Origin of the sequence: Mesorhizobium sp. L48C026A00 (assembly GCF_000502375.1) — a bacterium.
GTDB lineage: Bacteria > Pseudomonadota > Alphaproteobacteria > Rhizobiales > Rhizobiaceae > Mesorhizobium > Mesorhizobium muleiense.
In genome coordinates, this window is sequence record NZ_AYWU01000026.1 from 57,672 (window position 1) to 98,995 (window position 41,324).

General features: G+C 60.6%; 42 protein-coding genes, 6 pseudogenes and 2 riboswitches. Of the genes and pseudogenes, 34 read left to right on the top strand and 14 right to left on the bottom strand.

Going from position 1 to position 41,324, the window contains the following annotated elements; all coding sequences use genetic code 11:
* Positions 1-611: 611 nt before the first annotated feature.
* From X738_RS72855 to X738_RS72865, 3 genes are all read right to left on the bottom strand, one after another.
* Complete coding sequence (locus X738_RS72855) at positions 612-878, bottom strand: hypothetical protein (RefSeq protein ID WP_031256332.1); 267 nt, start codon at positions 876-878, stop codon at positions 612-614.
* Between the two features lie 81 nt (positions 879-959).
* Positions 960-1,205 carry a hypothetical protein gene (locus X738_RS72860; protein ID WP_031256333.1) on the bottom strand — a complete coding sequence of 82 codons (246 nt, stop codon included), beginning with the start codon at positions 1,203-1,205 and terminating at the stop codon, positions 960-962.
* A gap of 22 nt (positions 1,206-1,227) precedes the next feature.
* Positions 1,228-1,410 (bottom strand): hypothetical protein, encoded by a 183-nt coding sequence (locus X738_RS72865; RefSeq protein ID WP_023802480.1) that lies wholly within the window; start codon positions 1,408-1,410, stop codon positions 1,228-1,230.
* Between the two features lie 531 nt (positions 1,411-1,941).
* Between X738_RS72865 and X738_RS83440 the strand changes: the two genes are divergently transcribed.
* Both X738_RS83440 and X738_RS88505 read left to right on the top strand, forming a co-directional pair.
* A complete protein-coding gene (locus X738_RS83440) occupies positions 1,942-2,280 on the top strand; it encodes a thermonuclease family protein (protein ID WP_198032895.1) in 339 nt (112 codons plus the stop codon).
* Between the two features lie 321 nt (positions 2,281-2,601).
* Positions 2,602-2,724 carry a hypothetical protein gene (locus tag X738_RS88505; RefSeq protein ID WP_280811257.1) on the top strand — a complete coding sequence of 41 codons (123 nt, stop codon included), beginning with the start codon at positions 2,602-2,604 and terminating at the stop codon, positions 2,722-2,724.
* Between the two features lie 51 nt (positions 2,725-2,775).
* Here X738_RS88505 and X738_RS72875 read toward each other — a convergent pair whose 3' ends face one another.
* On the bottom strand, positions 2,776-3,174 hold the full coding sequence (locus X738_RS72875) for a hypothetical protein (protein ID WP_023802482.1): 399 nt from the start codon (positions 3,172-3,174) through the stop codon (positions 2,776-2,778).
* Positions 3,175-3,302: 128 nt separating this feature from the next.
* On the opposite strand from X738_RS72875, the gene X738_RS72880 reads away from it, so the two are divergent.
* The 6 genes from X738_RS72880 to X738_RS72905 all read left to right on the top strand — a co-directional run bounded on the left by X738_RS72880 (position 3,303) and on the right by X738_RS72905 (position 6,619).
* On the top strand, positions 3,303-3,983 hold the full coding sequence (locus X738_RS72880) for a thermonuclease family protein (RefSeq protein WP_031256334.1): 681 nt from the start codon (positions 3,303-3,305) through the stop codon (positions 3,981-3,983).
* Positions 3,984-4,000: 17 nt separating this feature from the next.
* Positions 4,001-4,642: a thermonuclease family protein gene (locus X738_RS72885; protein ID WP_036270238.1), complete on the top strand. Its 642-nt coding sequence runs from the start codon at positions 4,001-4,003 to the stop codon at positions 4,640-4,642.
* Positions 4,639-5,262, top strand: coding sequence for a thermonuclease family protein (locus X738_RS72890; protein ID WP_023802485.1), 624 nt, complete (start codon positions 4,639-4,641; stop codon positions 5,260-5,262). The genes X738_RS72885 and X738_RS72890 overlap by 4 nt, the downstream gene beginning before the upstream one ends.
* Positions 5,263-5,525: 263 nt before the next feature.
* Complete coding sequence (locus tag X738_RS85305) at positions 5,526-5,669, top strand: hypothetical protein (RefSeq protein WP_245277800.1); 144 nt, start codon at positions 5,526-5,528, stop codon at positions 5,667-5,669.
* 8 nt (positions 5,670-5,677) lie between these two features.
* Positions 5,678-6,046, top strand: coding sequence for a hypothetical protein (locus tag X738_RS72900; RefSeq protein WP_023802487.1), 369 nt, complete (start codon positions 5,678-5,680; stop codon positions 6,044-6,046).
* Between the two features lie 27 nt (positions 6,047-6,073).
* On the top strand, positions 6,074-6,619 hold the full coding sequence (locus X738_RS72905) for a hypothetical protein (RefSeq protein ID WP_023802488.1): 546 nt from the start codon (positions 6,074-6,076) through the stop codon (positions 6,617-6,619).
* Positions 6,620-6,665: 46 nt separating this feature from the next.
* On the opposite strand, the gene X738_RS72910 is transcribed toward X738_RS72905, so the two are convergent.
* Complete coding sequence (locus X738_RS72910; RefSeq protein WP_023802489.1) at positions 6,666-7,022, bottom strand: helix-turn-helix domain-containing protein; 357 nt, start codon at positions 7,020-7,022, stop codon at positions 6,666-6,668.
* Between the two features lie 359 nt (positions 7,023-7,381).
* Here X738_RS72910 and X738_RS72915 point away from each other — a divergent pair.
* From X738_RS72915 to X738_RS72925, 4 genes and pseudogenes are all read left to right on the top strand, one after another.
* Positions 7,382-8,125: pseudogene (locus X738_RS72915) on the top strand (adenosine kinase); the annotation flags it as partial.
* 153 nt (positions 8,126-8,278) lie between these two features.
* A complete protein-coding gene (locus tag X738_RS83445) occupies positions 8,279-8,956 on the top strand; it encodes a hypothetical protein (RefSeq protein ID WP_023802492.1) in 678 nt (225 codons plus the stop codon).
* 994 nt (positions 8,957-9,950) lie between these two features.
* Positions 9,951-10,301, top strand: coding sequence for a hypothetical protein (locus X738_RS72920; RefSeq protein WP_023802493.1), 351 nt, complete (start codon positions 9,951-9,953; stop codon positions 10,299-10,301).
* A gap of 477 nt (positions 10,302-10,778) precedes the next feature.
* Complete coding sequence (locus X738_RS72925) at positions 10,779-11,243, top strand: MucR family transcriptional regulator (RefSeq protein WP_023802494.1); 465 nt, start codon at positions 10,779-10,781, stop codon at positions 11,241-11,243.
* A gap of 230 nt (positions 11,244-11,473) precedes the next feature.
* Here the strand turns inward: X738_RS72925 and X738_RS72930 are convergent, their stop codons facing one another.
* From X738_RS72930 to X738_RS72965, 9 genes and pseudogenes are all read right to left on the bottom strand, one after another.
* Complete coding sequence (locus tag X738_RS72930; RefSeq protein ID WP_023802495.1) at positions 11,474-11,686, bottom strand: cold-shock protein; 213 nt, start codon at positions 11,684-11,686, stop codon at positions 11,474-11,476.
* 303 nt (positions 11,687-11,989) lie between these two features.
* Complete coding sequence (locus X738_RS86685) at positions 11,990-12,163, bottom strand: hypothetical protein (protein WP_023802496.1); 174 nt, start codon at positions 12,161-12,163, stop codon at positions 11,990-11,992.
* A gap of 79 nt (positions 12,164-12,242) precedes the next feature.
* Positions 12,243-13,472, bottom strand: a complete 1,230-nt coding sequence (locus tag X738_RS72935) for an acyl-CoA dehydrogenase family protein (protein ID WP_023802497.1) — start codon at positions 13,470-13,472, stop codon at positions 12,243-12,245.
* A gap of 48 nt (positions 13,473-13,520) precedes the next feature.
* Positions 13,521-14,291: an ABC transporter ATP-binding protein gene (locus tag X738_RS72940; RefSeq protein ID WP_023802498.1), complete on the bottom strand. Its 771-nt coding sequence runs from the start codon at positions 14,289-14,291 to the stop codon at positions 13,521-13,523.
* 28 nt (positions 14,292-14,319) lie between these two features.
* Positions 14,320-15,660 carry an ABC transporter substrate-binding protein gene (locus tag X738_RS72945; RefSeq protein ID WP_023802499.1) on the bottom strand — a complete coding sequence of 447 codons (1,341 nt, stop codon included), beginning with the start codon at positions 15,658-15,660 and terminating at the stop codon, positions 14,320-14,322.
* A gap of 95 nt (positions 15,661-15,755) precedes the next feature.
* Positions 15,756-16,816 (bottom strand): annotated as a pseudogene (locus X738_RS88515) (branched-chain amino acid ABC transporter permease).
* Positions 16,817-16,818: 2 nt separating this feature from the next.
* Positions 16,819-17,700: a branched-chain amino acid ABC transporter permease gene (locus X738_RS72955; protein ID WP_023802502.1), complete on the bottom strand. Its 882-nt coding sequence runs from the start codon at positions 17,698-17,700 to the stop codon at positions 16,819-16,821.
* Positions 17,701-17,707: 7 nt separating this feature from the next.
* A complete protein-coding gene (locus tag X738_RS72960) occupies positions 17,708-18,475 on the bottom strand; it encodes an ABC transporter ATP-binding protein (RefSeq protein WP_023802503.1) in 768 nt (255 codons plus the stop codon).
* Positions 18,475-19,896 carry an LLM class flavin-dependent oxidoreductase gene (locus X738_RS72965; RefSeq protein ID WP_023802504.1) on the bottom strand — a complete coding sequence of 474 codons (1,422 nt, stop codon included), beginning with the start codon at positions 19,894-19,896 and terminating at the stop codon, positions 18,475-18,477. The genes X738_RS72960 and X738_RS72965 overlap by 1 nt, the downstream gene beginning before the upstream one ends.
* A gap of 861 nt (positions 19,897-20,757) precedes the next feature.
* On the opposite strand from X738_RS72965, the pseudogene istA reads away from it, so the two are divergent.
* The 22 genes and pseudogenes from istA to X738_RS0143515 form a co-directional block, all read left to right on the top strand.
* Positions 20,758-22,092 (top strand): annotated as a pseudogene (istA, locus tag X738_RS72970) (IS21 family transposase).
* A gap of 154 nt (positions 22,093-22,246) precedes the next feature.
* Positions 22,247-22,791 (top strand): annotated as a pseudogene (locus tag X738_RS83450) (MFS transporter); the annotation flags it as partial.
* Positions 22,787-22,955 (top strand): annotated as a pseudogene (locus tag X738_RS87585) (IS6 family transposase); the annotation flags it as partial. The pseudogenes X738_RS83450 and X738_RS87585, both read left to right, overlap by 5 nt.
* Positions 22,956-23,724: 769 nt before the next feature.
* Positions 23,725-24,423 carry a 7-cyano-7-deazaguanine synthase QueC gene (gene queC / locus X738_RS72980; protein ID WP_023802510.1) on the top strand — a complete coding sequence of 233 codons (699 nt, stop codon included), beginning with the start codon at positions 23,725-23,727 and terminating at the stop codon, positions 24,421-24,423.
* Positions 24,423-24,779 carry a 6-carboxytetrahydropterin synthase QueD gene (gene queD, locus X738_RS72985; protein ID WP_023802511.1) on the top strand — a complete coding sequence of 119 codons (357 nt, stop codon included), beginning with the start codon at positions 24,423-24,425 and terminating at the stop codon, positions 24,777-24,779. Before queC ends, queD begins: the two co-directional genes overlap by 1 nt.
* The gene (gene queE, locus X738_RS72990) at positions 24,776-25,501 is read left to right on the top strand and encodes a 7-carboxy-7-deazaguanine synthase QueE (protein WP_023802512.1); all 726 of its coding nucleotides are present in this window, start codon (positions 24,776-24,778) and stop codon (positions 25,499-25,501) included. The genes queD and queE overlap by 4 nt, the downstream gene beginning before the upstream one ends.
* Positions 25,502-25,522: 21 nt before the next feature.
* Positions 25,523-25,638, top strand: a riboswitch (TPP riboswitch).
* Between the two features lie 2 nt (positions 25,639-25,640).
* Positions 25,641-25,755, top strand: a riboswitch (TPP riboswitch).
* Positions 25,756-25,858: 103 nt separating this feature from the next.
* The gene (locus tag X738_RS83460) at positions 25,859-26,068 is read left to right on the top strand and encodes a hypothetical protein (protein ID WP_373420477.1); all 210 of its coding nucleotides are present in this window, start codon (positions 25,859-25,861) and stop codon (positions 26,066-26,068) included.
* A 156-nt stretch (positions 26,069-26,224) separates the two neighbouring features.
* Positions 26,225-28,060 (top strand): phosphomethylpyrimidine synthase ThiC, encoded by a 1,836-nt coding sequence (gene thiC / locus X738_RS72995; protein ID WP_023802514.1) that lies wholly within the window; start codon positions 26,225-26,227, stop codon positions 28,058-28,060.
* Positions 28,057-29,058, top strand: a complete 1,002-nt coding sequence (gene thiO / locus X738_RS73000; protein ID WP_023802515.1) for a glycine oxidase ThiO — start codon at positions 28,057-28,059, stop codon at positions 29,056-29,058. Before thiC ends, thiO begins: the two co-directional genes overlap by 4 nt.
* Positions 29,027-29,224: a sulfur carrier protein ThiS gene (gene thiS, locus X738_RS73005; protein WP_023802516.1), complete on the top strand. Its 198-nt coding sequence runs from the start codon at positions 29,027-29,029 to the stop codon at positions 29,222-29,224. The genes thiO and thiS overlap by 32 nt, the downstream gene beginning before the upstream one ends.
* Position 29,225: 1 nt before the next feature.
* Positions 29,226-29,999 carry a thiazole synthase gene (locus X738_RS73010; RefSeq protein WP_023802517.1) on the top strand — a complete coding sequence of 258 codons (774 nt, stop codon included), beginning with the start codon at positions 29,226-29,228 and terminating at the stop codon, positions 29,997-29,999.
* Positions 29,996-30,601 (top strand): thiamine phosphate synthase, encoded by a 606-nt coding sequence (locus X738_RS73015; protein ID WP_023802518.1) that lies wholly within the window; start codon positions 29,996-29,998, stop codon positions 30,599-30,601. Before X738_RS73010 ends, X738_RS73015 begins: the two co-directional genes overlap by 4 nt.
* On the top strand, positions 30,592-31,359 hold the full coding sequence (locus tag X738_RS73020) for a hydroxymethylpyrimidine/phosphomethylpyrimidine kinase (RefSeq protein WP_023802519.1): 768 nt from the start codon (positions 30,592-30,594) through the stop codon (positions 31,357-31,359). The genes X738_RS73015 and X738_RS73020 overlap by 10 nt, the downstream gene beginning before the upstream one ends.
* A gap of 283 nt (positions 31,360-31,642) precedes the next feature.
* Complete coding sequence (ald, locus tag X738_RS73025) at positions 31,643-32,758, top strand: alanine dehydrogenase (RefSeq protein ID WP_023802521.1); 1,116 nt, start codon at positions 31,643-31,645, stop codon at positions 32,756-32,758.
* A 755-nt stretch (positions 32,759-33,513) separates the two neighbouring features.
* Entirely contained in the window at positions 33,514-34,566 is a 1,053-nt protein-coding gene (locus X738_RS73030; RefSeq protein WP_031256353.1) for an ABC transporter substrate-binding protein, read from the top strand.
* Between the two features lie 32 nt (positions 34,567-34,598).
* On the top strand, positions 34,599-35,480 hold the full coding sequence (locus X738_RS73035) for an ABC transporter permease (RefSeq protein WP_031256355.1): 882 nt from the start codon (positions 34,599-34,601) through the stop codon (positions 35,478-35,480).
* Positions 35,456-36,202, top strand: a complete 747-nt coding sequence (locus tag X738_RS73040; protein WP_023802525.1) for an ABC transporter ATP-binding protein — start codon at positions 35,456-35,458, stop codon at positions 36,200-36,202. Before X738_RS73035 ends, X738_RS73040 begins: the two co-directional genes overlap by 25 nt.
* 48 nt (positions 36,203-36,250) lie before the next feature.
* On the top strand, positions 36,251-37,597 hold the full coding sequence (locus tag X738_RS73045; protein ID WP_023802526.1) for an LLM class flavin-dependent oxidoreductase: 1,347 nt from the start codon (positions 36,251-36,253) through the stop codon (positions 37,595-37,597).
* A gap of 416 nt (positions 37,598-38,013) precedes the next feature.
* Positions 38,014-38,964: a sulfonate ABC transporter substrate-binding protein gene (locus X738_RS73050; protein ID WP_023802528.1), complete on the top strand. Its 951-nt coding sequence runs from the start codon at positions 38,014-38,016 to the stop codon at positions 38,962-38,964.
* Positions 38,961-40,215 (top strand): annotated as a pseudogene (locus X738_RS73055) (FMNH2-dependent alkanesulfonate monooxygenase). The gene X738_RS73050 and the pseudogene X738_RS73055 overlap by 4 nt, the downstream one beginning before the upstream one ends.
* Positions 40,216-40,217: 2 nt before the next feature.
* A complete protein-coding gene (gene ssuC / locus X738_RS73060) occupies positions 40,218-41,033 on the top strand; it encodes an aliphatic sulfonate ABC transporter permease SsuC (RefSeq protein ID WP_023802531.1) in 816 nt (271 codons plus the stop codon).
* Positions 41,030-41,324 (top strand): ATP-binding cassette domain-containing protein (locus tag X738_RS0143515; protein ID WP_031256358.1); only part of this gene is annotated, 295 nt, incomplete at its 3' end. The genes ssuC and X738_RS0143515, both read left to right, overlap by 4 nt.

Sequence of the window (41,324 nt, forward strand, 5' to 3'; positions counted from 1 at the left end):
CAGCGTCACATAGAAGTAAGAGCGAATAGCCACCGCCCTCGATCCCGCTCTCCTGGATCCACGTGCCGCCATGAAACTGCGTCAGAACAACGTTGGACGAGAAGAACATCAGCCGCTCGTTTTTGAGGAGCCTCCGCTGTCCGAGGCGAACAAAGCTGTCCATCGCAGCGACCCGGATCAGCGCCCCCGGCAGACTGTCGCTGCAATGCTCGCACACAGCCTGNACAAAGCTGTCCATCGCAGCGACCCGGATCAGCGCCCCCGGCAGACTGTCGCTGCAATGCTCGCACACAGCCTGCAGCCCGCCCTCCTGCATTGCGAACGCACTGTGATAGCGCTTCACAACAAAGCGTTCGACATTCTCCGTTCGCCCTCCAAGTTTCTCCACCAGACCGAACGCCTCCAATGGCTCCCATGGTTTCTCGAAGACATCATTTTCAAGGTCGAAATCGGCGGCATTGGTGAAACTGGACGGCCCGACGATAATCCCGGCCGAACGCGTCTGTGCACCACATCCGGCGCAATCGACCCAAATCGGAACCACGTACCATTCACTGGTCAGCAACGACCGATCATGCTGCGTCACAGAGTTGTCCCCGCCTGGCCGTGTATCACTCGCCTTCGTCCTCGGCCCCCGCTGGCTCCGGAAACACGCTCAGCGCACCTCTCGTTATTCCCACCGACGAGAAAGTCCGCCACGTCAACAGGCGTTCGCTCATGAGAAGCAAGCCCACGACCGGATCGCCTCCGCCGGCATTCAACCAAGCGCTGGCTAAATCAAGAATCTCTGGCGCAACGCCGTCGGCGCTGATTTGCCAGGTTTTCTCCGCACCATCCTCGGCTTCTCCCCCCGATGACTGCCTGTTGTCCTGCTCCATCAAACCGCTTCGGCTCAAAAACATATCACTGCAGTGTAATTTTCTACCGGCGAATAATTGAAAACTCAAGCTTCAAACGGATCAGAACCAACGATTGAAGATCATCTGACAGATAAGTGCCCCTACAAGTAGCGCGGCGACTGCAAGCGCCCACGCCATTCCGCGGCGGTGCGCCTCGAGCCATTGCCAGATTTTGCCCTGTCTCGTGTTTTCGTCGGTTCCAAGATGATCCTCCTGCATCCACAGGGGACTTTCACACCTGGGCCACCACTGTTCGGCAGCCTTCGCCTCCGCCATCCATTCACTGACGCGGAACGTTTCTTCCACACGGCGCAAAACTTCCTATCGCTCAATTCGATCGCACCGTAGTCACCATCTCCTCATAGATCGCGTTGACCAATTGCCCTTCGCGAAAAGATGTCAGTTCGACCCTGCACTCACCGATTGCTGTCCGCGTCACATGAACCACGCGCTCGATGAGCACCAGATTCACTTTCAGCAGCAAGGTGTTTCGCGCATTTCCTCCGGACATAGTGCTTCCGTCCTATAGCTTCTTCCCGTTAGCGACTTTATGCGTCTCCGCACGAAGAGAACGCGCCCCAAGGGGGCCTTCCCCCCTTGCCGTCGCAAAGCGCCTGCCTGGCGGCCCCGGATGCAGCAAGTCGGTCGCACCCTGAGGGGTGCAACCGCGTTGCGCACCCCGTCCGGCAACCGGGCGCTTTTTGCCATCCCCCGCGTCCCTTCGACAGGCGGGAGCAGGCCCAAGAGCCTGCCCCCTTCCTATTCTGGAGCGCAAAATGAAACCTGTCCGCTACACTGGATTCCTCATAGACCCCCTCAATGCGACCATCGGCCCGGTGTAATCGTCGACCCTGTCGATGAGCATCGGCATCAGCCGAAAACGCAATTGCGCCAGCTTCTTGGCGCACGGGCGCTGCACACCCTTGAAATCGAAATCGGAGGCCGTCGTGGCTAGCGAGGAACTGCGACTGTTTGATCTGAAACATAGCCGTCCAATATGGCTCCGTGTCCTGGGCGTCGTGCCAGACCAGATGGCGCCGTCGTGTTCGCTGACGACAACAAAGATGAGAAAGATGAGTTTGACTCTGATGCCCCTCCTTTTGGCATCGAGCCGACAATCTCCATGGCCGAACTTGCACAGTTGACGACTTGCATCAACGACCATCGTCCCCCCTATGCTCGAGGATCAGATGACCGGTCTGGATCTCGCTATCGTCCGCAAGAAACCAACTGTCATTTCCTAGAGCACGGGGAGGACCGTTATGGACGCACGTTGGTGAGCGTCCAGACCGGAAAGGGCGATGCAAGTGAGGAATTGCTGAAAGCCGGTTTGGCCGAGCGGTTCGGCCGCAAGTACGCTGCAGGCTGGTGCTCGAACTGATTAGCAAGGCAGTGCTCGCTCTGGCAACGGCGTGGATCTTCTTTCTAAGGCTGGCATTGTTGCTATGATCGCCGGAACAATCAGGCTGGGCGCGGTGGCTCTTCACTTGGCCGGACATCGACCTCTGGTCGTATGCGGTGTCGGGATCCTGTTTGCCGTGAGCCCGCTCCTGGTGACCGTTCTCGCCTATGACGCGATCACCACTTTCCTCCCCCGCCCTGGGCCTCGATATGGCAGTGGGATCAGCAGCAGCGTCAGAACTGGACCGGAAGCGCAACCGCGGTCTGCCTATCTGCACTGCCCCTCACGACACTCCTGTTCGTGATTGATCATCTTGCACAAAAAGAAGGCGCCCGCGATTACGTGGGCGGCTTTGATCGATCGGATATTTGGTTTGTTCTTCTGAGCCTCGCCATGGCTGCCCTTGCAGGATTGATCGGCTGACCCTCGCCCTCTATCTGAATCGGTTGCCCAAAAATGGCTCTACCTGAACGGCTATCGTGGCAGACCAAGCCCTTCCCGAAACCGCTGTGCCGCCAAGTCATCATTGAGTTGACGATGCCGCTCTTCTTCTTCTCTCCGCCGTCCTTCCGGTGTCCGGCCATCCTTCAAAAAGGCGAAGGGTAATCCTACGAGAAAGGCAAAAGGCGCGACCGTCGCGACGCGGAACCATAGATGTCTATCATAAAGACCTGACGCCCACGCCCACATAGCCTCCGTCCATGCATCCGGCAGGAAGATGTACGAAAACGTCAGCGCAACCCAATAAGCGACGAAGGTGCCGAGCCACAAGCAGAGCACACTGCTGATCAGGAACCCTACGACCTTCACGCTCATCCAGGCAATCCGGAATGGCAGAATCAGAAGTCTGATCGCCTTCTTTAAGGCGGACATTTCGCTGTTCTCCTTCGCTTTTTTCCAGCGCTCGATCCAGGAATATCACAATAGTAGAATTTCCGATACTTGCACTGCAGTATCATTTCGTGCAGGTTTCGCCCTGTCAACAGGTGACGATGGCAATCATGGGCTACATTGTCTGGCGGCCTCACCGCCTCTCCTCTCTGGCGCTTGCGAGCAGCCTATTCGTCCCGCCAGCCATGGCGCAGGACGATGCCGTCTCGAAATTCGTCTCCTATTACCAGAACGCCTATGCGCAAGGCCGGGATTTGGTCCCTGGGCCACAGGCAGCGCTTGACACGTCTTCGATCGCAACCCAGCTCACGTTGAAGACAGTCAAACCCGTGAGCGCTCTCACAGGCAATGCGTTTCTCGATTCCAACAGCGCGGTTATCAAACTCGCCGGTGTCCAGGGCTGCCTTTCAACTGAAATGGTCCAGTTCATGGGCAATCAGGTATCATGTGTCACTGTCTCGTTAGCGGGGCTCGCCTCCAGTCTCGACCTGGCGAAAGCCGACGCCGGCGACGCCTTCCCCTGCCACTTCGTCGGACAAAACCCTGGAAGCCCGACCGTCCGCTTTGCTGAGTGTTTTTTCACCCAGGACGACATGGTGCAATCTCTATCTGAAACCATGATCCGGAAAGGGTTTGCCTTTGCCGCCCGTGATCGCGCTGGCAAGCCGATCTTTCCGGAGTATGAGAAAGCGGAGGAGGACGCGCGGCGGTCAAAGGCTGGCATTTGGGGGAATTCCTATTTCACGCACCCTTACGGTGAACGTTATCGAACCAATCCTTCAACGAATTGATGCGGATCCGACTGTTCATGTTGATTTCCACGATTGCAGCTTCCGGCCTTTATGCAGGCATGTACGTCATGCCAGAGCTTCTTGCCGAAAAATCCTTGAGAGGGACGCCCTCCCCTCCAGTGGTTCAAGTGCAGACGTCGCCAAATCAGACACCGCCGGCTCAGACGCAAGACGGGGGCGCTCAGCAATCAAACTTTACTCCGTTTCCAGCTACAGCCCAGTTCGAGACCGGTGACACGTGGATCTCCGACGGACGTCGTTATCGCTTATATGGACTGCAAACCTGCCTCCGCGGAAGCAACGTCACCGTTTCCCCTGGTGTCGTCCGGGATTGCGGGGAGCTTAATCTGATCATGGCTCAGGCCCTAATCCGCGATACCAAACCAGTCTGCACCACCGTCAAGGATCTCGACCAGAACAATGCCGTCATCGTCTGCCAGACCACGACTGGCGAGCGGGGTTACGACTTAGCCACCTATATGATTGCCCAAGGATGGGGCTTTGCCGCCGCCGACGGCGCTGGCCAGCTGATCGTTCCCGGCTACAGGGTCGCAGAAGAAAGCGCACGCTCGGCGCGCGTCGGTTTATGGGCCTATTCAGATATGCCGCACCCGGTCTCCGTTCTGATGCAGCAACAGAAAGCGCAACACGGACAATGATGCGAACAGCTGCCATCACCTTCGCCCTTCTTGCCGGGCTCCCGACGCATTCACTGGCGCAGAGCCGGCCGGCCGACGTACCGCGACAAATCTACGGTAAAGTGCAGGTGATCGACGGCACGACGCTCGACTTCAAGGATCGCGGACAGATTGTCCGCCTTGCCGGATATGAGGCTCCTCACCTGGAGCAGACTGCCGTCAGCGACGGGATTGAATGGCCAGTAGGTCAAGTTGCCAAGGCATGGATGATCCTCCGGACCCTCAAAAGGGACGTCAACTGCGCTCCGGTCGGTCGGGACTCCAACAAGAATCTCATCGCTCACTGCTTCGTCGGCGAAACCAATCTGGCTGCCACCGCAATCGCGGAAGGCATTGGCTATGCGTTCAACTACCAGAACGAACCGCAAGTCCCGGCCTATTTCGACATAGAGAGGAAAGCCCGCGGTCTTGGTTACGGGGTCTGGTCTTCCAAGGATCTCCTTCCGCCATGGCTCTATGTTTCGGCGCGGGATAAAAAGACACCCGAGCAGGCTCCGGACACGTTCGATCCCGGTCTCCCCTTGCCCCCTCCGGTCACTCCCGACATTCCAGCATCCTCTACAGAATCCCAAGGAGGCTAACATGAACAGTTTGCTCACATACGCGCTTGGTACGGGAGCGCTGCTCCTCGCAGCGGCCCCGATCGCAGCAATGGCGCAGTCCGCCACACAAGATGGCGCCACGCAAAAGCAGGTGGAAGAGCGCGATCCCAACTATTGCGGTGCCGGCGGCGCCGGTTGCGACCCGCAGGACGTTCAGCAATGGAAAATGATCGGCAACAAGCTTGNACTATTGCGGTGCCGGCGGCGCCGGTTGCGACCCGCAGGACGTTCAGCAATGGAAAATGATCGGCAACAAGCTTGCTGATCTCTCGTCAGCCGATCTCAGCCAATACGCCTATGCCTGCGTCAAACATCCCGATTGGAAGAAGGATTGTGAGAAGGATCCCGCTATCATTCTCAAGCGGCTTGGCATTGAAGGATACTGAGAAGCATCATGCCCAATCCTTACGTTTCCGCAGGTATCGCCGCCGCAGTTGCAGCTCTCGTCGGCTTCGGCGCCGGCTACGAGGTCAACAGCATGACCACGAGCACGAAAATCACGGAGCTCGAGACGAAGGTCACTGAACTTGAGGCAAAAGCGGCCGAAGCGGCGAAACTGGAAGTTCCTACCGACAAGGAGGCCACGACGGCACTTCAAAAAACGACCTTCAAAGGGAGCTCAATGCGCATAACCGAATGTCAGAAGCACCCTATGATTCCTGGCGTGATTTGCAACGGCACAGTCTCGGATTCGTCCGGCTGGTCTATGCCTAAGTCGCTTCCATTCGCAAAAATCGATGGCACTTGGGTCTATGCAAACTGATCGTTTTAATTTCACAGGAGAGGGGAAATGAAATCTCATGGCTTGTTTTCCGCTGCATTGATCGCCACAGGCACACTATCGGCGGCAGCGCCCGCCCAGGCGCATGACGCGTCGTGGGGCTGCCAGGTTCTTCTGTGCGCAGCATCACAAAACCCATCCTGGCACGGCGTTTCCTACTGCGTTCCGCCGATGACGAAACTGATCGCGGCCATGGCGGAACCCGGCTTCAGCTGGCCAATTTGCGAGGAAGCCAAGGCCGGCAAGCCCGGGCGGGAAAATTACGAGCAATGCCCTGAAGGCACAAAGGTCGGGTACAGCGAGCACGGCCGCGACGGCAATCGCCGTGAGCCCGATCGCTGCCTAAAGACGGTCAACGTGTGCAGAGACCGTCTCAGCAATTGGCGCACAGGTAACAATCGTGATTACGGCACAGTTGGCGGCGGCCGCGACGGCGATAGCTGTATCCAAGAAATTTCATCACTGCGCCCCCGCCGCGCCGACCCGTGGTATTTCGACATCCCAAACGAGCAGGGGAAGAAGCAACGCTTCTGGTTCAATCTCAATTACTGGTGAAGTCGATCTAGAGGCTTGCCCGGGATAAAACCCGGGCAACGCTCGCTCATGCGCACTCCGCATAATGACGCTCAGTCGTCTTTTTTTTTGACTTTCGCCTCTTTTCCTCCTGCCCTGGCGGCTGGAGGTCCTCCTCGCTGACCTCGAATAGATCGCAGATCGAGACCTGGAGTTCACGGGTCATTTTATCGAGCATCGTCAGTTTGACGTCCCGCATTCCGCGGCCGACCTGCGACATATATCCTTCAGTCACATCAAGCTTCGCGGCGAGATCCTTGTTCTTCCAACCCCGCTGCGCCTTGATCCGTTCTAGGCCAAACACGAGTCGCTCCTGAAACGTCAATTCCTTCAAATCCTTGATGGTCGTCTCTTCGCCTTTGTTTTCGCCCTGGAACCGAGGCATGAGCGTATTTTCACCTTCTTAGCCCGAGAATGATTGGCGTGTGTTCTTGATTCGCCGCCGCTAACTTTGACTCCAATGATTCGAGAATTAAGAGTCCTCGTTCATGGCACGCCCCTCCGCCCGATGCACGGTATAGCTGATTGAAGTGGTTCAGCTTTTTCCGAATCCCTTACGCTAAGGCGGCTAACCACTTTGTGCAGTTACCTTATTTTAGGTAACCCGAATGCACAAGAATCTTTTACCATTTTGACATGGAACGTGCGGCTACTTGCGCTTGCCCGAACATTCCGCGGCTCGACGGGAGCCTGAATGTCATAGCCGAGCAGCGCGTACCAAAGACGCTGCGGTAAGGGCACAGTATGCGACGGACGTCGTTGGATCCCGTGTGCGTCGCCGTGTCCGCCATTGTCGACGTCATCGCCCAATGCGACGAAGCCTTTCTCAAAACCAACGGCATCAGCAAGGGTGCGATGAACCTCATCGACACAAGGCGCGCCGAGCTGCTCTACAGCCGCATGGGCCCGGCGATCGAGGCCTCGGGCGGCAGCGCCGGCAACTTGGCGGCCGCGCCGCCTTCTTCGGCAAGCTTTCGAACGATGCGCTCGGCGAAATCTGCGCGCATGACATCCACGCACAGGGCGTCGCCTTCGACACCAGGCCGCTCAAGGGCCAGCCGCCGACGGCGCGCTCGATGATCTTCGTCACTCCCGACGGCGAACGCTTGATGAACACCTATCTCGGCGCCTGCGTCGAGCTCAGGCCGGAGGATGTCGAGGCCGACAAGCGCCAAGGTCACCTCTTTCGGGGGCTATCTGTGGGACCCGCCGCGCGCTAAGGAAGCGATCCGTCAGACGGCCAAGCTGGCACATGCCGCGGGCCGCGAAGTCTCGATGACGCTGTCGGATTCGTTCTGCGTCGACCGCTACCGCGACGAGTTCCTCGAGCTGATGCGCTCGGGCACCGTCGATATCGTCTTCGCCAACAGCCACGAGATCAAATCGCTCTACCAGACCTCTTCCTTCGAAGACGCGCTGGCGCGGATTCGCAAGGACTGCAAGATCGCCGCCGTGACCGCTCGGAAAGCCAAGCAAGTGCCTTTTCGTCCGCTGCACGGACCGGGTGGTTGCTTTTCACAAAGCTAAGGCAGGCTCGAAAACTTACGGCCTGAACCCAAACGTGAGTCTGGTGGGTCTTCCAAGCGCCGATTTGGCCGGTTAGGGTTTGCAGGGGCGCGAACAACCGGATGAACAAACGGGATGCTGCTGGAAAAACTGCAGGCCTGTTGGGGGTTTACCCCGACCGTCGATAGGAACGTCGCCTTGGTCGAAGGGTTTCTGAAGGGCAAGCGCTTCGCCGACCTGGCGCAGGAACATGGCTTGTCGACAACGAGAGTGCGCCAAATCATCGAGAGGGCCGATCGGCTCGTGGGCGGCGGCATCCTGACCAAGGCTCAACCGTCCAAGGCCGCGCCTCGATCCGATTTCATGGTCGACTATTCGTATGTGTGGAACCTGGCCGAGATGCACCGGCTCGGCAGCGTCACGCCGCATCATTTCTTTAAGGAGCTGGAATGCGCGGGATCCCTGGAGCGGCTGGTTGACAAGATGAAGCGGTTGCCGAGGCGCGCACGAACAACCCGTGAGCTGGCGCGCCTCGTGTGGCAAAAGGAGAGGGGCGAGAGCCCATGGCCTGCAATGAAGCGATCAAGCATTGCGATCGTGGAACCAAGCTGCCCAGTCGACCATCGGGACCGCGGCCTTCAATGCCAGCTCGCCTTGGAACCGGCCTTCCAGGAATTGGCGGATCGCGCAGCGGGATCCAGCTGGACCGACGACGAGATAGCCTACGCGCTCCTCGAGCTCGCCGACGCGCGCCTCAAGAGCAACTCTGCCAATTGCGCGACTGAGAGGGCGATTGACCGCGCGACGAGATGAGCAGCATCTCCCGCAAAAGCAGGCCGTTGCGTTCCCAGCAGGTGGCACGTGATGATTTCGAGGATCGGCGCGAACGACAACGCCAAGGTATCGAGTAAGGCGAACGGCAGGTATGTCGGCCGACAGGCGGCATTGCCGATGCAAAGCACGTCATAATCCGGCATCAATGTCTCCACGATGAACCCGCCGGCTTTCTGCCACGCCGGCCGGGCGCGGGTCTAGCGCTTCGTTGCGATCTCGCTCACGAAGATGCGTCCATGGCAGTTCTTTCGTTTCGGAATTTTGCTAATGGATAAGTGCGAGGAGGCAGGTCGATGGAAAGTTTCAAAGTCGAAGAGATGGACGGCACAAAGATCGTCCGTAGCGTGTCAGTCGAGGCACAAAGCCATGTTCACGCAGTGGTGAAAGCGATACCGCGACCGCTCAAGCCTGGTCGCGTACCCGGTAGGCCGTGGATACGCGTTACCGACGCCAATCGTATATCCAGAGAGTTTTCTAGCGGAGACTAAACCGACTCGTGTCGCTCCCTCGCTCACGAACTTCTTGATATTGCTGCTATTGTGCTGTGGAATTCTTACGCTTGGAGGAATGCGAGGTTACGACTTGTTCGAAGATGGGAAATCTGGCCGAAACAGAGATCAGGTGTGTATGTTCTGGATCGTCATAACCGTTTTCGCGATAGGATTCGCCACTTGGTGGACAGTGTAGTATGTTTAGAAATTGCATTAGTCATTCACTTTTCTCGAACGAGATGCTTTCTCTTGTGGAACCTTTCAGGGTCTGCCAGAAAACGCTCGATTCCAGACTCTGAGAACTGTTTGGAAACTTTTGTGCCAGCCAATGCGACCTCCGAATCGGCCATCCTGCATCTGTGGATCGCAGTAAAGAGACGCGCCTGCGCAAGGCAGAGGGCAGGAGATAAATAGCAGCGCCAAGTAGATGCATTCCTGCTAATGCAATTGCCCTCGGTCTGACGACCGCTGCTGCGGCGCCTTTGTTCACCCTTGCGGCATCCGCAACAACCAAGACATACGGCCCGAAAGAGGGCAAGGAGATTGCGCCCGGTGTCAGGGTGGTTGAGGTCGGCACCGGCAATGCCGACATTCCCGCCTACAAGAGTATCGCCATTGTCGACGTGGTGTTTCAGCCCGGCGCACACGCGCCTCAGACCGTAATGGACAACGACATGGTCTGCACGATTACTTCCGGCGCATTCACGATCAAGAAGGCGGACAAGGAATTCAAGCTCAAGGTGGGTGACATGTATACCTGTTCCAAGGGCGCAAGACCGACGAGGCGACGAATACAAGCAAGGAGGTCGGCGTGCATCGCATCGCCGTCCTGATACCTGCCTAGCAGATGGGATTCGGCCGGACGATTGAGGCCGGCCGAGGCGTTGCTAATCCACGCGCCAGATACCGCACGGGTGCAGAATAGCTACAGCAAGGCCAAGGACGGGCGACGAATGACAAGCCGGTGACGACCTACATCGCGTCTGCAGGCGCGAAGAAGCAGTTTTCGTGTTCCTCGGTCGGGTGCAGGCACGTTGCACGAGCGCCAGTCGTGACGGAGCATGAAGGGTACAACTCGTCGGAACAGCAATAAGACGGATGCCGCGGACGTGGCGCGACACTGAGCCATTTACCAATGAGAAGCGGTTCTCTCTGAGGAGCGGATCTACCCCGAAGATCAATACGCGCGCGCGCTGGGCGCGTCGCTCAATTGGCAAAATACTCCTGGCGGGGCTTTATTGCTTTTAGGGATAACCGCCACTATGAAACGATATTTCGCCGACTGTGTTTCAAGCCACCCGGAGAGATTCATGATAGAAGAAGCCGACAACAACATTGACGCCATCATCGAGCTCACCGCCGATGTCGTCTCAGCCTATGTCTCCAACAATCCGGTCCCGGTGGGTGATCTCCCTGCCCTGATCGGCCAGGTGCACGCTGCACTGAAAGGCACTGCCGGCAGTGTTTCCGCAGAAAAGCCGGAGGCTCTCAAGCCTGCTGCACCGATCAAGAAGTCGGTGACGCCGGACTACATCGTCTGCCTTGAGGATGGGAAGAAATTCAAGTCGCTAAAGCGCCATCTGTCGACCCACTATGGCCTGACGCCCGACGAATACCGTGCCAAATGGGGTCTGCCGGCGGATTATCCGATGGTCGCGCCGAATTACGCCGCGGCGCGCTCGGCATTGGCCAAGACGATGGGGCTCGGCCGCAAACCGAAAGAGCCCGAAAAGCCGGCGCCGGCAAAGCAGACCCGCAAGAAGGCCGCAGCCTGACTTTATCTCTCGAGGTCTGTTCTGGCGTGCAGCCATCGGCTTAACCTGCGCGGAAGATGAAAAGGCGGGGCCCAACCCCGCTTCCATCGCGCACAGTCTGGTGGGGTGTCATATTGGCTCTCCGGAGGCTTGCAGCAATCTGCGGCCCCGGGTTGAGTATCTTCCCGCACGCTCTCATCGAGCCGCCGACATTCCGAGACTTGCCCGTCTCGGCCATTGCCGCGGCGAAATCAACCGGCCTTGCTGAGATTGCCCGCGGAGGACTTGCCGGTGCGGCGGTCCTGTTCGATCTCATAATTGATCTTCTGGCCGTCAGCGAGGGTCGAGAGGCCGGCGCGTTCGACAGCGGAAATGTGGACGAAAACATCCTGACCGCCATTGTCGGGCTGGATAAATCCAAATCCCTTGCTGCTGTTGAACCACTTCACGGTTCCGGTCGCCATATATTCGTATTCCTCCGTAGCAATTGTAACCTGGGCAGGCCGTCAGACCGTTCCGGTTCATAGTAGAGGTGGGAGTTAAAAGCACCAAAGGCGAAATTGCAAGGCTCGGTTCGATCCCGCTGCTTCCTGAGCGGCGCAAACGTCGTGGGCGAAATTGCATCCGCCTCTGCGCCCGCCACCTTGCTCATATTCCGCGAGCCTTTGTGTTCCGTGTGGTCGCATTGACTCGAATATGCGAAGGTCAAAAGCAATTTGGTAGTATAGACAGTTGAGTTGGGCCAAGAGTAAGTGCCGGCCCTGACGTCAAAACCGCGCACCCGTTTTGCCGATCATGTGAAGCGCCTCCGTGTCCCGTGTTGACGAGATCATTGAACAGCGTTTTTCTGAATTGTCATCGTAAAGGCCATCCGCGAGAGCTGCAGTGCAGGACAGCGTTTCCTGGCGATAGACAACCAGCGGCAGCAGCGCGACGATCATAATGGGGAGTGAACGAGCCCACAACAACGATTCTTAATCGACACGGTCGCGTGATCCGTACCGAATGACCGCGGGTGGCTTACAACGGGCTGCGCCCGATCCGCCATTGATATGGTGGTGGCGTGCCATTGACTGCGTAGTCGCCGACGATGCGATCCTTATAGATGCGTGGGTTGTGTGAAGACAGGGTACGAGCATTGCGCCAATGACGATCGAGGCCAATCGGTTTCCTGGTTGAGGACGCACCCAGCGCATCGAAGATGATCGTCGACGCTTCAAGAACCAGATTCGTAACGACCGTCACCGCTTGCGACGTCTCGAGTTCGGCGATGGCGTTGGCCTTTTCCTCGGCATCGGCATCGTCGGCAAAGTGTGCCTGATAAGCGCGTTCGATGGCTTGCGCGACCTGCAGAACGATGGCGCCAGCTGCATAGGCGTTGCTGCGAATGCGGCCGACGACCTGAAGCACCTGCGGATCCTGGCTCGAGCGCGAACCGGCGGCATTGGAGTATGAGCGCTTGCGCGCGGCAACGGCGGCAGCGGTCTCGTTGGCCATCGCCCGACCGATACCGGCGAGAGTAGCAAGATGCACCAGTTGGTAGAAGGCAGCGCCATAGCGGAACTTGTCATCGTCGACGACGACATCGTCCGGGTCGACTGTGGCGTCGGTAAAGATCGTGGTGCCGCTGGCCGTGAGCGTTTGGCCAAAACCGTCCCAGTCGTCGATGACATCGACGCCCGGATCGTCGCGACGCACTTGCAAGACGATGCCTTCCCCATCGAGCCCCGTCGCACCGACATCGATCCAGTCGGCAAACAGCGAGCCGGTGGTGTAGTATTTGGTGCCGTTGAGTACCAGCTTGTCGCCCTTGTTCGAGATGCGGGTCGAGAAGACGTCCTGTTTGGCATCGCCGATCTCGGTCCAGGCATTACCGGCGATCTCACCGCGGGCTATCCGCTCTGCCCAGCGCTTGCGGCTCTCGCCGGCCGTCTTGTTGACAACATCCTCGACAAAGCCAAAATGACCGCGCAGCGCCTGCGTGATATTGGAATCGGCCGCCGAGAGCTCGATCAGGATGTTGGCGAGTTCGGGCAGCGTCGCGCCAAGACCACCTTCGGCTTCGGGTATGCGCAGCGCGCCCAGGCCCGCCTGCTTCAACGTCGCAATCTCGGCTGCCGGCAGTTCGCGGCCAAGCTCCCGCTCGACCGCGCCGGCAGCGATCTGCGCAAATATCGGCCGGAACCGTTCGGCCAGTGTCTCATAGCGAGCGCTGGGGCCTGCACCCCAGGCCGTATCGATCTGTGTCATTTTGCATTGTCCTGAAATTAACCCTCCCGCCCAGCGCGGGCGAGGCGGTCAGTGTGGTTTGGCAACATTGGCACCGCCCAGGTAAAAGTCCTGGACATCCTCACGGGCTCGCAATTCCTCTGCCGTTCCCGACAGAACGACGCGACCGTTTTCGAGGATGTAGCCGAAGTCGGCATAGCGAAGTGCGAGATTGGCGTTCTGCTCGGCAAGCAGGAAGCTGACGCCCTGCTCACTGTTCAGAATGCGGATGATCTCGAAGATTTCCTGCACGATGATCGGCGCGAGACCCATTGACGGCTCGTCCAGCAGCACAAGGCTCGGCCTGGTCATCAGCGCGCGGCCGATTGCCAACATCTGCTGTTCGCCCCCGGAGGTCAGGCCGGCCTTGACCTTGCGCTTTTCCTTGAGGCGCGGAAACCATGTGTAGATCCGTTCGACGTCGCGCTGCAGATCTGCCCTGCTCGGCTTGCGAACGAAACCACCGGAGAGGATATTTTCTTCGACCGTCAATTGCGCAAAGCAATGGCGGCCCTCCAACACCTGCACGACACCTTTGGCGACGAGCCGAGACGCCGATAGGCCGCTGACAGGCTGGCCCTGCCAGAGGATGCTGCCGCGGCTGACCTTGCCGCGCTCTGGTCCAAGCAGATTGGAAACCGCCTTCAGAGTCGTTGTCTTGCCCGCGCCATTGGCACCGAGCAGGGCAACGATCTTGCCCTGCTCGACCTTGAGCGACACGTCGCGCACAGCAAGGATCGCTTGACCATAGAGCGCTTCCATATTCTGGATCTCGAGGAAGCCTTTTCCTGCAATGGTCATGGGTCGATCCTGTCAGTGCGGTTTGGTGTCAGTTCGTTACAACGCGGGGCTCGATGCCCTTTTCCTTGGCGTAGGCGGCTGCCTTTGCCTTGATGACGTCGGCAAACAGCGAGGCGTCGGCCTTTATCCAGTCGGTCCGGGTGTCCCAGGACTGACCGTTCCACTGAATGATCTTGGCGGCGATGGTTTCGCCCTTGTGGTTGTCTATGGAGGTCTTCAGCGGGCTGATGAGGCCTTCCGCGCCAAGCTCGGCGATCCGCTTCTGATCGATGTCGAGGTGTTCGAGCGCCCACTGGCCTTCGGCGGCGGTCAATGGCCTGTTGCCGAACTTCTTATGCCCGGTGCGCAGCGCCTCGACGAAGGTGATGGCTTCGATCACGCCGTAATTGTAGTAAACCGTGCCGAACTTCGAATTGTCCTTCAGATCGGACTTGCCCTTGTCGAGGATATTTTCCTTGAGCGTCTTCAAGATGCCGTAGTTGGTGCCCGGCGGGAAGACGGAGACGGCGAGATAGCCCTTGGCGGCAGCGCCCGCCGGGCGGGCGTCGTCTTCCGAACCGCTCCAGATATCGCCGATGATCCGATCGGCGGGGAAGCCGACGCGAGCCGCTGTCTTGATCGCCACCGGCGTCATGACGCCCCAGCCGCGCAGAAAGACCCAGTCGGCGCTTGCACGACGAATTTGCTGCCACTGTGTCTGCTGCTGTTCGCCGGGATGCGGGACGGGGATCTGGATATCCTCGAATCCATATTTCTTGGCCAGGATGCCGAGCGGCTCGATCGTGTCGCGGCCATAGCCGCTATCGTGATAGAGCGTGGCGATCTTCAGCCCCTTGAGCTTGTCATGGCCGCCGGCCTGCTGGGCGATGTAATCGACGATGATCTGGGCTTCGCTCCAGTAGTCGAACACCAGCGGATACTGGTAGGGAAAGACGCGACCGTCGGTGGCGATGTTCTGGCCACCGCCAGGGCTGACGATCGGGATCTTGTCGATGCGAGCCTTGTCGGTGAGGGCCACGTCGAGGCCGCTCGAATGCGGATAGATTGCCGCCGTCAGGGCGCCGTTATAACCGTTCTTGTAGCGTTCGTAGCATTCGATGCCGCGCTCGATCGTGTAGGCCGTCTCGCATTCCTGGACCAGGATCTTGACGCCATCGACGCCGCCCTCGACCTCGTTGATGTAGCGGAGATAGTCGATGTTGCCGGCGCCGAAGGGAATGAACGATGGAGCATAGGGCCCGGTGCGGTAGGTAAACAGCGGATAGAGCTGTTGGCCAGTGCCATCTTCGGCGGAGGACGCGCTGCTCATAAGCGTGACAGCCATCGCGGCAGCGGCCGCCAGCGACATGGTCTTGGTTAACAATGACATTGTGCAACCCTTGTTTGAGTGGTTTTGAGAAAGTGACGACTGATGCTTGGGAGGAGGCGAAAGACCCGGCGTCGAGGTGTTTCGTCTGTCTGAGTTCAGTTGGGTGATCGTGCTCGCGAGCGAAGGGCTTCCACGCCGCGCCTTCTGAGACCGGACAATCCATCCGGTTCCTTGATCAGCAGCACGATGATGATCGTGCCGAAGATGATGTGCTGCAGGTTTGCCAGCGCGCCCTGATCGCCGAGAAATGACAAGTCGATGATCAGCGACAGCGGGTCGAGCAGGATTGGCGTCAGCACGATGAAGGCGGCACCGAGAAAATTGCCGAAGATGGTCGCCACGCCGCCGATGATAACGATGAACAGGATCTGGAACGATTTATCGAGATTGAACGCATGTGCATCCGAGGTGCCGAGATATCCGAAGGCCCAGAGCGCGCCGGCGATACCCAGGAAAAACGAGCTTATGCCGAAGGACAGCAGCTTGCGGCGCGCAACGCGGATGCCGATGACCGAGGCGGCGACATCCATGTCGCGGATCGCCATCCATTCGCGGCCGACGCGGCTTTTGAGACGATGGCGAAGGCCAGCGCGATGAGCAGCGCCGTGGTTGCCATCACCAGATAGTAGCGGCCGGTGGCCGACTGGAGGTCATAGTCGAGGATCTGCAGTCGAGGCGCCGAGATGGTCAGCGACTGGCTGTCATTCGAGAACCAGCTGAAATTGGTGAACAGCCATTCGAAGAAGAACTGCGCGCCGAGGGTCGAGGCGCCGAGATAGAAGCCCTTGATGCGGAGCGACGGCAGCCCGAAGATGACGCCGGCAATCGCCGCGATCAGGCCGGCAATGATCAGAACCGCCGGCAGCGGCAAGAATGGCGCGCGCAGCAGCAGATTGTAGGTCGAGAAGGCGCCTATCGACATGAAGGCAGCCGAACCAATCGAGACCAGCCCGGTGTAGCCCATCAGCAGATTCAGGCCGATGCCGGCAAGTCCCATGATCACCATCGGGATGATGATCGAGCTCAGCCAGTAGTCGTCGGCAATGGCCGGCACCGCGAAGGCGGCGATCAGGCCAGCGACGACGGCGAGGGTGCCAACCCCAAATGCAGGCTGGCGCAGCGACTTGGACGGACCGGATTCCTGCAGCGTGGTCATGATCACACCCTTTCGATCTCGCGGTCGCCGAACAGGCCGGCCGGACGCACCAGGAGGAAGCCGACAGCGAGGATGTAGGCAAACCAGGTGGAAACGCTGCCATTGACCAGCGGCCCGACGTAGATGTCGGCCAACGCCTCGGTCGCGCCGACAAGCAGGCCGCCGGCAATGGCGCCCGGGATGGAGGAGAAGCCGCCGATGATCAGTACCGGCAGCGCCTTGAGCGTCACCAGCGACAACGAATATTGCACGCCCTGGCGCGATCCCCAGACAAGACCGGCAACCAGCGCCACGATGCCGGCGACGCTCCAGACGATGCGCCAGATGACAGGCAGGCGGATGCCGATTGACTGCGCCGCAAGCGTGTCGGAAGCCACCGCCCGAAGCGAGATGCCCATGCGCGTCTTGTTGAAAGCGATGGCCAGCGTGGCGACCAGTGTTAGCGCAATCAACGAGGCAATGATGTCGAACTGGCTGACGTAGATGCCGCCGACCTGTACGGCGACATCGGGGATGTCGAGATCGAGCATGTGAACATCCATGCCCATCAGCAGTTGGGCAAGGCCCTCGATGACATAGCTCAATCCCAGAGTGGCCATGAACAGGGTCAATGGGTCGCGGTTTCGCAAGGGCCGCAGCACCAGCCACTCGATCAGCATCGCCATCACCACCATGACAAGCGCTGTGACGATGAAGGCCAGGACGAATGGCATGCCTTTCTCGGTCAGGGTGACGAACGTCAGGGCCGAAAACAGCAGCATCGCGCCTTGCGCGAAATTGAAGACTCCGGATGCCTTGTAGATGAGCACGAAGCCGATCGCGACGAGTGAGTACATCACTCCGGCAAACAGGCCGCTGACCAATGTTTCAAAGAAATAGGACATGAGTTCCTCAGTGAACCGTGCCGAGATAGGCGGCTATCACGTCGGGATTCTTGCGTACCTCGTCGGGAGCCCCGTCCGCGAGCTTGCGGCCGTAGTCGAGAACCACCACGTGGCTGGCGAGGTTGAGCACAATGCCGACATCGTGCTCGATCAGCACCACAGTCGAGCCGAAGACGCGATTGACCTCGCGTATGACGCGGCTCATCTCCTCCTTCTCTTCCTGATTCATGCCGGCCATCGGTTCGTCGAGCAGCAGCAGCTTGGGGCCGGAGACCAATGCTCGTGCAAGATCAACGCGTTTCTGCAGCCCGTAAGGAAGTGTCGAAACTATCTTGTCCGCGTGGCGGTTGAGCCCAAGGAAAGACATTGTGCGCTCAGCGTGGACATGGAAGCCGCTGCGCTCGGCGCCGTCCCTGCCCAGCCGGAAGATGTTTTCGAAAAAGCTCGCGGTGCCATGACGAGAAAGACCGGCCAGCACGTTTTCGCGCACCGACAAGCGGCGAAACAACGCATTGTGCTGGAAGGTCCGGCCGATGCCGAGGTGGGCTGCCTTCTGAGGATGAATCGCCTCGAAGCGCAACCCGTCGAAGACAACGTCGCCGGCGTCGGCGCGATAGACGCCGTTGATGACATTGAGAAGCGAGCTTTTGCCGGCGCCATTCGGGCCGATCAAGGCACAGATTTCACCCTTGGCGACGCTGAAACTCAGCGCATTCAGGGCTCGCACACCCTTGAAGGACAGCGACACGTCGTGGAGTTCCAGCAGACTGGTCATCACGCGTTCACGGATTTCAGACGGGACGCCGAGGCACGTTCGGCTTCGCGACGCTTGACGGCCTCGATATCACGGTACCCGTCAGCAGGATGCGTCCTGGGAAGATAGGGTCCGTCGCCGAACAGCTTTTCGCGCAACGTGCCGGGCTTGTAGGCGGTGGGATAGACGCCGCGCTTCTGCAATTCCGGCACCAGCAGGTCGACGGCGGCCTCGAAGCTTTCGGGCGTCACCGCATAAGCAAGGTTGAAGCCGTCTACATCAGTTTCATCGACCCATTCCTGCAGGATATCGGCGATGGTGCTGGGCGAGCCGACGAAGACAGGCCCAATACCGCCGATGCCGCCCCACTTCGCCAGTTCCTCGACGGTCCAGGCCTTGTCCTTGCCGGCGAAGTGCTCGACCATCGAAACGATGGCGTTGGTCTCGACCTTCTTGAGCGCGTCGGTCGGCGCGTACTGGCCGAAGTCGATGCCGCTCCAGCCAGACATGAACACCAGTGAGCCGTCATAGGACGCATAGCTCTGATACTCCTCGAAGCGCTTCTGGGCCTTTTCATCCGTTTCATCGATGATCAGCGTGGTGAGATTGTAGATCAGGACATTCTTCGGATTGCGGCCGGCGGCGGCGGCCTTTTGGCGGATTTCGGAAACATAGGCTTCGAGCAGCGATTTGGTCGGCGCACCGACGAAAACGCACTCGGCGTGCGCGGCAGCGAATGCCTTGCCAGGACCCGAGGCGCCCGCCTGATAGAGAACCGGGGTGCGCTGTGGCGACGGCTCTGACAGATGGTAGCCGGGCACCTCGAAGAATTTGCCCTTGTGGCCAATCTCGTGGACCTTGCTGGGATCGGTGAAGATGCCGCGAACCGTATCGCGCTGCACCGCGTCCTCCTCCCAACTGCCTTCGAACAGCTTGTAAAGTACCTCGACATATTCGGCGGCAACCTCATATCGGTTGTCATGGCTTTTCAAACCGGCCTGGCCAACGTTCTTGGCGCCACTTTCGAGATATGAGGTAACGATGTTCCAGCCGACGCGACCCTTGGTGTGGTGGTCGGCAGTCGAAAGGCGGCGGGCGAATGTGTAAGGGTGCTCGAACGAGGTCGAAGCAGTAATGCCGATGCCGAGATGTTCGGTGGCAAGCGCGATCGGCGCGGCCAACTGTAGGGGATCATTGACTGGGATCTGCGCCGCCTGCTCGATCGCGTGGTAATTCGAGCCCTTGTAAACGTCGTAGTAGCCGATGACGTCTGCGATGAATATGCCGTCGAAAATACCGCGTTCCAGAGTTCGAGCCAAATCCTGCCAGTAGTCCAGATCCTTGTATTTCCACGACTGATCGCGTGGATGCTTCCAGAGACCGGGGGATTGATGGCCAACACAATTCATGTCGAAAGCGTTGAAGCGAATATGACGACCCATCCGTCACTCCTTTGATAGCCCTGCCGGGCGACTGCGGAGGACACTACCGACAAGGCGAGCGCCGACTAAGATAGAATATATTCTCTATAGATTTTATAGAGAATTATTATTCTGTCTTTGGATTGGATCGTGGTATCGATAAGCGCGGTCTCGAAGAGGCGGTATCGCGAACATATCCACGTCGGCTGACGCTTTGCGTCCAGAATATGACGTTTTCCGCAGACACGGCCAGGATTCGCATTCAAAGCGAATGAGCATGGAGCGTTCGGTCTGGTGGAGAAGCTTGGAGGGCGAACGGAGAATTGTCGAGCGCTTTGTTGTGAAGCGCTATCACAGTGCGTTCACAATGCAGGAGGACTGGCTGAAGGCTGTGTGCGAGCATTGCAGCGACAGTCTGCCGGGGGCGCTGATCCGGGTCGCTGCGATGGACAGCTTTGTTCGCCTCGGTNTGCGAGCATTGCAGCGACAGTCTGCCGGGGGCGCTGATCCGGGTCGCTGCGATGGACAGCTTTGTTCGCCTCGGTGCAGCGGTCGCGCTCGCAGCGATGTCGCAGTCCGCCACACAAGATGGCGTCACGCAAAAGCAGGTGGAAGAACGCGATCCCCACTATTGCGGTGCCGGCGGCGCCGGTTGCGACCCGCAGGACGTTCAGCAATGGAAAATGATCGGCAACAAGCTTNGGCGCCACGCAAAAGCAGGTGGAAGAGCGCGATCCCCACTATTGCGGTGCCGGCGGCGCCGGTTGCGACCCGCAGGACGTTCAGCAATGGAAAATGATCGGCAACAAGCTTGCCGATCTCTCGTCAGCCGATCTCAGCCAATACGCCTATGCCTGCGTCAAACATCCCGATCGGCAGGGCCTGTCGCTGTCGGCGATCGCCAGGAGAGCGGCATCGACCGCAAGACGGTGCGCAAATACATTGAGCGCGGGCTCGAGGCCCGGCTTACGGGCCGCGCAAGCCGCGTCAGACGGTGATCGATCCCTTCACGGCCTATCTTTGCGAACGCGTCACGCGATCCCGGACCCACCGGCAGCCGGCTTTTCCGGGAACTGAAGGACCTCGGCTATGGCGGCGGCTACACGGCCGTCACCGACTTCCTGCGCGACGTCCGTCCTGCCGCGGCGGAGCGTGGATACGAGGTTCGCTTCGAGACCCCGCCCGGCGAGCAGGCGCAGGTCGACTTCGCCCAGTTCAATGTCGTCTTTACCGATGAGCCGACCACGCCGAGAATCNGTTACCGACTTCCTGCGCGACGTCCGTCCTGCCGCGGCGGAGCGCGGATACGAGGTTCGCTTCGAGACCCCGCCCGGCGAGCAGGCGCAGGTCGACTTCGCCCAGTTCAATGTCGTCTTTACCGATGAGCCGACCACGCCGAGAATCGTCTGGCTATTCTCCATGGTGCTTGGCTTCAGTCGCCTTATCTGGGCACGCTTCGTCGTCCACCAGGATCTGCCGACTGTCTTGCGCTGCCATGCTGGGGCTTTTCGAGGCGCTGGGCGGCGCTCCTCGCGAAGTGCTTTACGACCGTATGAAGACGGCTGTGATCGGCGAAGGCGATACCGGCGGCATCGTCTACAACCGTGCCCTCGTCGATCTTGCCCGCCACTATGGTTGCCATCCCAAGGCCTGCCGGCCTTACCGCGCCACGACCGTTCCGCTACATTCGCGAGGACTTCTTCCTGGCCCGGTCCTTTCGCAATCTCGAAGATCTGAACGCGCAGATGCGTCACTGGCTGGACACGGTCGCAAACCCGAGAGTTCACGCCACCACAAGGCGTGTCGTCAACGAAGCTTTCGCCGGGGAGCGGGCAGCGCTGCGGCCGCTGCCGTTGGCTCCGTTCCGATCGGTCCTGAAGCTCGAGCGACGCATCAGCCGGGAGGGCATGGTCAGCGTGGGCGGCAATTTCTACAGCGTGCCCGACGCCACCAGGCGCCGTGTCGTCGAGGTACACACTCTGGCCGAAGAGGTACGCATCTTCGAGGACCGCGCTGATTGCCACCCATCCCATTCTCGAAAGCCGGCATCAGCGTCATGTCGAGCCCGGTCATCGCAACATCCACGTCCACAAGCGCCGACAAAGACTGAGGAACGACGAGGTCATTCTTCATGGCTCGGGCGACAGGGTCACTCAGCGCCCGTTGGCCTTCTACGATGCCGTCGCCCAGGTGATGGCGAAGGAGCAGCGTCCATGACGAACGCGCTCGATACCACGCCATCCACGATCCACCGAATCCGGCACGACCTCGTCGGCCTGAAGATGCCGCGTCTCCCTCCGCGACAGCCTGAGCGGCGAGACTGGGGAATTTACTTCGGCACTTTTGGGGAAAATTCGAGCGGCATTGACAGGTGGCGGCAATTGCGCTCGCCTTGGGCGGCGCGGGTTGGGTCACCGCCTGGTCCGGGTTGGCGTAAGCGTGCAGCTGGCGAGCCCGCGCTGGGTCGTGGGGCGTACCATTTCTATCTATTATGCCTTGATCGATGGCGGCATCGCGCTCGGCAGCTGGGTGTGAGGCACGGTGGCCGAAAACCATTCGCTGACCTGGGCGCTGGAGGGCTCCGCTGGGCCCTGTTGCTCGTCGCCGCAGCGGGCGTTCTGTTTCCTCTTCGCGAGCGCCGCGAGTCCGAGCCCGATCCTTTGGAGGAATTCGACGCCCCGGCAGTCGCTCTCAATTTGAAGCCGAGAAGCGGCCCGATCGTGGTCAAGGTCGAATATCTGATAGCCGAGAGAAATGTCGAGGCCTTCCTCGACCTCATGCGGCAGCGGCGTCATGTACACAGCCGCGTCGGTGCTCGGAACTGGACGCTCCAGCGCAACGCTTCAGAAGCCTATGCAATGGACAGAAACGTTCCGCACGCCGACCTGGACGGACTACCTTCGGTTATCCGATCGAAATCGTGACCCGTGCTGTCTGGCTCTACTTCCGCTTCAATCTGAGCCTGCGCGATGTCGAGGAAATGCTGCGATCGCCGGATCGTCGTTTCCTACGAGACCATCCGCCGATGGTGCCGAAAGCCTGGCCCTGATTATGCGCGCCGCATACGCCGCACGGCGCCGACGAAAGACGGTGTCGGCACCTCGCCGACGGTCGAGGAAGCGTGGGATCCGGAGGCATCGCACGCATCGCCTGCAGTCAGACGGACCGGTAGAAGGAAGCGGCGGCAGGAACATGTGCCTTGCGACGAGGGGACGATGGAAGTGGCGCCTACCATGGGGTGCTGCGCCAAAGCCGGCGTGGGCGGTAGGGCCGACCGCGTCAGGATTGAAAGCTGCCCTTTGTCGAGCCGTCACATGACGGGCTAGTCATGGAGGATTCCGGCCGAACAACATTGTAGTTCGGATCGCACCCATACCGACAGACCTCCACGCCGAGTTATTCCGCCACAAATCCCAAAGTGACCTCCGGAATAAACTCTACGCGTCGGATCAAGGCGGCCGGGACAGCGAAGTGCGCAGAACTGAAAGCAGGCCCAGTCGGGTGTCATCGAGGTGACCGTCAGCGCCTGCAAGCGGGCCTTGGAACCAGCGCCGATGGCTACCCGACCCGGGCGTTTCTTTCGCCTCTCATCGCAGCTTCAAGGTCCGCGCCCAGAGGGCGCCGCGCTATCAACGGTTGACGGCGACACAGTCAATACCAGCTGCTTCTGCTTGTTGGCCACCCAAATCGCGCACAAGTTGCGCAGCATTCCCTTTTGGGCGCCACGGGCGGCAGAATCGTTGCGTTAAATCGCACCTTACGCATTCACAAAACCGCCCCCTTGGAGTACTGGGAGCGCAGAGAAATCTCCGGTCGCAGCCTTACCCGGTCAAAACAAGGACTCAAACCATGAATGCCCTCGTCATCTGCTCCGGCGGATTGGATTCTGTTTCGCTCGCTCACAAGGTGGCAACCGAGCAGAAACTCATTGGCCTGCTTTCGTTCGATTACGGCCAGAGGCACAAAAAGGAACTCGGCTTTGCCTCTATCTGCGCCAAACGGCTGGGTGTTCCGCACCAGATCGTCGATATCCGCGATGTCGGCCGCAACCTGAGCGGCTCGGCGCTGACTGATGCTGTGGACGTGCCCGACGGGCACTATGCCGAAGACTCCATGAGGATCACGGTGGTGCCGAACAGAAATGCCATCATGCTGGCTATCGCCTTCGGGGTTGCCGCCGCGCAGAAGGCCGATGCGGTGGCCACTGCCGTCCACGGCGGAGATCATTTCATCTATCCCGATTGCCGGCCCGCTTTTATCGACGCGTTTCAGACGATGCAGAACCATGCGCTCGCAGGCTACGCCGATATCCGCCTTTACGCTCCCTATGTGAATATGTCGAAGGCCGACATCGTCAGCGAGGGGGCAAAGTACGGTACGCCGTTCGAGGCGACGTGGTCCTGCTACAAGGGCGGTGAACGTCACTGCGGTCGCTGCGGCACATGCGTCGAACGGCGCGAAGCATTCGATTTGGCCGGCATTGCCGACCCGACAGACTATGAGGATGCGGACTTCTGGCTCCACGCTATCCAGATAAGGAGCGCGTGATGTTCCGCATCACCAAAGAGTTCCACTTCTCGGCCTCGCATCAGCTTACCTCTTTGCCCCTCGACCATCAGTGTGCGCGTCTGCACGGGCATAACTATATCGTCGTGGTGGAGCTTTCAGGTGGCAAACTGGACGAACATGGCTTTGTGCGCGACTATCATGACCTCGGCGCACTCAAGCATTACATCGACAAGACGCTCGACCATCGTCATCTGAACGACGTGCTGGGACATGATCATGTCACGGCGGAATGTCTCGCCAAACATTTGTACGAGTGGTGCAAGAGACTGCTACCGGAAACCTCCGCTGTGCGGGTGAGCGAGACACCGAAAACCTGGGCGGAATACCGGCCATGACCTGCACGTTGGATCCCGGAATCCGCGTGAGCGAGATCTTCGGGCCGACCATCCAGGGCGAAGGCATGCTTGTCGGCTTGCCGACGGTGTTCGTTCGAACGGGCGGATGCGATTATCGCTGTTCCTGGTGCGACAGCCTGCATGCCGTGGACAATCGCTTCCGCCATGAATGGAAGACCATGTCCACAGACGAGATCTGGCAAGAGGTCAATGCGCTTTCGGGTGGCCGACCAATAATGGTGTCGCTATCAGGCGGCAATCCGGCCATCCAGCCGCTCGGCGCGCTGATCGAACACGGACATCGTAACGGCTACCGCTTCGCATTGGAAACCCAAGGTTCCGTGGCCAGGGACTGGTTTGCCGAGCTTGATGTCCTGATTCTAAGCCCAAAGCCGCCATCGAGCGAAATGACGACCGATTGGGCTGCGTTCGAGGCGTGCGTCGAGGCGGCGAGGGATAAGCCGCAAATCGTGCTCAAGCTCGTCGTGTTCGACGAAAGAGACTACGCCTATGCCAAGGATGCCGCCGCGCGTTATCCGCAACTGCCTGTGTATCTGCAGCCCGGCAATCACACACCGCCGCGCCCTTATGACGAAGAAGCGCTCATTGACATGGACGGCATAATGAAACGCATGGAATGGCTGGTGGAAACGGTGACCCGTGACAGATGGTTTGATTGGCCGCCGATCACCGCCGCGGGCCGAATGCGCTTGACAAGATAGTCGCCAGCCCATTCAATTCGACGCATTCACCAGGGGAGTCCCGGCAAGGGGCTGAGATACTGCTGGCTTAGCGGCGCAGTGACCCGTTGAACCTGATCCAGTTCATACTGGCGTAGGGACGGTGCAAGCGCTTTGCGGGAGTTTACGCCCGANGTCCCGGCAAGGGGCTGAGATACTGCTGGCTTACGCGGCGCAGTGACCCGTTGAACCTGATCCAGTTCATACTGGCGTAGGGACGGTGCAAGCGCTTTGCGGGAGTTTACGCCCGAGGTCCTGTTTCGGCAGGTCGACCAGAGCGACTTTTCATCCTTCCGGCACAGAACTGGGTCTCCAATGCATGAGCAAAGGAGCCTCAAAATGGATGCCATTTCCCCCGCCGTGTCGACGGGACCGCTGCCCGCCTCAAGGAAAATCCACAGACCCGGCATGATTCACCCGCAGATCAGGGTGCCGATGCGGGAAATCGCCGTCCATCCGACGGCGGGCGAACCGCCTGTCACCGTTTACGATCCGTCCGGCCCCTATACGGACCCGACTGTCGAAACCAGCATCGNCGCGGCGCAGTGACCCGTTGAACCTGATCCAGTTCATACTGGCGTAGGGACGGTGCAAGCGCTTTGCGGGAGTCCATGCCCGAAAACCTGTAAGCAGGCAGGCAGAAGCGTCTTTTCATCCTTCCGGCACAGAACTGGGTCTCCAATGCATGAGCAAAGGAGCCTCAAAATGAATGCCATTTCCCCCGCCGTGTCGACGGGACCGCTGCCCGCCTCAAGCAAAATCCACAAACCCGGCCTGATTCACCCGCAGATCAGGGTGCCGATGCGGGAAATCGCCGTCCATCCGACGGCAGGCGAACCGCCTGTCACCGTTTACGATCCGTCCGGCCCCTATACGGACCCGACTGTCGAAACCAGCATCGAAAAGGGCCTCGCCAGGCTTCGCCATGAATGGGTGACGGCGCGCGGCGATGTCGAGGCCTATGACGGCCGTCATGTCCGGCCGGAAGACAACGGATTCGCGGTGGGCGAGCGCCTGACACCGGAATTTCCCATTCGCAACCGGCCGCTAAAGGCAAAAACGGGCAAAGCGGTGACGCAGCTTGCCTATGCGCGCGCCGGGATCATCACCCCCGAAATGGAGTTCGTCGCCATCCGCGAAAACCTCGGCCGCGAGATCCTGCGCGGCAAGCTCGAGCGCGACGGCGAAGCCTTCGGCGCGGCGATCCCCGACTTCGTCACGCCGGAATTCGTCCGCGACGAGGTGGCTCGTGGACGGGCGATCATTCCCGCCAACATCAATCATCCAGAGAGCGAGCCGATGATCATCGGCCGCAATTTCCTGGTCAAGATCAACGCCAACATCGGTAACTCGGCCGTCACCTCCTCGATGGCCGAGGAAGTCGAAAAGATGGTCTGGGCGATCCGCTGGGGCGCCGATACGGTGATGGACCTCTCGACCGGCCGCAACATCCACAATATCCGCGACTGGATCGTGCGCAATTCACCGGTGCCGATCGGTACGGTGCCGCTTTACCAGGCGCTCGAAAAGGTCGGCGGCATCGCCGAGGATCTGACCTGGGAGGTGTACCGCGACACACTGATCGAACAGGCCGAACAGGGCGTCGACTATTTTACCATCCACGCCGGCGTGCGGCTGCACTACATCCCGCTGACTGTCGACCGGGTCACGGGCATCGTCTCACGCGGTGGCTCGATCATGGCCAAATGGTGCCTGCACCATCACCGGGAAAGCTTCCTCTACGAGCATTTCGCGGAGATCTGCGACATCTGCCGCGCCTATGATGTGTCCTTCTCGCTCGGCGACGGCCTTCGTCCCGGCTCGATCGCCGATGCCAACGACGCGGCGCAATTCGCCGAGCTGGAAACGCTCGGCGAGCTGACGCAGATCGCCTGGGCGAAGGATTGCCAGGTGATGATCGAGGGGCCCGGCCACGTGCCAATGCACAAGATCAAGGAGAACATGGACAAGCAGCTCGCCGTCTGCGGCGAGGCGCCCTTCTATACGCTTGGACCGCTGACGACCGACATCGCGCCGGGTTACGACCATATCACCTCAGGCATTGGTGCTGCCATGATCGGCTGGTTCGGCACCGCCATGCTCTGCTACGTCACGCCAAAGGAGCATCTCGGCCTTCCCGATCGCAACGATGTCAAGATTGGCGTGATCACGTACAAGATCGCCGCGCATGCTGCCGACCTGGCGAAGGGTCATCCGGCGGCGAAGTTCAGGGATGACGCCCTTTCCCGCGCGCGCTTCGAGTTTCGCTGGGAGGACCAGTTCAACCTGTCGCTCGATCCCGAAACGGCGCGGTCCTTCCACGACCAGACCTTGCCCAAGGAGGCACACAAGGTGGCACATTTCTGCTCGATGTGCGGGCCGAAATTCTGCTCGATGCGCATCTCCCACGACATTCGCGCCGAAGCGCAGAAGGAGGGCATGGCTGCGATGGCGGCGAAATACCGCGAGGGTGGCGATCTCTACATGCCTGCTGACGAGACCGGAGCACCGTTCTTGCCACAGGCGCCGGAACCATCATGAAGGTTCTGGTCAAAGGGGCCGGCGTCGCCGGCCTCACCGCTGCCTTCGAACTCGCCACCCGCGGCGCGACGGTCACAGTCGCCGAGATCCGGTATGGCCTCGGTGGCAACGCGTCGTGGTTTGCCGGCGGCATGCTGGCGCCATGGTGCGAGCGTGAAAGTGCCGAGCAGCTAGTGCTGGATCTCGGACGCGACGCCGCCGACTGGTGGGACGCGGCAACTCCAGGCCAGGTGACGCGGGCCGGAACACTGGTCGTGGCCGCGCCGCGCGACGCGGGCGAGCTTGACCGGTTCGCCAGTCGCACCTCGGGCCACCGGCATGTCGATGAAGATCAAATCGCGTTGCTGGAGCCCGACCTCGCCGGTCGCTTCCGGCGCGGATTGCTCTTCCCCGGTGAGGCCCATCTCGACCCGCGCCAGGCGATGGCGGCACTTCATGAAAAGCTCGCAGCCATGGGTGTCGAGTTCCACTTCGACGTCGACGCCCGGCATGGTTCCGGTTTCGATCGTCAGATCGACTGCACGGGAATGGCAGCAGCCGATGACAGGCTGCGCGGCGTTCGCGGCGAAATGCTGATCCTGCGCACCGCTGATATCTCGCTGTCGCGACCGGTCAGGCTACTGCATCCGCGCTTTCCACTCTATGCAGTGCCGCGCACCGACCACAGTTTCATGATCGGCGCGACGATGATTGAGAGCCAGTCCGCCGGACCAGTCACGGCGCGTTCCATGATGGAGCTGCTGGGTGCCGCCTATGCCCTCCATCCGGCCTTTGGCGAGGCCGAGATCGTTGAAACCGGTGTCGGCGTCCGTCCAGCCTTCCCCGACAACCTGCCGCGCGTCGAGGCACGTGGAACTACCGTCGCGATCAATGGACTCTATCGCCATGGTTTTCTTCTGGCGCCCGCCATGGCGCGCCCGGCAGCCGAAATTCTCTTCAGTCACGACAAATCAATGGAGCTTGCCAATGAAACTGATCGTCAACGGCGAAGTGCTTGAGATTGACGCCTCAACGCTGGCGGCGCTGCTTGCCGCGCTTGATTATGAAGGCGATTGGCTGGCGACCGCCGTCAACAGCGACCTCGTGCACAAGGCCAGCCGGTCGGAGTTCCAGTTGAACGACGGCGACCGGATCGAGATCCTCTCGCCCATGCAGGGAGGCTAGCATGTTCGAACTTCTCGGGACGACGCTCCCGTCTCGCCTGCTTCTGGGCACGGCTCAATATCCCTCGCCCGCGATCCTTGCCGATGCGGTCGAGGCGTCGGGCGCGTCGATGGTGACGGTCTCCTTGCGGCGTGAGATGGCGGGCGGCAGGAGCGGCGGAAAATTCTGGACGTTGATCCGCTCGCTCGGCACGAGAGTCCTGCCCAACACGGCCGGATGCCACTCCGTCAAGGAAGCGGTCACCACCGCGAACATGGCGCGCGAAGTGTTCGGCACGAGCTGGATCAAGCTCGAAGTGATCGGCAACCAGGATACGCTGCAACCGGACGTGTTCGGCCTTGTCGAGGCCGCGCGCATCCTGTGCGAAGACGGCTTTGCAGTATTTCCCTACACCACCGATGACCTTGTCGTCGCCGAGCGGCTGCTGGATGCGGGCTGCAAGGTCTTGATGCCGTGGTGCGCGCCGATCGGTTCCGCGCTCGGGCCGGTCAACATCCCGGCGCTGCGCTCGATGCGTCGACATTTGCCTGGCGTCCCGCTGATTGTGGATGCCGGGCTCGGACGACCGTCGCACGCGGCGACCGTCATGGAACTCGGTTTTGACGCTGTGCTCCTGAATACGGCGGTCGCCAAGGCGGCCGACCCCATCGGCATGGCGCGTGCGTTCGGCAAGGCGGTCGAAGCCGGTCGCGAAGCTTTTGCTTCGGGAATGCTCGAACCGCGCGATGTCGCGGCGCCGTCGACGCCGACATTCGGCAAGGCGGTTTTCTCATGAAGCTCGATCCCTTCTACCTGATCGTCGACAGCGCTGACTGGGTCGAGCGGCTGGTGCCGCTAGGGGTCAAGCTGGTACAGTTGCGCATCAAGGATCAGGACGAGGCCACGCTGCGGACGGAAATCCGCCGCGCGAACCACGTCTGCGCTGTCCATGGTTGCCAACTGATCGTCAACGACTATTGGCGGCTCGCCATCGTGGAAGGCTGCGACTTCGTCCATCTTGGCCAGGAGGATTTGGCTGAAGCCGACTTGCTGGCGATTAAGTACGCCGGATTGAAGCTCGGACTTTCGACCCATGATCACGCCGAACTGGAAACAGCTCTCGCGGCCGAGCCGGACTATGTGGCGCTGGGGCCCATCTACCCGACCATCCTGAAGCAGATGAAATGGGCGCCGCAAGGGGTCGAACGGATCGGCGAGTGGAAGCGCCGGGTCGCACCCATTCCATTGGTCGCCATTGGCGGCCTCAACCCCGACCGGCTCGACGGTGTTTTCGCGGCTGGTGCGGACACCGCGGCGGTGGTCACCGACATCACGTTGAATGCCGATCCCGAAGCGCGCACGCGAGAATGGATCGAAAAGACAAAGCCATGGCGCTGAGGCGAGACCCTTATGTGCTCGTCGTCGGCGGATCAGACTCCAGCGGTGGGGCTGGAATTGCACGCGACATCGAGACGATCTCTTCCATTGGCGTGCGCACCTGCCTGGCTGTCACCGCGTTAACGGTGCAGACGCACGACGCCGTCATGGAAATCCATCCTTCGCAGCCCGATCTTATGGCCGATCAGATGCGCGCCGCGCTGCAGGCCAACGAGGTGACGGCCATCAAGATCGGCATGCTTGCAACGGCCGAGATCGTCGTAGCCGTCGCGGCTGTGCTACGCGAAAATCCACAGGTGCCGGCAGTACTCGACCCGGTGCTGGCCTCGACCTCAGGCCGGGCGCTGCTGGACGCAAGGGCCATTGCCGCCATGAAACGCGACCTGATGCCCCTTTGCCGCCTCGTCACACCCAATCTCATCGAGCTGGCGCTTCTTGTTGGCTTAGAGCCAGCGGTGGATGGAGACGGCGCAGTGTGGCAAGGCCAGGAATTGCTGGTGGCCGGGATGCAGGCCCTGCTGATCAAGGGCGGCCACGCGACGGGACCCCGATCGACCGATATTCTGTTGCGCTTGGATCAAGGACCAATCCGCTTTGACATGCCGCGCCTTGCCGTATCGATGCGCGGGACGGGCTGCATGCTGGCTAGCGCGATTGCAGCGCATCTGGCAAAGGCGAGATCACTTGAAGACGGCGTGCGCGAAGGCAAGCTGTTTGTCTTCAGGAGGCTGCGAAAGAATGCAGTCGGACGAAATTGACTTTGCCTCGGTCAATCTAATCGCGGCCCCCCAATCACGATATCCACGCCATGTCCGCGCATCGCAAGATGTCCGCCATCCTATGCAAAGCCTCGAGAATGGCGATATCGATCCTGTCCAGCGGCATTTTTCGTGACTCGTGCGAAAATCCTTTGGTTTCGCGCAACGATTATCGAAACACGCGATCCGGCGCAAGCGCATTCGCAAACACCTGCGCAGCGATTCGTGGTTCACTCCACCAATACAGGGAAACGAGCCCCAAGGGCCGGATCAGGAGAAGAATATGCGCGTCGGCTGCCCCAAGGAAATCAAGAACCATGAATACCGCGTCGGTCTGACGCCGGGCTCGGTCCGCGAATATGTCGCCCATGGCCACGAGGTGCTGGTCGAAACCGGCGCCGGTGCCGGCATCGGCGCCGACGACAACGCCTACCGCGCCGCCGGCGCCACCATCGCCAAGACGGCCGCCGATGTGTTCGCCAAGTCGGACATGATCGTCAAGGTCAAGGAGCCGCAGCCCAATGAATGGGCGCAGCTGCGCGAAGGTCAGATCCTCTACACCTATCTCCATTTGGCTCCGGATCCGGAGCAGACCAAGGGCTTGCTTGCTTCCGGCGTCACCGCGATTGCCTATGAAACCGTGACCGACGACCGTGGCGGCCTGCCGCTCTTGGCGCCGATGTCGGAAGTTGCCGGCCGCCTGTCGATCCAGGCCGGCGCAACGGCGCTGCAGAAGGCCAATGGCGGCCGCGGCGTGCTGCTCGGCGGCGTGCCCGGCGTGCTGCCCGGCAAGGTCACGGTGCTCGGCGGCGGCGTCGTCGGCCTGCACGGGGCCCGCATGGCGGTCGGCCTCGGCGCCGACGTCACCATCATCGACCGCTCGATCCCTCGCCTGCGCCAGCTCGACGATATTTTCGGCGGCCGCGTTCACACCCGCTACTCGACTGTCGAGGCGCTGGAAGAGGAATGTTTTTCGGCTGACATCGTCGTCGGTGCCGTGCTGATCCCGGGTGCCGCCGCGCCGAAACTCGTTACGCGCGAAATGCTGTCGGGCATGAAGAAAGGCGCCGTGCTGGTCGACGTCGCCATCGACCAGGGCGGCTGCTTCGAGACCTCGCACGCCACAACTCATGCCGAGCCGACCTATGAGGTCGACGGCGTCATCCACTATTGCGTCGCCAACATGCCAGGCGCGGTGCCGGTGACTTCGGCTCATGCGCTCAACAATGCGACGCTGCACTATGGCTTGCAGCTCGCCGACAAGGGCCTCAAGGCGCTGGTCGACGACCACCATCTGCGCAACGGGCTGAACGTCCACAAGGGCAAGATCACCAATCGCGCAGTGGCCGAAGCACTCGGTTACGAACTGGTCGAGCCGAGGGCCGTTCTCGCCGCCTGATTCCAGTTACAACCGTTTCCTCCCGTCTCGCCCGCCGGTTCGTTCCGGCGGGCTTTTTTTGCCGACGATTGGCCAGAGGCGTGCTCCCCTTTCCGTCAATGTCCGCGGTGAAGCTCGTCGGCGCGACACCCTAGTCGACGATGAAGCTGAACGCGTCCGAAACTAGATATCGCCTGCCGAAATCCCCAGTCCCTTCCCCGTGAGCATCAGCTTTGGCGTCTCTGGGTGGTCGGTGCAATCGTTTCCGGTCTCCAGATCGTTACTGACGAAAAGGAGAACCTGCCCCCACCGGCGAGTCCGATTTCTGCTGCTTACATGGCCAGCTCTGCTCGTAAGGGCGCCATGCTTTGATGTCGACAGCCCACATAAACACAGATGAGCTGTCGCTGTGACACCAGCATGCGCGGTGCCTTTGCCGCCAATGCTTTCACGGCGGTCAAGATCCGCATGCTCGGGTCGGCGGGAGCGACCGTAGCGGTCGGCTCTGCCCTGTCGAACAGCCCCCAGGCATCGGCAGTGCTCGACCCGGTCCAGGCATCAATCTTGGGATGAGCGTTGCTGAGGGACGATACCATCGATGCCCTGCGTCGCAGTCGGCAACATTTGAACGACGCGTGCCCCAAATGAGCATTGGAGGCGAACAGCGTTTCTCTCGGGTGGCAAAGAACAGCATCCGATACTTTATCGTCTATATAATTGATAGACATACTGAACAGCGAAAGTAGGGCCATTTCCAAAATTGGAGCAAGACGATGATGTTAGCTGTGAAGAGATTTTCGAGAAGGCGGTTTGGTGTATTGGCGACCGCTTTGGCGGTAACCCTGATCGCTTCTTCCTCCCCTTTCAGTGCCGAGGCGGGCAGTCCGGACGCGGGTAAACTGCCGACCAGGATCCCGGAGGGCACCGTGCTTCGTATCGGCGATCCCGAGACGCAAAGAGCCCTGGAACTCTCGGGCCTGATCGATCAACTACCCTTCAACGTCGAATGGGCCAACATCAGCGGCGGCCCACAGACAATCGAAGCCTTTCGCGCCAATGCATTGGACGTCGGATCCGTTGCCGACATTCCGCCCATCCACGCGACCTGGACGGGGCTCAAGGTCAAGATCATTGCTGCGAAGTTCCGCAAGGATCCGGTTGAGCACCCGATTTATCAACTCGGCATTGCGCCGGGCGTCGAGGTCAAGACGCTCGCGGATTTGCGCGGCAAACGGATCGCCTTCAGCCCCGGACAGGCGCAAGGCGCGCTGGTGCTGAGGGTCCTGCAGGCCGCCGGCCTGAACAAGGAGGATGTAAATCTCATTGAACTGCCCAGCAAAGGCGATGCCTATCCGGTGGCACTTGCCAGCAAGCAAGTCGATGTCGCACCGATCTGGGGCGTCCTCGTCAAGCATTATCTGCGACAGTATGGTGCCGACGGCGCGACAATCATCCCACACGGCTTGCGCGACGATCCAGCCCATCTCTATGCCCCACAGGCCGTGCTTGACGACCCGGCCAAAGCTGCCGCTCTCGGCGAATATGTGCGCTACTGGGCACTTGCGGCCCGATGGGTGGAGGAGCATCCCAAAGAGTGGATCGAAGGCTACTACGTCGCCACCCAGGGCCTCAACAGCGAAGATGGCCAGTATCTCGTCGAGGCCGACGGACGGTTCGACATTCCGTCCGACTGGAACGATGTGATCGCGCGCCAGCAAGCGACGATCGACCTCCTGGCCAAGGAACTGAACAAGCCCCCCATCAAGGCAGAGGATCTTTTCGACAGGCGCTTCGAGAGGATTGCCACAAATGCGCTGAACGCGTCCTGACGACCTGCTTCCCAGCACTGGAGACGATGCAGATGAACGCAATCTCACATACCGCCGCAGTTGCACTCCCCATTCCCTACGCATCGGATGAAAGGGGGTTGATTGCGCCCGCTGTACAGGCCCGCAAGACCGCTCCTAGGCGTCGCCTCGCACTTGGGCGGCCGATCCCGTTTGGCGCGCTGATCGGTCCCGCACTTCTTCTCGTGATCTGGTCCATCGGCAGCATCGCCGGCCTGATCGATCCAAGAACGCTGCCGGCGCCCTGGTCGGTTGTCGGCACTGCCATCGATCTCATCGCCGCAGGGAAGCTTCAGGATCATTTGATGACGTCTGCCTGGCGGGCAGCACAGGGTCTGGTGTTTGGTATCCTGATCGGGACCGTGCTTGCTCTCATTTCAGGTTTGTCCCGGCTTGGCGAGGCAATCATTGACGGCCCCGTTCAGATCAAGCGGGCGATACCGACGCTCGCTCTGATCCCGCTGCTGATGCTCTGGTTCGGCATTGGCGAGGGCATGAAGGTGACGGCCATCGCGCTGGCCGTCCTGATCCCGATCTATATCCAGACCCACAGCAGCTTGCGCAGCATAGACAGCCGTTATGTCGAACTGGCCCAGACCTTGCGAATGGGCTACGGCGAATTCATCCGCCAGGTCATCCTGCCGGGCGCGCTTCCGGGCTTCTTCCTCGGCCTGCGTTTCGCGGTGACCTACGCCTGGCTGTCTCTGGTGGTGGTCGAACAGGTCAATGCCACGAGCGGCATTGGGTACATGGTCGACCTCGCACGCAATTACGGCCAGACCGACATCATCATCGTCGGCCTCGTCGTCTACGCGTTGCTTGGTCTCATGTCCGATGGCATTGTCCGCTTCTTCCAGGAAAGGTCCTTGTCATGGCGTCGCACCCTGGCGGATTGAGCGGCGCGCCCGCGGTGCGGGTCAAGGGCCTTGTGAGGCGTTTCGGGCCGCGAACCATCCTCGACGGCCTCAGTCTCGACATCGAGAAGGGGGAGTTCGTCGCCCTTCTCGGCCGTAGCGGGTCGGGCAAGAGTACATTGTTGCGCGCGCTCGCCGATCTCGACGACAAAGTCTCCGGATCCGGCCGACTCGATACGCCGGATAAGAAATCGGTAGTGTTCCAGGATGCCCGATTGTTGCCCTGGAAACGAGTGCTGGAGAATGTGGTTCTCGGTCTCGGCCTGCCGGACGCCGCCGAACGCGGACGGGTAGCTCTCGAAGAGGTTGGCCTGAGCGGCCGCGAGACCGCATGGCCGGTCGAACTCTCTGGTGGCGAGCAGCAGCGGGTGGCGTTGGCGCGCTCGCTTGTTCGTGATCCTGAACTGCTGCTGGCGGACGAGCCGTTCGGCGCACTCGACGCGCTGACCCGCCTGCGCATGCACGATCTGCTGCGCCAGCTCTGCACCCGTCACCAGCCGGCCGTCCTGCTGGTCACCCATGATGTCGACGAAGCTGTGACGCTGGCGGACCGGGTTTTGGTGCTCCACAATGGTGCAATCATCGCCGACATCGCGATCAGTATCCCCAGGCCACGCGATCATGGCGATCGCCGATTCGGCGAGATTCGCTCCGAACTTCTGCGTCATCTCGGCGTCGAGACAAAGCCTCTGCTGCCCGTCTGAGCGGCCGAAGACGTGCGGCTCCGTGTCACTACCCAGGAGGACCAACAGATGCCCGCCAAATCACGACAGTTGAACCTCAACCTTTTCATCTATCCTGGCGGCCATCATGAAGCCGGCTGGCGCTACAAGGATTCCGCACCTGAGAGAGTGTTGGACATCGCCTATTATCAGGAACTGGCGAAAAAGGCCGAGGCGAGCAAGTTCGACGCGCTGTTCTTTGCCGATGGCCCCGCACTTGCCGATAACATCCGCTACGCAAGCCGCTTCAGGCTAGAGCCGCTGACATGGATTTCGGCGCTCGCCGCTGTGACGGAACGCATCGGCTTCATCGCTACCGCCTCGACCACCTACAACGAACCCTACAACCTGGCCCGGCTGTTTGCTTCTGTCGATCATTTGAGTGGCGGGCGCGCCGGCTGGAACATCGTCACCACGGGCGATGCGTCCGCAGCGTTGAATTTCGGCTTTGATCGACATCCGACCCACGCCGACCGTTACGAGCGCGCAAGCGAATTCGTTGATGTGGTGACGAAGCTCTGGGACAGCTGGGAGGACGACGCGCTCGTCGCGGACCGGGAATCCGGAATTTTTGCCGACACCGACAAGATCCACCCAATCAACCACATCGGCAAATACCATCGGGTGAAGGGGCCGCTGACGCTGCCGCGCTCGCCGCAGGGGCGGCCGGTCTATGTCCAGGCGGGTTCGTCTGAAGACGGACGGTCATTCGCAAGCCGCTATGCCGAGGCGATATTCACAGCACATCAGACACTCGGCAACGCGCAGGAATTTTATGCTGACATCAAAGCGCGCGTGAAGTCGGTTGGCCGCAACCCTGACCACGTCAAGGTGTTGCCTGGTATCAGTCCCTTCATCGGTTCAACCGAGGCTGAAGCCCGCGCACTGCATGACGAGTTCAACGAGCTGACGCAGCCGGAATATTCGCTCGATCAGCTACGGCGCATCGTAGACGCCGACCTTTCCAGCTACGATCTGGACGGGCCATTTCCGCGCGAGCTCATCAGTGGCGAGGGCGAGCGCGGTGCGAGCAGCCGCTTCCACGTCGTACTCGACATCATCGAGCGCGAGAATCCGACCATCCGCCAGTTGCTCCACCGTCTCGCCGGCGCGCGCGGGCATTGGGTCCAGGCCGGGACGCCCGAACAGATCGCCGACAAGATCCAGGAATGGTTCGACAACGGTGCCGCAGATGGCTTCAATGTCATGCCGCCCTATCTTCAGGGCGGGTTCGACGTATTCGCCGACGAGGTGGTGCCGATCTTGCGCAAGCGCGGACTTTTCCGGCACGACTATGACGGGGTAACGCTGAGGGACCATTTCGGTCTGCCCCGCCCTGACAATACGTTCAGCCAGCCGCAAAAGGCGACCGCCTGAGCTACCTTCGCATCGAGCGTTCGACCTTGAAGCGATTCGATAACATCCTGCAGTCGATGTTGTTGGAACGAAATTCGAAACGGCAAGGTACGGTCGACAGTCCGGCCGAGACCGACGCCGGGCTTGTCTTCATCGGCGAATTCGCACCCGCGGACATCGCGCCTTGTCACGCAGCGCGGTCGGTATAGGCTCGTTGGCGCACTGCTCCGCAGTTCTTTTCATCCAAGCAAAAACACTATCAACAAAGTCTATCAAATTAGTAGAATATTCTTTGAGAACCCTCAGCCGGCCCGGTACGCTCATTGAGACTGGGCAATCCCCGACTGCGCTTCAGAATTCGCGGGTGCAGTGTGAGGCATGTTTCGTGCCCGCCGATTCAAAGTCCAGAGCGACCATGGGAAGAGGAGTCCGATTTGATGAATGCCTTCATACGATATGTTGCCAAGCTCGCACTCGCCGTCAGCATTGCGCTGGGCGCCGCCACGGCAACCCATGCGGAAGACAAGATCGTCCGTATCGGGTTTCAGAAGTACGGCACACTCATTCTGCTGAAGACGAAGGGGTTGCTCGAGCAAAAACTGAAGCCGCAGGGCTACACGGTCGAGTGGACCGAGTTCCCGGCGGGGCCGCAACTCCTGGAGGCGCTCAATATCGGCTCCATCGACTTCGGCACGACCGGCGAGGCGCCGCCGATCTTCGCGCAGGCTGCTGGCGCTCCCCTCGTCTATGTCGGCTACGAGCCGCCGGCGCCGGAAGCCGAAGCGATTCTGGTCCCGAAGGACAGCCCGCTCAAGACCGTCGCGGACTTGAAGGGCAAGAAGGTGGCGCTGAACAAGGGTTCGAACGTCCATTATCTGCTCGTCAAGGCGCTGGAGAAAGCCGGGCTCGCCTATACTGACGTGGAAGTCTCGTTCCTGCCGCCGGCTGACGCACGCGCCGCATTCGAGAAGCAGGCTGTCGATGCCTGGGTGATCTGGGAGCCATTTCTCGCGGCCGCGGAAGCAGCTACCGGTGCCCGCCAGTTGGCAAACGGCAGCGGCGTGGTGGACAACCACGAATTCTATCTCGCCTCGCGCGACTTCGTCGACACCCAGCCCGAAGTGGTCGACACCGTCGTGGCATCCCTCGGTGAGATCGACACCTGGATCAACGCCAACCGCGACGATGTGGCCGAACAGTTTTCGCCGGCGCTCGGCATTCCCGCGGACGTTCTCGCAGTCGCCGTCCAGCGGCGTTCCTACGGCGTGAAGCCGATCACACCGGAGGTGGTGGCCGCGCAGCAGAAGATCGCCGACGTGTTCCATGAACTCGGCCTTATCCCGACCGCAATCCGGATCGCCGATGCAGTGAAAAAGCCGCAGTCGTGACCGTCGCTGCTGAGCTTTCTCCCGACCGCGTAAGCGTGCTGTGGTTCCTGCCGACTCACGGAGACGGCAGGTACCTCGGCACTGCCGTCGGCGGCCGCGCTACCGACCTGCCGTATCTGCGCCAGATCGCCCAGGCTGCCGACCAGCTCGGCTACTACGGCGTGCTGTTGCCCACGGGAAAGAGCTGCGAGGATTCCTGGATCGTCGCCTCGGCGATGCTGACGTCCACTGAGCGGCTGAAGTTCCTGGTTGCCGTGCGGCCCGGGTTGCAGCCGCCGGCGGTGGCGGCGCGCATGACCGCGACACTCGACCGGCTGTCGAACGGCCGCCTGCTCATCAATGTGGTGACCGGCGGTGATCCGATCGAGAACAAGGGCGACGGCATTTTCGCGAGCCATGCAGACCGCTACGAGATCACCCGCGAGTTTCTCCATGCCTACAAGGCGCTGCTTGCCGGCGAGACGGTCAACACTTCGGGCAAGCACATCCGCCTGGAAGGCGGGCAGCTGCTGTTTCCACCTGTCCAGGCGCCGCATCCGCCGCTTTACTTCGGCGGGTCCTCTGAAGAAGGGATCGGGGTCGCCGCCGAGACAGTCGACAAATATCTGACCTGGGGCGAGCCGCCAACGCTCGTTGAGGAGAAGATCGCGAGGGTCAAGGAGGCAACGCGGAAGCACGGCCGCAAGCTNGGGCGAGCCGCCAACGCTCGTTGAGGAGAAGATCGCGAGGGTCAAGGAGGCAACGCGGAAGCACGGCCGCAAGCTCAGCTTCGGCATCCGGCTCCATGTCATCGTCCGCGAGACGTCCGAAGAAGCCTGGGTGGCTGCCGACCGCCTCATAGCGCATCTCGACGACGAAACGATCGCCAAGGCGCAGTCGGTGTTCGCGCGCATGGTCTCTGTCGGGCAGAGCCGGATGAGCGCCCTGCATGGCGGCCGCCGCGATAAGCTGTTGGTCAGCCCGAACCTGTGGGCAGGCGTCGGTCTGGTCCGCGGCGGCGCCGGGACCGCGCTGGTCGGCTCGCCCGAGGAGGTCGCGGCCCGGATGGAAGAGTATCGGGCGATCGGCATCGATACCTTCATCCTCTCCGGCTATCCGCATCTCGAGGAGGCCTACCGCTTCGCCGAACTCGTTTTTCCCCTGCTTCCGCTCGCCCACGCGCCGGAGAAGGCGAACCTTTCCGTCAACACGGGCCCGTTCGGCGAGACCATCGCCAGCGAGATCCGGCCGGCGGCGCCTTGGGTATCTTGAAGATGGCGCAGCCGTCGCAGCTTCAAAACGCAGGCACAGCGGCACTCAAGCTCCTGGCGTCGTGGGCGTTGCCGATCGGCATTGTGGTCGTATGGGAAATTGCTTCGCGCAGCGGAATAATGTCGACCCGCCTGCTGCCAGCTCCGAGCGCGGTGGCCGCCGCTTTTTGGGAAAGCCTGCGCAATGGGACGCTTCTCACCCATGCCGCCATCTCGACGGAACGGGCGCTGAAGGGGCTTGCTATCGGCGGCAGTATCGGCTTCGTCCTCGGCGTACTGGCCGGAATTTCGCGGCCGGCCGAGACCGTGTTCGACTCGTCGATGCAGATGCTGCGCAACGTGCCGCACCTGGCCATGATTCCCCTCGTCATCCTCTGGTTCGGGATCGGTGAGGAGGCGAAGATCTTTCTGGTGGCGGTCGGAACCGCCTTTCCGATCTACCTGAATACGTTTCATGGCATCCGCACCGTCGACGTCAGGCTGATCGAGATGGCGCGCGTCTACGGGCTCGGCCCGCTCGCGCTGTTCTGGCGGGTGATCCTGCCGGGTGCACTGCCGTCGATCCTTGTCGGCCTGCGCTTCTCGCTCGGCATCATGTGGCTGACGCTGATCGTCGCCGAGACGATCTCGGCCTCCTCGGGCATCGGCTACATGACAATGAATGCGCGGGAATTCCTGCAGACCGACATCGTTGTCCTCGGCATCATCGTCTACGCGCTGCTCGGCAAGCTCGCCGACGCGATCACCCGGCTGATCGAGGCGCGCGCTCTCGCCTGGCATCCGGCGTACCAACCCGCCGCCACCAGGGCAGCACCATGAGAGAAGTTGCAACCGCGCTCCGGCTGCGCGAAGGCGCAGTATTCCAGGAAACCGATACAGCTCCAGACGGAGCAAACACGCTCCGCGAGGCTGTGCGACGGAAGCATGAAGAGCGCCTGGCGAATGGACAGGCTGTGTTGCTTGACGGCTTGTCCAAGTCGTTTGGCGACAGGCGGGTGCTGTCCGAGTTCGGTCTGAGTATTCCGGCGGGGCAACTGCTGGCGATTGTCGGTCGCTCCGGCTGCGGCAAGTCCACGCTCCTTCGCCTGATCGCCGGCCTCGACCGCCCGA

Bases quoted from the DNA above. Each gene is read 5' to 3' on its own strand.
- X738_RS72890 (WP_023802485.1), top strand. From the start codon at position 4,639: ATGATGCGAACAGCTGCCATCACCTTCGCCCTTCTTGCCGGGCTCCCG.
- X738_RS72855 (WP_031256332.1), bottom strand. From the start codon at position 878: ATGGAGCAGGACAACAGGCAGTCATCGGGGGGAGAAGCCGAGGATGGT.
- X738_RS72925 (WP_023802494.1), top strand. From the start codon at position 10,779: ATGATAGAAGAAGCCGACAACAACATTGACGCCATCATCGAGCTCACC.
- thiO (WP_023802515.1), top strand. From the start codon at position 28,057: ATGAAGGTTCTGGTCAAAGGGGCCGGCGTCGCCGGCCTCACCGCTGCC.
- queE (WP_023802512.1), top strand. From the start codon at position 24,776: ATGACCTGCACGTTGGATCCCGGAATCCGCGTGAGCGAGATCTTCGGG.
- X738_RS72875 (WP_023802482.1), bottom strand. From the start codon at position 3,174: ATGTCCGCCTTAAAGAAGGCGATCAGACTTCTGATTCTGCCATTCCGG.
- ssuC (WP_023802531.1), top strand. From the start codon at position 40,218: ATGGCGCAGCCGTCGCAGCTTCAAAACGCAGGCACAGCGGCACTCAAG.
- X738_RS73030 (WP_031256353.1), top strand. From the start codon at position 33,514: ATGTTAGCTGTGAAGAGATTTTCGAGAAGGCGGTTTGGTGTATTGGCG.
- queC (WP_023802510.1), top strand. From the start codon at position 23,725: ATGAATGCCCTCGTCATCTGCTCCGGCGGATTGGATTCTGTTTCGCTC.
- X738_RS83445 (WP_023802492.1), top strand. From the start codon at position 8,279: ATGCTGCTGGAAAAACTGCAGGCCTGTTGGGGGTTTACCCCGACCGTC.
- X738_RS72900 (WP_023802487.1), top strand. From the start codon at position 5,678: ATGCCCAATCCTTACGTTTCCGCAGGTATCGCCGCCGCAGTTGCAGCT.
- X738_RS85305 (WP_245277800.1), top strand. From the start codon at position 5,526: ATGATCGGCAACAAGCTTGCTGATCTCTCGTCAGCCGATCTCAGCCAA.
- X738_RS72880 (WP_031256334.1), top strand. From the start codon at position 3,303: ATGGGCTACATTGTCTGGCGGCCTCACCGCCTCTCCTCTCTGGCGCTT.
- X738_RS72885 (WP_036270238.1), top strand. From the start codon at position 4,001: ATGTTGATTTCCACGATTGCAGCTTCCGGCCTTTATGCAGGCATGTAC.
- X738_RS86685 (WP_023802496.1), bottom strand. From the start codon at position 12,163: ATGATCGTCGCGCTGCTGCCGCTGGTTGTCTATCGCCAGGAAACGCTG.
- ald (WP_023802521.1), top strand. From the start codon at position 31,643: ATGCGCGTCGGCTGCCCCAAGGAAATCAAGAACCATGAATACCGCGTC.
- X738_RS72865 (WP_023802480.1), bottom strand. From the start codon at position 1,410: ATGTCCGGAGGAAATGCGCGAAACACCTTGCTGCTGAAAGTGAATCTG.
- thiS (WP_023802516.1), top strand. From the start codon at position 29,027: ATGAAACTGATCGTCAACGGCGAAGTGCTTGAGATTGACGCCTCAACG.
- X738_RS73010 (WP_023802517.1), top strand. From the start codon at position 29,226: ATGTTCGAACTTCTCGGGACGACGCTCCCGTCTCGCCTGCTTCTGGGC.
- X738_RS72955 (WP_023802502.1), bottom strand. From the start codon at position 17,700: ATGTCCTATTTCTTTGAAACATTGGTCAGCGGCCTGTTTGCCGGAGTG.
- queD (WP_023802511.1), top strand. From the start codon at position 24,423: ATGTTCCGCATCACCAAAGAGTTCCACTTCTCGGCCTCGCATCAGCTT.
- X738_RS72910 (WP_023802489.1), bottom strand. From the start codon at position 7,022: ATGCCTCGGTTCCAGGGCGAAAACAAAGGCGAAGAGACGACCATCAAG.
- X738_RS73035 (WP_031256355.1), top strand. From the start codon at position 34,599: ATGAACGCAATCTCACATACCGCCGCAGTTGCACTCCCCATTCCCTAC.
- X738_RS72935 (WP_023802497.1), bottom strand. From the start codon at position 13,472: ATGACACAGATCGATACGGCCTGGGGTGCAGGCCCCAGCGCTCGCTAT.
- X738_RS72960 (WP_023802503.1), bottom strand. From the start codon at position 18,475: ATGACCAGTCTGCTGGAACTCCACGACGTGTCGCTGTCCTTCAAGGGT.
- X738_RS72930 (WP_023802495.1), bottom strand. From the start codon at position 11,686: ATGGCGACCGGAACCGTGAAGTGGTTCAACAGCAGCAAGGGATTTGGA.
- thiC (WP_023802514.1), top strand. From the start codon at position 26,225: ATGAATGCCATTTCCCCCGCCGTGTCGACGGGACCGCTGCCCGCCTCA.
- X738_RS73040 (WP_023802525.1), top strand. From the start codon at position 35,456: ATGGCGTCGCACCCTGGCGGATTGAGCGGCGCGCCCGCGGTGCGGGTC.
- X738_RS73045 (WP_023802526.1), top strand. From the start codon at position 36,251: ATGCCCGCCAAATCACGACAGTTGAACCTCAACCTTTTCATCTATCCT.
- X738_RS72905 (WP_023802488.1), top strand. From the start codon at position 6,074: ATGAAATCTCATGGCTTGTTTTCCGCTGCATTGATCGCCACAGGCACA.
- X738_RS72945 (WP_023802499.1), bottom strand. From the start codon at position 15,660: ATGTCATTGTTAACCAAGACCATGTCGCTGGCGGCCGCTGCCGCGATG.
- X738_RS73050 (WP_023802528.1), top strand. From the start codon at position 38,014: ATGAATGCCTTCATACGATATGTTGCCAAGCTCGCACTCGCCGTCAGC.
- X738_RS72965 (WP_023802504.1), bottom strand. From the start codon at position 19,896: ATGGGTCGTCATATTCGCTTCAACGCTTTCGACATGAATTGTGTTGGC.
- X738_RS72940 (WP_023802498.1), bottom strand. From the start codon at position 14,291: ATGACCATTGCAGGAAAAGGCTTCCTCGAGATCCAGAATATGGAAGCG.
- X738_RS73015 (WP_023802518.1), top strand. From the start codon at position 29,996: ATGAAGCTCGATCCCTTCTACCTGATCGTCGACAGCGCTGACTGGGTC.
- X738_RS73020 (WP_023802519.1), top strand. From the start codon at position 30,592: ATGGCGCTGAGGCGAGACCCTTATGTGCTCGTCGTCGGCGGATCAGAC.